At 67.3% G+C, this 56,355-nt stretch carries 50 protein-coding genes (1 of these 50 only partly in view); 17 read left to right on the top strand and 33 right to left on the bottom strand.

Annotated features, from left to right (window positions below; genetic code table 11):
• Positions 1-281 precede the first annotated feature (281 nt).
• Positions 282-647: a hypothetical protein gene (locus ACYQ1H_RS05420; RefSeq protein WP_460027022.1), complete on the bottom strand. Its 366-nt coding sequence runs from the start codon at positions 645-647 to the stop codon at positions 282-284.
• Positions 644-1,939: an ammonium transporter gene (locus ACYQ1H_RS05425; protein WP_460027023.1), complete on the bottom strand. Its 1,296-nt coding sequence runs from the start codon at positions 1,937-1,939 to the stop codon at positions 644-646. Before ACYQ1H_RS05425 ends, ACYQ1H_RS05420 begins: the two co-directional genes overlap by 4 nt.
• 230 nt (positions 1,940-2,169) lie before the next feature.
• On the opposite strand from ACYQ1H_RS05425, the gene ACYQ1H_RS05430 reads away from it, so the two are divergent.
• Positions 2,170-3,510 carry a porin gene (locus tag ACYQ1H_RS05430; RefSeq protein ID WP_460027024.1) on the top strand — a complete coding sequence of 447 codons (1,341 nt, stop codon included), beginning with the start codon at positions 2,170-2,172 and terminating at the stop codon, positions 3,508-3,510.
• A 330-nt stretch (positions 3,511-3,840) separates the two neighbouring features.
• Positions 3,841-5,343: a nitrogen regulation protein NR(I) gene (ntrC, locus tag ACYQ1H_RS05435; protein WP_460027025.1), complete on the top strand. Its 1,503-nt coding sequence runs from the start codon at positions 3,841-3,843 to the stop codon at positions 5,341-5,343.
• A gap of 118 nt (positions 5,344-5,461) precedes the next feature.
• Here the strand turns inward: ntrC and ACYQ1H_RS05440 are convergent, their stop codons facing one another.
• From ACYQ1H_RS05440 to ACYQ1H_RS05490, 11 genes are all read right to left on the bottom strand, one after another.
• A complete protein-coding gene (locus ACYQ1H_RS05440) occupies positions 5,462-6,256 on the bottom strand; it encodes a bestrophin-like domain (RefSeq protein WP_460027026.1) in 795 nt (264 codons plus the stop codon).
• A gap of 91 nt (positions 6,257-6,347) precedes the next feature.
• Entirely contained in the window at positions 6,348-7,481 is a 1,134-nt protein-coding gene (locus ACYQ1H_RS05445) for a glycosyltransferase family 4 protein (protein WP_460027027.1), read from the bottom strand.
• Positions 7,482-7,494: 13 nt separating this feature from the next.
• On the bottom strand, positions 7,495-9,510 hold the full coding sequence (gene asnB, locus ACYQ1H_RS05450; RefSeq protein WP_460027028.1) for an asparagine synthase (glutamine-hydrolyzing): 2,016 nt from the start codon (positions 9,508-9,510) through the stop codon (positions 7,495-7,497).
• Positions 9,511-9,568: 58 nt separating this feature from the next.
• Positions 9,569-10,708 (bottom strand): glycosyltransferase, encoded by a 1,140-nt coding sequence (locus ACYQ1H_RS05455; protein WP_460027029.1) that lies wholly within the window; start codon positions 10,706-10,708, stop codon positions 9,569-9,571.
• Positions 10,708-11,832 carry a glycosyltransferase gene (locus ACYQ1H_RS05460; RefSeq protein WP_460027030.1) on the bottom strand — a complete coding sequence of 375 codons (1,125 nt, stop codon included), beginning with the start codon at positions 11,830-11,832 and terminating at the stop codon, positions 10,708-10,710. Before ACYQ1H_RS05460 ends, ACYQ1H_RS05455 begins: the two co-directional genes overlap by 1 nt.
• Complete coding sequence (locus ACYQ1H_RS05465; RefSeq protein ID WP_460027031.1) at positions 11,832-12,935, bottom strand: glycosyltransferase family 4 protein; 1,104 nt, start codon at positions 12,933-12,935, stop codon at positions 11,832-11,834. Before ACYQ1H_RS05465 ends, ACYQ1H_RS05460 begins: the two co-directional genes overlap by 1 nt.
• The gene (locus tag ACYQ1H_RS05470) at positions 12,932-13,969 is read right to left on the bottom strand and encodes a glycosyltransferase family 2 protein (RefSeq protein WP_460027032.1); all 1,038 of its coding nucleotides are present in this window, start codon (positions 13,967-13,969) and stop codon (positions 12,932-12,934) included. Before ACYQ1H_RS05470 ends, ACYQ1H_RS05465 begins: the two co-directional genes overlap by 4 nt.
• On the bottom strand, positions 13,966-15,045 hold the full coding sequence (locus tag ACYQ1H_RS05475; RefSeq protein ID WP_460027033.1) for a glycosyltransferase family 2 protein: 1,080 nt from the start codon (positions 15,043-15,045) through the stop codon (positions 13,966-13,968). Before ACYQ1H_RS05475 ends, ACYQ1H_RS05470 begins: the two co-directional genes overlap by 4 nt.
• Before the next feature lie 15 nt (positions 15,046-15,060).
• On the bottom strand, positions 15,061-15,903 hold the full coding sequence (locus ACYQ1H_RS05480; protein WP_460027034.1) for a sulfotransferase family protein: 843 nt from the start codon (positions 15,901-15,903) through the stop codon (positions 15,061-15,063).
• Between the two features lie 49 nt (positions 15,904-15,952).
• Positions 15,953-17,197 carry an ABC transporter ATP-binding protein gene (locus ACYQ1H_RS05485; protein WP_460027035.1) on the bottom strand — a complete coding sequence of 415 codons (1,245 nt, stop codon included), beginning with the start codon at positions 17,195-17,197 and terminating at the stop codon, positions 15,953-15,955.
• Positions 17,197-18,024 carry an ABC transporter permease gene (locus tag ACYQ1H_RS05490; protein ID WP_460027036.1) on the bottom strand — a complete coding sequence of 276 codons (828 nt, stop codon included), beginning with the start codon at positions 18,022-18,024 and terminating at the stop codon, positions 17,197-17,199. Before ACYQ1H_RS05490 ends, ACYQ1H_RS05485 begins: the two co-directional genes overlap by 1 nt.
• 384 nt (positions 18,025-18,408) lie before the next feature.
• Here ACYQ1H_RS05490 and ACYQ1H_RS05495 point away from each other — a divergent pair, with 384 nt between their 5' ends.
• The 3 genes from ACYQ1H_RS05495 to ACYQ1H_RS05505 are packed head-to-tail and all read left to right on the top strand — an operon-like array spanning position 18,409 to position 20,525.
• Complete coding sequence (locus ACYQ1H_RS05495) at positions 18,409-19,692, top strand: hemolysin family protein (RefSeq protein ID WP_460027037.1); 1,284 nt, start codon at positions 18,409-18,411, stop codon at positions 19,690-19,692.
• 59 nt (positions 19,693-19,751) lie between these two features.
• Positions 19,752-20,081 (top strand): STAS domain-containing protein, encoded by a 330-nt coding sequence (locus ACYQ1H_RS05500; RefSeq protein ID WP_460027038.1) that lies wholly within the window; start codon positions 19,752-19,754, stop codon positions 20,079-20,081.
• A 15-nt stretch (positions 20,082-20,096) separates the two neighbouring features.
• Entirely contained in the window at positions 20,097-20,525 is a 429-nt protein-coding gene (locus ACYQ1H_RS05505) for an ATP-binding protein (protein WP_460027039.1), read from the top strand.
• A 10-nt stretch (positions 20,526-20,535) separates the two neighbouring features.
• Here the strand turns inward: ACYQ1H_RS05505 and ACYQ1H_RS05510 are convergent, their stop codons facing one another.
• Positions 20,536-21,174 (bottom strand): DUF938 domain-containing protein, encoded by a 639-nt coding sequence (locus tag ACYQ1H_RS05510; protein WP_460027040.1) that lies wholly within the window; start codon positions 21,172-21,174, stop codon positions 20,536-20,538.
• A gap of 113 nt (positions 21,175-21,287) precedes the next feature.
• On the opposite strand from ACYQ1H_RS05510, the gene prlC reads away from it, so the two are divergent.
• The 3 genes from prlC to speD all read left to right on the top strand — a co-directional run bounded on the left by prlC (position 21,288) and on the right by speD (position 24,774).
• Entirely contained in the window at positions 21,288-23,333 is a 2,046-nt protein-coding gene (prlC, locus tag ACYQ1H_RS05515) for an oligopeptidase A (RefSeq protein WP_460027041.1), read from the top strand.
• 116 nt (positions 23,334-23,449) lie between these two features.
• The gene (locus ACYQ1H_RS05520; RefSeq protein WP_460027042.1) at positions 23,450-23,872 is read left to right on the top strand and encodes an OsmC family protein; all 423 of its coding nucleotides are present in this window, start codon (positions 23,450-23,452) and stop codon (positions 23,870-23,872) included.
• 104 nt (positions 23,873-23,976) lie between these two features.
• Positions 23,977-24,774: an adenosylmethionine decarboxylase gene (speD, locus tag ACYQ1H_RS05525; protein WP_460027086.1), complete on the top strand. Its 798-nt coding sequence runs from the start codon at positions 23,977-23,979 to the stop codon at positions 24,772-24,774.
• Between the two features lie 79 nt (positions 24,775-24,853).
• On the opposite strand, the gene ACYQ1H_RS05530 is transcribed toward speD, so the two are convergent.
• The 7 genes from ACYQ1H_RS05530 to ACYQ1H_RS05560 all read right to left on the bottom strand — a co-directional run bounded on the left by ACYQ1H_RS05530 (position 24,854) and on the right by ACYQ1H_RS05560 (position 31,459).
• Positions 24,854-25,339, bottom strand: coding sequence for an ester cyclase (locus tag ACYQ1H_RS05530; RefSeq protein ID WP_460027087.1), 486 nt, complete (start codon positions 25,337-25,339; stop codon positions 24,854-24,856).
• Between the two features lie 138 nt (positions 25,340-25,477).
• The gene (locus tag ACYQ1H_RS05535) at positions 25,478-26,716 is read right to left on the bottom strand and encodes a (Fe-S)-binding protein (protein ID WP_460027043.1); all 1,239 of its coding nucleotides are present in this window, start codon (positions 26,714-26,716) and stop codon (positions 25,478-25,480) included.
• Positions 26,717-26,757: 41 nt separating this feature from the next.
• Positions 26,758-28,320, bottom strand: a complete 1,563-nt coding sequence (purH, locus tag ACYQ1H_RS05540) for a bifunctional phosphoribosylaminoimidazolecarboxamide formyltransferase/IMP cyclohydrolase (protein ID WP_460027044.1) — start codon at positions 28,318-28,320, stop codon at positions 26,758-26,760.
• Between the two features lie 39 nt (positions 28,321-28,359).
• On the bottom strand, positions 28,360-28,650 hold the full coding sequence (locus ACYQ1H_RS05545; protein ID WP_460027045.1) for a helix-turn-helix domain-containing protein: 291 nt from the start codon (positions 28,648-28,650) through the stop codon (positions 28,360-28,362).
• On the bottom strand, positions 28,647-29,627 hold the full coding sequence (dusB, locus tag ACYQ1H_RS05550; RefSeq protein WP_460027046.1) for a tRNA dihydrouridine synthase DusB: 981 nt from the start codon (positions 29,625-29,627) through the stop codon (positions 28,647-28,649). The genes ACYQ1H_RS05545 and dusB overlap by 4 nt, the downstream gene beginning before the upstream one ends.
• A gap of 85 nt (positions 29,628-29,712) precedes the next feature.
• Entirely contained in the window at positions 29,713-30,762 is a 1,050-nt protein-coding gene (locus ACYQ1H_RS05555; protein WP_460027047.1) for a glycosyltransferase family 9 protein, read from the bottom strand.
• Positions 30,763-30,775: 13 nt separating this feature from the next.
• The gene (locus ACYQ1H_RS05560) at positions 30,776-31,459 is read right to left on the bottom strand and encodes a sulfotransferase family 2 domain-containing protein (RefSeq protein ID WP_460027048.1); all 684 of its coding nucleotides are present in this window, start codon (positions 31,457-31,459) and stop codon (positions 30,776-30,778) included.
• A 169-nt stretch (positions 31,460-31,628) separates the two neighbouring features.
• Between ACYQ1H_RS05560 and clpB the strand changes: the two genes are divergently transcribed.
• Positions 31,629-34,214, top strand: a complete 2,586-nt coding sequence (gene clpB / locus ACYQ1H_RS05565) for an ATP-dependent chaperone ClpB (protein ID WP_460027049.1) — start codon at positions 31,629-31,631, stop codon at positions 34,212-34,214.
• A gap of 357 nt (positions 34,215-34,571) precedes the next feature.
• A complete protein-coding gene (locus ACYQ1H_RS05570; RefSeq protein ID WP_460027050.1) occupies positions 34,572-35,933 on the top strand; it encodes a sigma-54-dependent transcriptional regulator in 1,362 nt (453 codons plus the stop codon).
• Positions 35,934-35,951: 18 nt separating this feature from the next.
• Here the strand turns inward: ACYQ1H_RS05570 and ACYQ1H_RS05575 are convergent, their stop codons facing one another.
• On the bottom strand, positions 35,952-36,428 hold the full coding sequence (locus ACYQ1H_RS05575) for an MEKHLA domain-containing protein (RefSeq protein WP_460027051.1): 477 nt from the start codon (positions 36,426-36,428) through the stop codon (positions 35,952-35,954).
• Positions 36,429-36,544: 116 nt separating this feature from the next.
• On the opposite strand from ACYQ1H_RS05575, the gene ACYQ1H_RS05580 reads away from it, so the two are divergent.
• Complete coding sequence (locus tag ACYQ1H_RS05580) at positions 36,545-37,324, top strand: fused MFS/spermidine synthase (RefSeq protein ID WP_460027052.1); 780 nt, start codon at positions 36,545-36,547, stop codon at positions 37,322-37,324.
• A 5-nt stretch (positions 37,325-37,329) separates the two neighbouring features.
• Here the strand turns inward: ACYQ1H_RS05580 and ACYQ1H_RS05585 are convergent, their stop codons facing one another.
• Genes ACYQ1H_RS05585 through smc form a run of 4 tightly spaced genes read right to left on the bottom strand, consistent with a single transcriptional unit; the run spans position 37,330 to position 43,997 of the window.
• Positions 37,330-37,677, bottom strand: coding sequence for a YceK/YidQ family lipoprotein (locus tag ACYQ1H_RS05585; protein WP_460027053.1), 348 nt, complete (start codon positions 37,675-37,677; stop codon positions 37,330-37,332).
• Positions 37,674-39,710 carry an NAD-dependent DNA ligase LigA gene (ligA, locus tag ACYQ1H_RS05590; protein ID WP_460027054.1) on the bottom strand — a complete coding sequence of 679 codons (2,037 nt, stop codon included), beginning with the start codon at positions 39,708-39,710 and terminating at the stop codon, positions 37,674-37,676. The genes ACYQ1H_RS05585 and ligA overlap by 4 nt, the downstream gene beginning before the upstream one ends.
• The gene (locus ACYQ1H_RS05595; RefSeq protein WP_460027055.1) at positions 39,707-40,471 is read right to left on the bottom strand and encodes a cell division protein ZipA; all 765 of its coding nucleotides are present in this window, start codon (positions 40,469-40,471) and stop codon (positions 39,707-39,709) included. Before ACYQ1H_RS05595 ends, ligA begins: the two co-directional genes overlap by 4 nt.
• 16 nt (positions 40,472-40,487) lie before the next feature.
• Positions 40,488-43,997 carry a chromosome segregation protein SMC gene (gene smc / locus ACYQ1H_RS05600; protein WP_460027056.1) on the bottom strand — a complete coding sequence of 1,170 codons (3,510 nt, stop codon included), beginning with the start codon at positions 43,995-43,997 and terminating at the stop codon, positions 40,488-40,490.
• A gap of 166 nt (positions 43,998-44,163) precedes the next feature.
• Here smc and queF point away from each other — a divergent pair, with 166 nt between their 5' ends.
• The 3 genes from queF to ACYQ1H_RS05615 are packed head-to-tail and all read left to right on the top strand — an operon-like array spanning position 44,164 to position 45,649.
• On the top strand, positions 44,164-44,553 hold the full coding sequence (queF, locus tag ACYQ1H_RS05605) for a preQ(1) synthase (RefSeq protein WP_460027057.1): 390 nt from the start codon (positions 44,164-44,166) through the stop codon (positions 44,551-44,553).
• An 18-nt stretch (positions 44,554-44,571) separates the two neighbouring features.
• The gene (locus ACYQ1H_RS05610; RefSeq protein ID WP_460027058.1) at positions 44,572-44,910 is read left to right on the top strand and encodes a zinc ribbon domain-containing protein YjdM; all 339 of its coding nucleotides are present in this window, start codon (positions 44,572-44,574) and stop codon (positions 44,908-44,910) included.
• Positions 44,911-44,944: 34 nt separating this feature from the next.
• Entirely contained in the window at positions 44,945-45,649 is a 705-nt protein-coding gene (locus tag ACYQ1H_RS05615) for a class I SAM-dependent methyltransferase (RefSeq protein ID WP_460027059.1), read from the top strand.
• 280 nt (positions 45,650-45,929) lie between these two features.
• Here ACYQ1H_RS05615 and ACYQ1H_RS05620 read toward each other — a convergent pair whose 3' ends face one another.
• The 5 genes from ACYQ1H_RS05620 to alaC form a co-directional block, all read right to left on the bottom strand.
• Positions 45,930-46,436, bottom strand: a complete 507-nt coding sequence (locus ACYQ1H_RS05620) for an adenylyltransferase/cytidyltransferase family protein (RefSeq protein ID WP_460027060.1) — start codon at positions 46,434-46,436, stop codon at positions 45,930-45,932.
• Positions 46,429-47,238: a LicD family protein gene (locus tag ACYQ1H_RS05625; RefSeq protein ID WP_460027061.1), complete on the bottom strand. Its 810-nt coding sequence runs from the start codon at positions 47,236-47,238 to the stop codon at positions 46,429-46,431. The genes ACYQ1H_RS05620 and ACYQ1H_RS05625 overlap by 8 nt, the downstream gene beginning before the upstream one ends.
• Positions 47,239-47,492: 254 nt before the next feature.
• Complete coding sequence (gene thrC, locus ACYQ1H_RS05630) at positions 47,493-48,635, bottom strand: threonine synthase (protein WP_460027062.1); 1,143 nt, start codon at positions 48,633-48,635, stop codon at positions 47,493-47,495.
• A 48-nt stretch (positions 48,636-48,683) separates the two neighbouring features.
• Entirely contained in the window at positions 48,684-49,994 is a 1,311-nt protein-coding gene (locus ACYQ1H_RS05635; protein ID WP_460027063.1) for a homoserine dehydrogenase, read from the bottom strand.
• A gap of 43 nt (positions 49,995-50,037) precedes the next feature.
• The gene (gene alaC / locus ACYQ1H_RS05640) at positions 50,038-51,222 is read right to left on the bottom strand and encodes an alanine transaminase (protein WP_460027064.1); all 1,185 of its coding nucleotides are present in this window, start codon (positions 51,220-51,222) and stop codon (positions 50,038-50,040) included.
• A 160-nt stretch (positions 51,223-51,382) separates the two neighbouring features.
• Here alaC and thiD point away from each other — a divergent pair, with 160 nt between their 5' ends.
• The 3 genes from thiD to ACYQ1H_RS05655 all read left to right on the top strand — a co-directional run bounded on the left by thiD (position 51,383) and on the right by ACYQ1H_RS05655 (position 53,540).
• Positions 51,383-52,171 carry a bifunctional hydroxymethylpyrimidine kinase/phosphomethylpyrimidine kinase gene (gene thiD, locus ACYQ1H_RS05645; RefSeq protein WP_460027065.1) on the top strand — a complete coding sequence of 263 codons (789 nt, stop codon included), beginning with the start codon at positions 51,383-51,385 and terminating at the stop codon, positions 52,169-52,171.
• 68 nt (positions 52,172-52,239) lie between these two features.
• Positions 52,240-53,007 (top strand): Nif3-like dinuclear metal center hexameric protein, encoded by a 768-nt coding sequence (locus ACYQ1H_RS05650; RefSeq protein ID WP_460027066.1) that lies wholly within the window; start codon positions 52,240-52,242, stop codon positions 53,005-53,007.
• Entirely contained in the window at positions 53,007-53,540 is a 534-nt protein-coding gene (locus ACYQ1H_RS05655; protein WP_460027067.1) for a GNAT family N-acetyltransferase, read from the top strand. The genes ACYQ1H_RS05650 and ACYQ1H_RS05655 overlap by 1 nt, the downstream gene beginning before the upstream one ends.
• A 45-nt stretch (positions 53,541-53,585) precedes the next feature.
• On the opposite strand, the gene ACYQ1H_RS05660 is transcribed toward ACYQ1H_RS05655, so the two are convergent.
• Together ACYQ1H_RS05660 and gspD are read right to left on the bottom strand one after the other, a co-directional pair.
• Positions 53,586-54,032, bottom strand: coding sequence for a hypothetical protein (locus ACYQ1H_RS05660; RefSeq protein WP_460027068.1), 447 nt, complete (start codon positions 54,030-54,032; stop codon positions 53,586-53,588).
• A 74-nt stretch (positions 54,033-54,106) separates the two neighbouring features.
• Positions 54,107-56,355 carry the 3' portion of a type II secretion system secretin GspD gene (gene gspD / locus ACYQ1H_RS05665; RefSeq protein WP_460027069.1) on the bottom strand. 214 nt of this gene lie beyond the right edge of the window, so only the last 2,249 of its 2,463 coding nucleotides appear in the window; its start codon lies off the right edge, out of view; the stop codon is at positions 54,107-54,109.

Consider the following 56,355-nt stretch of genomic DNA (forward strand, 5'->3'; position numbering starts at 1 on the left):
GGGGGGGGCAAAGGATAAAGCGTTTCGCGCCGACAGGAAACCGTTGCGCGTCAATATTGTCGCCCGGCCGGCATGGGGCTGCGCGTGCCCGGCGGAAAACATCAATCAATTCCGTGGCTTGCGCTGCGACGGGCAGGTGGTGCCCGGTTTTTTTGGGGTGTCCGGCAGCTATCGTCAATGCACCATTATGGTGTGCCGGCGATGGCTGGCGGGTGGCCGGTATCGTGCCCGCTGGCCGGGGTGCAGGAATGTCGCTTCGCCTGCGGGGCCGCCGCGGACGTTCAGGGCGCGCAGAGGGATTTGGCCGCGTCGCTGATGGGGGTGATGTGGGCGTCATGGTCGACCTGCCAGCGATAGCGGGCCTCCATGCTCTTGGAGATGCGGAAGGCGCGTTCGACGGTCAGGCTGTCGCCTTCGGGAAAGAAGCGCCAGCCCAGGTCGCGGCGGCTGTGGGTGCGGGACTCTTCCTCCAGTCTCGCGCCCAGCGTGCCGTTGCCGCACGGCATGGCCTCGATGTTCAGCCGCGCCTGATCCTCGTGCATGTCGGCCAGTGCGGCGAGGCTGCTCAGCGCCATCAGCATGACGCCCGCGCGCAGAGCCCTGCGCCCGCCCGCGGATGGCTGGCCGGGCGGCGGTGCGTGCGTCACAGGTGGTACCCCTTGCCGTTGTGCGAGCTCAGGTCGAGCCCCTCGGTTTCGTCGTCAGCTCCGACCCGCAGGCCGTTGAACCGGTCGACGAGCGTGAGGATCGCCAGGCTCGCCGCACCACTCCAGCCCAGCGCCACCAGTACGCCGATGCCCTGCACGCCCACCTGCTGCAGGACGTCCAGCCCGGTCGGCAGGCCCGAGCCGCCCAGCGCCTTGACCGCCAGCGGAGCGGTCAGCAGCGAGCCGATCATGCCACTGACGCCATGCACCGGGAAGACGTCCAGGGCATCGTCGATGGCCAGTTTCCGCTTGACCCAGTGAATGGCAAAGAAGCAGATGCCCCCGGCCAGGATGCCCATCGCCAGCGCGCCCAGCGGGCCGACGAAGCCCGCTGCCGGGGAAATGATGCCCAGGCCGGCGATCATGCCTGTCGCCAGTCCCAGCAGGGTTGGCCGGCCGAAGCGCGACCATTCCACCGCCATCCAGACCAGCGCCCCGGCCGTGGCGGCGATATGGGTGGTCAGCATGGCCACGCCGGCGGCGCCATTCGCCATCAGTGCGCTGCCGGCGCTGAAGCCATGCCAGCCGACCCACAGGATGCCGGCGCCCGCCGCCGTCAGGGTCAGGTTGTGCGGCGGCATCAGGGTGCCGGGGAATCCGCGTCTGGGGCCCACCCGCCAGGCCGCCGTCAGGGCGCCGATGCCGGCCGTGGTATGCACCACGATGCCGCCGGCAAAATCGACCACGCCCAGCTGGGCCAGCCACCCGCCGCCCCAGATCCAGTGGCATACCGGCACGTAGACCAGCAGGGTCCATCCCAGCGTGAACCAGAGCGTGGCGGAGAAGCGCATGCGCTCGACAAAGCTGCCGATCATCAGCGCGGGCGCGAAAACCGCGAAGGTCAGGTGATACATGCAGAAGACCGACTCCGGAAGATTGCCGGTCAGGGCGTCGGCATCCAGGCCCAGCAGGAACAGCCGGGAAAAGCCGCCCAGGACCGCCGGCCAGGGTCCGGTATCGGTCAGTGCCAAGCTGTAGCCGGCGACCATCCACAGGATCGAGACCAGCGAGGTCACCGCGAAGCATTGCACCAGGACGGACAGGACATTCTTGGTCCGCACCAGCCCGCCGTAGAACAGGGCCAGTCCCGGTACGGTCATGAACAGCACGAGGCCGGTTGAGGTCAGGATCCAGGCCGTGTCGGCGGAGTTTAGTTCCTCGCATGGCGCCGGGCTGCTGGCCAGCAGCATCAGGCACGCCGCCAGGAGGCGGGGGAAGGGGGTTCGGCTCATTGGCTCCTCCGGGTGGCAACCGGCCAGGCGTGGCGGAATCGCCCCTGGCGGGTCGTGTTGCAATGCGGCGCCCGCTCGTGGTGCGCAAATGCACCATTGGCGGTCGTCACTATAGTTGCTTTGCGGCTGGATGGGCAGGGAGCGCGTCAGTCTGGGCGAAATGGGTGCCTTCCGGGTGGCCTATATAGTGCGTGACGCACCGAACAGGAACCGTCACCCGTCATACCGGCTTGTTTGCTGCCCAACACAAGGTCTTCCCCGTCTGCCTGACCGCCATCGTCCTCTCGATCCTGTCGGTCCGGGGTCTGGCCGGGGAGCCGCATCCCGATCCAGGGGCCTGGACCGGGGCGTCCGGGCTTTTCGCGATGCTGCCGGCTGGCGGCCCGAATGCCTCCCGCTGGCTGCGGGACCTGCGTCTGGCTGTTGGCGGCTGGGTGGATGTGGGCGGTACCTACAATCCGGCGATGCCGGGCGATCGCTTCAACGGCACGGTGACATTCGGTGACCGCTCGGGGACCCTGCAACTGAACCAGGCCTATCTTTACCTGGAGCGGCCGGTCGACATTCAGGGAGACAGCTGGGACCTGGGCGGGCGCGTCGACCTGATGTTCGGTACCGATGCCGCGTTTGCCCAGGCCAGCGGCGATCCCGAGTCGCATTGGGACCAGAATCTGCTGGGCAACGACCTGCGCTTTTACCAGCTGGCCATACCCCAGCTTTACCTTGAAGGTGTCATGCCGGTCGGCAATGGCCTGCTGACCAAGCTTGGCCATTTCTACACCATCGTCGGCAACGAGTCGGTGATGGCCCCGGACAACTTCTTCTACTCCCATACCTATCTGATGCAGTACGGGGAGCCGTTCACGCAGACGGGCGTGCTGAGCAGCTACGCCATCACCGAGAACCTGACCGTCAGTGCCGGCGCCGTGACCGGCAGCATCATCGGCGGATGGGACGGCGGCTTCGATCACAACCTGGAGCAATGGGGGTTTCTCGGCGGCCTCACCTGGGCGGATGGCGAAACCAGTTTCACGGGCAACGCTTCGCACGGCGTCCAGCCGCAGAATGCGGGGGACTGGAATCTGGTCAGCCTGGTTCTGCACCACGATGTGACGGCGCTCACCCACTTCACGCTCCAGCACGATTACGGCTGGGCAGAGAAGGCTGTCGCCGGGCAGACCGCCGAGTGGTACGGGCTTGCATCCTACCTGACCTACGACCTGACATCGACCCTGTCGGCCGGACTGCGGGGCGAGTGGTTCCGCGATGACGAGGGCTTCCGGGTACGGTCGCGGTCACGGATTTCGGCCCACGCCGAGGCTGGCGGCACGGGGCGTCTGGAGGCCATCCCCTCGCGGGATGCCTCCGGCCAGCTGACCGGCAACACCTATTATGCGATCACGGCCGGGCTCAACTGGAAACCGCTGCCATGGGTGACCTTGAGGCCGAATCTGCGCTATGACTGGGCGGACAAGGTCAGTCTGTTCGACTGCACGGGCGGCATGGCGTCCAGCCGTTGCGCGGATGGCAGCCAGTGGCTGCTGTCCGCCGATGTGATCCTCATGTTCTAGTGTGGTGCCGCCTCCGCCGCCTCCTCCGGCCGGCCCGCTTCGCGACCCGCCGCCCGCCGCCCGCGGCGCCGGGGACTGCAATCGGTGCACTTTGCCCATGTTTGGCGCGCCATCGCCGGTGTTGCGGTCTAAATGCACCGTTGCGGTGGTCAAAAAAACCTTTTTCCTTGCGCCAACGGACGAATCTTGGTGTAATCGTTTCGAGAGGCAACCTTCTGGGCGGTTGGACACGCTGGCGTGCCCGTCGCGCTTCCCGGGTTGTCTGCGTCCGGATAGTGTCCAAGGTTGGCGACCGCCCTGCAGCACCAGCCATTTTCCTCACCAAGCACGATGCCAAGAACCTCATCCGTCGCGGCGATTTCCCGTCCCACCGCCGAGCCGACGCCCGGTCCGGGCGAATTGGTGTGGATCCTCGATGCCGACGCATCCATCCCGGTCAACCTGGTCAAGGCGCTGCGCGGCCTGGATATCGAGACCCGGATGTTTGCCACAGGCCGTGATCTGCTAACCCAGGAACGGCCCGCCCGTCTGTCGGCGATCGTCGCGGACATGCAGGTGCCGGACATGGAATATCACGAACTGCTCGACCGCCTGCAGGCCCGCTATCCGGACATGCCCGTGATCGTCATCACGCCCTGCCCCGATCTCGAACATGCCGTCAGGGTCTTTCGGGAAGGGGCGTTCGAATACTTGCCCGAGCCGTTCGAGCTTGCCGAGGCCATCGCCCTCATCCGGCGGGCCTGCCAGCAGGGCCGCCGGGTCCAGGCCATGGAGCCCGCTCCGGCACACACCGGCTCCGACCTGATCGGCAGCGCACCGGCCATGCATGATGTGTTCCGCACCATCGCCCGCCTCTCGCGCTCGCACGCGACCGTTCTGGTGCAGGGGGAGTCTGGCACCGGCAAGGAGCGGGTTGCCAGGGCCCTGCACCAGCATGGTCCGCGCGCCGACCGGCCGTTCATCGCGCTCAACATGGCGGCAATGCCGCCCGAGCTGATGGAGGCGGAGCTGTTCGGCCACGAGGCGGGCGCCCTGCCTGCCGCCCCGGCCCGGAGGGTGGGGCGTTTCGAACAGGCCAACGGCGGTACGCTGTTTCTCGACGAGATCGGGGATCTGCCGCCGGTCATCCAGCAACGGTTGCTGAGGGTGCTGGCCGAGGGCGAGTTCTTTCCGGTCGGCGCGCTGAACCCGGTCAAGGTCGACGTCCGTATCGTCGCGGCCACGCATCAGAACCTGGAGGCCCAGACCAGTGCCGGCCGGTTCCGCGAAGACCTCTACCACCGGCTGAGTGCCGTCCGCATCCAGTTGCCCCCCTTGCGCGAGCGGCGCCAGGACATACCCTTGCTGCTGCGGCATTTTCTCAGGGAGGCGGCGCGCGAGCTCAAGCTCGAAACCCGCTGGCTCAGGCCCGAGGTCGAGGATTTCCTCTGTGGACTGGACTGGCCTGGCAATGTCCGCCAGCTGGAAAACGCCTGCCGATGGATCACGGCCACAGGGGTCGGGCGCGAGGTCTTCATGCAGGATTTGCCCCCGGAGCTGCTGCAGTCGGGCGAGCCGGAGCGTTTCTCCCCGGCGATGGCGGACCAGTGGACACACCTGCTGCGCAGCTGGGTGCTGCAACGCCTCCGCAGCGGCGAACAGCATGTCGCCAGGGAAACGGTCGACCTTGCCGAGGCCATTCTCATTCGTACCGCCCTGGAGCTGACCCATGGACGCCGCGAGGAAGCCGCCAGGCTGCTCGGCTACGGTCGCAACACGGTCAGCCGCAAAATCGCCGAACTCAACCTGGATGCGAACGCCAGCGGCGCGCTCCCGGTGACCACATCCTCCTGAGCCACCCTGGCCCCGCCCGCGGCGGGCGGGGTATCCCGCGCGGCCAGCCGCGCAGCTCGTCGGTCTTCTTGTGCATCCGCGCGCTCCCGTCTCCCGGGATTGCCGCCCCGGCCCCGGGCTAGGGTTGCCGCTCGGAGAGGCTTTGTTGCAGCGCAACCAGGCTTTCCTGGCTGATGCCGATCAGCCCGCGCCGGGTCGCGCTGAAATCCGCCAGCACGGTGATGACCGCCGCGATCAGCACGGGAACGATGGTCAGGGCGAAGGCCGTCCGCCTGCCGGTGGCGCCGGCGCCATACCCGGTGGCCCAGCAGCCGCAGCCGGCGACGCCCAGCAGCAGCACCCAGACCGTGAGCGGGATGCGGTTGCGCATGGCCGCCAGGCGGGTGGTGTCGAGATCGATGATCCTGCCCAGTGAATTCACGAAGTTCGCGGTCAGGGGCGAGTCCGACAGTTTCCCCGCCGCAACGGCATGGTTCCAGAGCTGCCGCTGGATGGCCGTGGCCGCCTGTTCCGCGGACGCGATCCTGTCCGAATCGTAGCCGGCCCCATAGAAGCCCAGGCGCACGTCCACATAACGCCGCAGCAGCTGCTCCGACGCGCCGCGGTGCGGCTCGGGCAGGAAGGCCGCCAGGAGGTAGGTGGAGCCGATCGCATTGGCCTCCTGCACCACCAGGTCCCGCCGCACCTCGTAGCGCTGCATGGCCATGGCGAAGGTGAAGCCCAGCAGCAGGGCCAGCAGGCCAAGCACGGATCCTTGCAGGGTGCCGAGCTGGTTCAGGCAGGCCTCGTCGCTGGTCTCATGCACGCGCAGCCCCCGGCGGAAACCGAGCTCGGCCACGGCCAGCAGCACGACCGTGAAGAAGAACAGCACGCGCCACTGGCTGGAGAAAACGTGGGTCAACAGGTCTTGCATGGTCGTGAATCCAGGCGGGGGACGCTCGTCGGGAAGGCTCTGCGCCGGGGCCGGAGCTATCCGCTCCGGCTGCCGGATGGGATGGTGGCGCTCATGCGGCGGGCTTGCGCAGGTTCCTGTACACCGCCAGCGTCTGCCGCACGACCGCGTCCTCGCCGAATTCCTGCTCCGCCCGCTGGCGGCCGCGCCGTCCCATGTGTCGCCGCCGCTCGGGGTCGTCCAGCAGCGTGCGCAGGGCTTCGGCCAGGGCGCCGGCATCGCGGGGCGGAACCAGAAGCCCGTTGTCGCCGTCGGCGACGGCTTCGCGACAGCCCGGCATGTCGGTGGTGACGATGGCCCGGCCTGCCGCGGCGGCCTCCAGCAGTACCTTGGGCACGCCCTCGCCGTAATAGGACGGCAGGCAGGCGAGGTGACTCTGCGCCAGCACCGCCGGCATGTCGGTCCGCTTGCCCCACCACTCGACGACGCCGGCAGCGCGCCAGGCGTCGAGTTGCGCGACCGGGATGGCGGCATGGTTTTCCGCGTCCGGTTCGCCCACCAGCACGAAGCGCGCCCGGACCCCGGCGGCCTGCAGACGCTCCGCCGCCGCCACGAATTCGCCCACGCCCTTGTCCCACAGCAGCCGTGCCGCCAGGGTGACGACGGGCACGCCGTCGACCTCGGGCGTCGGCCGGAAGCGGTCGAGGTCGACGCCGGAGCCGCGGATCAGGGTGGCCTGCTCCGGGCGGATGGCCCGGGTCTCCAGCAACAGGCGCAGGTCGTCGGGATTCTGGACGATGACCTGGCCGTGGTCCCGCAGCAGCCAGCGGAACGCCAGCTTGACCAGCTGGCGCAGCCGGCCGGCCCGCCGCTCGTCGGCGAAGATGTGGCCGAGGCCGGCCAGCGCGTTGACGACGCCCGCCTGGCCGGTCAGCCGGGCCGCGAGGCTGCCGTACAGTACCGGCTTCAGGGCGACGTTGTGCAGGATGTCCGGTCGCTCCTGGCGCAGCACCCGGGCGATGGCCAGCACGGTGCGCCATTCGGCCAGCGGGTTCCTGCCGCCGCGGGAAAGCTCCAGCGGGATCAGGCGCAGGCCGGCGTCGCGGATCGCGTCCGCATGCCGGTTGACGCGGGTGGCGACGGCCACGTCGAAGCCGGCCGCGCGCGCGCCGATGCCCAGCGGCAGGCGGTGCGAGCAGAAATACCAGTCCTCGGTGACGAAGAACAGCAGCTTGGGTCGGGACATGGCGGGATGGCTCTCAGTCGCGGGCGGACTGCGCTTCCAGCCAGGCCTGGAACATCAGCACGTCCCACAGGTGGTAGGACCAGTTGCGCCGGCCGGACTGGTGCTGCACCCATTTTTCCTGCACCAGCACGGGATTCAGGTAGCCCTCCGCCTTGAGCCGCCGCGGCTCGATCAGGGCCTCGGCCCAGGGTTTCAGGGGGCCGCGCAGCCAGTGGTCGATGGGAACGCCGAAGCCCATCTTGGGGCGGTCGACCAGGGCGGGCGGCACATGGCGGTAGAGCACCTGGCGCAGCAGCCATTTGCCCTGTCCCTGGCGGATCTTCAGGTCCAGGGGCAGGCGCCAGGCGAATTCGACCACCCGGTGATCGAGCAGGGGGACGCGGGTTTCCAGGCTGACGCCCATGGCGGCGCGGTCCACCTTGACCAGGATGTCGTCCGGCAGGTAGCTGACCGTGTCGAGGTACATCATCCGCTGCTCGAAATCGCGCAGCTGCGGCCACTGGCCGCGGTCGTTGAGCACGGTCTGGGGCTCCCGGCCGCCGCGCACCAGCCGCGCGGGTTCCCGCCAGTGTGAGATGAGGTCGAAATAGATGTCCTCGGGTGTCCTGGAGCCGAGGATGATGGCGAGCTTGTGCAGCTTGTCGCCCAGGCCGGCGTAGCGGAGCCTGGCCGGCAGCAGAAAGCCCAGGTGCCGGAAGATCGCGTTCCAGGCATGCGGCGGCACCACGGTCAGCAGGCCCGCCAGCCCATGCCGCAGGCCGCGCGGCAGGTAGCGCAGCTTGCGCCAGAAGTTCACCGCCCAGAAGTAGCGGTTGTAGCCACCGAACAGCTCGTCGCCGCCGTCGCCCGAGAGGCTGACCGTGACCTGCTGGCGGGCGAGCTGCGAAACCAGGAACGTCGGTATCTGCGAGGCGTCGGCGAGGGGCTCGTCGTACAGCGTGGGCAGCCGCGGGATGACCGCCATGGCTTCCTCCGGCGTCACGTACAGCTCGGTGTGGTCGGTGCCCAGGTGGCGGGCCACCGCCTTGGCGTGCTCGGCCTCGTTGTACTCGGCTTCGGCGAAACCGATGGTGAAGGTCTTCACCGGCTGCGACGACTGCGCCTGCATCAGCGCCACCACCAGGCTGGAATCGAGACCGCCGGACAGGAAGGCGCCCAGCGGCACGTCGGCCACCATCTGCCCGGCGATGGCCTCGCGCAGGAGGCCCTCCAGCGCGTCGGTGGCCTCCGCTTCCGTGCCGGTGAAGGGCTGCATCTGCCCGCGCAGGACGGTATCCCGGACGCTCCAGTAGGCGACCGGCTGCGGTTCCTGGCGATGCTGGCCGAATACCAGGTAGGTGCCGGGCGGCAGCTGCCGGATGTTCTGGTAGATGGTGTAGGGCGAGGGGATGTAGTCGTGGCGCAGCAGCTGCGTGAGCGCATCGCGATCGATGTCGCCGCGAAAGTCCGGGTGCTGGCGCAACGCCTTGAGTTCCGACCCGAACACCAGGGCATCGCCCTGCCAGCCGTAGTAGACGGGTTTCTCGCCCAGCCGGTCGCGGGCCAGATACAGCAGCCGGTCGTGCCGGTCCCAGAGGGCGAAGGCGAACATGCCGATGCAGCGCGTCAAGGCCTCGCCGACGCCCCAGGCCTCGATCGCGGCCAGCAGGGTTTCGGTGTCGGAATGGCCGCGCCAGCCGGACGGCGCGGCCGGCGACGTGGCCTCGATGCGGTCGAACAGCGGATGCTCGGGCGCCGCCGGCCCGCTTTCCAGCGCCCGGCGCAGGGCCAGGTGATTGTAGATTTCCCCGTTGAAGGCGATCACGTAGCGCCCGCTGCGGGAGTGCATCGGCTGGTGGCCGGCGGCGCTGAGGTCCAGGATCGACAGGCGCCGGTGGCCGAGGGCGATCCCGGTTGCGCTGTCGGACCACAGGCCGTCGTCGTCCGGGCCGCGATGGCGCAGGGTGGCCGTCATGCGGCCGACGATGTCATGCAGCTGCTCGGCAGAGGTGCCGGCCGAGCGGTCAAAGAATCCGGTGAATCCACACATGCTTCAGGTTCCAGGGTTATCGTGAGTCGTGTCGCGGTTCATGCCCGGCCGCTTGGCGTCAAGGCAGCGCCGGGCCCAGGCGCCGGTACAGCCGCTCGTACTCGCCGGTGATGCTCGCCAGCGAGTAGCGCTCCCGCACGCGCTCCAGGGCCTCCCTCGCCAGCGTCTGTCTCAGCGGCGCATCGGCGAGCAGCCGGTCAAGGCCCCGGTACAGAGCCTCGGCATCTCCCGGCGGCACGACGATGCCGGTCCCGCCGAGGATTTCCCCGGCATCGCCCACATCCGTGGCCACGCAGGGAATGCCGCAGGCCATGGCCTCGCCCAGGACGTTCGGAAAGCCCTCGCCCCAGGCCGAGCTCAGCACGGCGACGTCCAGCGACTGGAAAAAGGCCGGCATGTCGGACACTTCGTCGAGCAGGTGCACCCGCTCCCTCAGGCCGGCGGCTTCGATGCGCCCTGCCAGCCCGGCATTGCCGGGGTTCAGGCCATGGCCGGCCAGCACGAAGCGGGCCGTCGGCTGCGCGGCCGCTATCCGGCCTGCGGCGCGGAAAAAGTTCGCATGGTCCTTCATGGGATGGAAGCGCGCCGCCATGCCGACCAGCAGGGCGTCGGCCGGCAGCCCCAGCCGTCGGCGGCGTTCGCGCGATTCCGCCAGGGTTGCCGGCGCGTAACGGCGGGTGTCGAAGCCATTGGGAATGAACACCCGCCGGTCGCGTCGGTAACCCAGCCGTTCATGCTGTTGCGCACTGGTCAGGGAGTTGTAGATGATCCCGCGCGGCTGCGCCGAGACGCGTGCCGAGAGCCGGATCAGGCCACGGGTCAGGGGCTTCTCGCGGGCCAGGTCGCCAAGGCTCTGGCGGACATTCCAGACGACCGGAACGCTGCGGGCGACGGTGCCGGCCGCCAGACTGGCCGCGAGGTTGCCGTGATACATCCAGCCCTGCAGCAGGTCGGGCCGTGCCGCCCCGACCTGCTGCAGGAGCTTCGACAGGCCGCTGAGCGTGGGCCTGCCCCTTGGCAGATCCACGGTCAGGACGGGGACGCCGAGGGCTTCGATAGCGGCACCGACCGCACCCCGGTCCATCAGCGAAACCACCGTGTTCGCGTAGCGGGAACGGTCCATCGCCGACAGCAGCTTGAGGAGCATGCGCTCCGCTCCATGAGCGTAGAGCCCGGTGATGATGTGGCAGATGCGCATCAGCCGAGGCTCGCGAAAGCGGCCAGGGTGCCCTCGGCCAGGGCCTGTTCGCCGAGACGGGTCTCGATGTGCCGCCGCACGGCGCGCCCCAGCGTGTCGCCCTGCTGCTGTGCCCGGCGCGTCAGGTCGGCGATTCCCCCGGCCAGCACCGCCGCGTCGCCGGGCGGCACGACGATGCCGCAGTCCTCGACCAGCCAGGCGGCGTCGCCGACATCGGTGGTGACGCAGGGGATGCCGCAGGCCATGGCCTCGGCCAGCGTGTTGGACATGCCCTCGCCGTACAGCGAGGCCGATACCGCCATGTCCAGAGCGTTGTAGACAGCCGGCATGTCGGTTTGCGGCCCGGCCCAGATCAGTCTGTCGTCCAGTCCCAGATCGGTCGCCTGCCGCCGCAGCGACGCATCCAGCGCAGCCGGTCCTCCGCCGACGCAGACGAAGCGCAGGCCGGGATCGGTGGTGCGCAGGCGGGCGGCGGCCTGCAGGAAGATCGGGTGCCCCTTCATCGGATCGAGGCGGCCGATCAGGCCGACCAGCCACTGTTCCGGCGCGATGCCCCAGGCGGCGCGGAAGGCCGCGCCGCGGCGGCGGTCGGGCAGGAAGCGGCGGGTATCGATGCCGTTGCGCACCACGCGCAGCCTGGCCGCCGGAAAGCCGGCGGCCAGGGCCGCCTGCCGGCCACGCTCCGAGTTGGCGATGACGAGATCGGCCTGGCCCGCCAGGCGGGTTTCCAGGTGGCTGGTCAAGCGGCTCAGTCCGTCATAGCGGGACAGGTCCATGTTCGAGGCGCGCAGGCCGATGACGCGCCGGGTGCCCGGCAAGCAGGGGCCCAGCAGGCTGTTCAGCAGATTCGCGACGGTCAGGAAGGAGTAGACGATGTCCGGTCGCTCGCACCGGAGGGTGCGGAGCAGTCGCCAGACAAAACCCGCGTTGTCCCAGCGGCCCCGCTTGCCAAGGTCGATCAGCGGGATGCCGGCGCCGGCCAGCTCGGCTTCCAGCGCGCCGCCGCCATAGAATACCGCGACCTTGATCTCATGGCCGCGTTGCCTGAGGGCGGTGGCCAGCAGGCAGACCTGGCGTTCGGCGCCGCCGACGCTCAGCTGGCGGATCAGCAGCAGGATGCGCATCAGGTACCCCTGACCCGCGGGCGCAACAGGGCGTCCCAGCGTGACAGCACCTGGGGCAGGCCGAACCGCTGGAGGATCTCCGGCGCCCGGCGGGCCAGCCGGGCCCGCAGGTCGGCCTGGGTCATCAGCTGCTCTAGCGCGGCGGCCAGCGCGGCCGGGTCCTCCGCCGGTACCAGGCAGCCGTCCAGCCCGTCGCGGATGATTTCCCGGGGTCCGGTCGGGCAGTCGGCGGCAACGACCGCGAGGCCCAGGGCCATGGCCTCGCAGAGTGCCATCGGGAAGCCCTCGAAACGGGACGGCAGCACGAACAGGTCCGCCTGTCGCAGGAACGCCTCGGGGGCATCCACCTGCCCGGTCAGCCAGACCCGCCCTTGCAGTCCCAGGTGCTCGATCCGGGCTTCCAGATCCTGGCGCAAGGGGCCCTCGCCGAGGATGGCCAGACGCCAGCCGGGCTGGTGGCCGGCGAGTGTGGCAAAGGCGTCCAGCAGCAAGTCGAAACCCTTCTGTTCCGTCAGCCGGCCCATGGCGGCCAGCCAGGGGCCGGGCGGCAGCACCGGCGGACGGGCCGCGCCCTCTGGCGGCAGGACCACCGGATTGGGGATGACGGCGAGCTTCCCCTGCAGACGCCGGGGAAAGAAGGCCCGCACGCGCTCGGTCAGCACCACCACCCGGTCCGCCATGGGATAGACCGCCCGGCGCAGCAGTCTCCAGGCCGGCTTGATGTGATACTGCGAGGGGTCGATGTGCTCGGACACGATGACCGGCAGGCCCAGCCCGCGGGTTGCCAGCAGGGTCAGCACATTGGTGCTGTCCAGGAAGCTGATGACGGCGTCGGGATTCGCGGCCCGGATGGCCCGCCGCAGGGCCAGCAGGCGTTTGCCATTGTTCAGCAGGGCCGCCGGCAGGTTGCGGGATTGCCGGAGCTGTCCCAGCCGCTGGTGGCGGATGCGCCCGTCCAGCGGGAAGAAGGGTGGCAGCGATCCGTCATCCAGGGTGATGAGGTCGATCTCCCGGCCCTGCGCGGCCCAGGCGTTGGCCAGGATGGACATGACCCGCTCCGCGCCCCCGGCCGTGAGCGCGTGAATGATCAGCGCCAGTTTCATGTGGGGGGCGCCACCGCGAGGCGGGGGATGTCCTTCCGCAGCAGGCAGCGCAGCAGCAGCCTTGCCTGCCAGTTCGGCGCGGCGGCGCGGCCGATGGGGGACTGGCGGAACAGCCGCCAGGTGCGCAGGCCCTCATGGGCGAAGTTGCCCAGGGCGCCGTACCAGTAGCGCACCAGATGCGGATGGGCGAGGCTGGCCGGGATGCCGCAGCGGGCGCAGCCAAGATCAAGCAGCTTTTCCAGCCAGCGGCGGACGTCTTCCGGCCTGTCGTCCCCGGCCGGCAGCTGAAATTTCGCCAGCCGGTTGTGCAGACGCAGCTCCGCTTCACTGGCGCCGATGCCGAGGTTGTGCAACTGCCGGCGCCGGACCTGGTCGGCGGTGCCGCCCTGGGCGGTCTGGTGCCGGTGGCTGACGTTGTCGGGGTGGGCGCGGTAGCGCACCAGCGCCTGCGGCAGGTTCGCCGTCGCGGTCAGTTCGGCGCAGCGGCTCCAGAGTTCGTAGTCCTCCGCGTGGACGTGGGCGAGGCTGAAGTGCAGCGCATGGGCTTGCAGGAACGCGCGCCGGATCAGCATGGTGCTGTGCTGGAAGGGATTGTCGAACAGCATGAAGAACCGTATGGCACCGTGTGTCGTCGGCAGTTCGACGGTCGACACGCGGTCGTTTTCCAGTTTCTCGTACCACGTTCCGCAGATGCCGATTGCCGGGTGCTGTTCCATGAACGCGATCTGCCGGTCGAGCCGTTCGGGCAGGCTGATGTCGTCGCCGTCCATGCGGGCGATGTATTCCCCGCGCGCCAGCTCCAGGCCCTTGTTCAGGGTGCGTATCAGCCCCAGGTTCGCGCCGTTCTCCACCCGCCGGATGCGGGGGTCGTCGAAGGCGCGGCTGATCTCCCGGCTGTCGTCGGTGGAGCCGTCGTCGATGATCAGCAGTTCGAAGTCCTTGAAGGTCTGGTCAAGGATGCTTTCTATCGCCGGGCGTAGAAATTTCTCACCGTTGTATACCGGCATTAGGACGGTAATGCTCGGTTGTGTCACGATTCTTTCCGCACGGAGGTAGGCACGGATGGACGATTGCAGGTTGGTGTTGGAATCGGTTTACGCAGCATACATCTTGCCTGCAGCTTGGCGTGATAGCCCAGCTTGGCGTGCTTTGCGCAAGGATGCGATCTGAATAGCCTGTATACAGATGGGCCTTGATCGGCTAGCGCGCCACAGGCGCCGTACCAGTAGCGCGAGAGTTCCTGTAAAACAAATTGTTCGGGTAGGTCAAGGGTCTTGCATGCTGCTTCGGTGAGGCGCAGAAGCCATGCGGCGGCGCCTTCGAGGTCTTTAGTATCCCCGTAGAACCGGAACTGGATCAGGTCGGTATGAATGTGGCATTCCTCGTCCGTGGGTATGAGCCCAAGATCTAGGAGATAGCGGCAGCGGACCCTGTCCGCAGTACGCACCTGTTCTTTCCGGTGTCGATTGCTCGTATTGTCGGCATGGTAGTGATAGCGGAGCAGTACCTTGGGTACGTTGGCAAGCCGGGTGAGTCGTGAACATCGGGTCCACAGCTCGAAATCTTCCGCATGGCGGTATTCGGGGTCGTAGCGCAGATGGTGGTCGTCTAGGAACTTTCGCCGGAACAGTATAGTGTTATGGGCAAAAACCGTATCAAAGATCAGGAAAAAGCGGATCAGTCGATCATCTACCGGCGGCTTCATGATGGCCTTTCCCTGCTCGGATTCCCACTCATACCAAGTACCGCATAGGCCGACATCGGAGCGCGCTTCCATGAAGTCCAGCTGCCTCGACAGCCGCGAAGGAAAGGCGATGTCGTCGGCATCCATTCGGGCGATATAGTTGCCCCTGGCTAGGTCCAGACCTCGGTTGAGGGTGGTGATGAGGCCGAGATTACGGCCGTTGCTCTCAATCCGGATACGGGGATCGGCGAACGATGTCGCGACTTCAAGGCTGCCGTCGGTGGAGCCGTCGTCGATAATCAGGAACTCGAAGTCGGCAAAGCTCTGATTAAGGATGCTGTTGATCGCTGGTCGAAGGAGTGTGCCGCCATTGTAGACGGGCATCAGTACGGTCAGGCGTGGAGGTTGCGTGGATGTCTTGGCCACTATGGTACGGCACGGTTACAGCGGGATCTCGGATGAATAACCGAAAATTTCGAAGTCCGGTCGGAATCTCTGGTACACGGCCTCCTGAAGCTCCGGCGTGTAGAAGTCCCGGCAATGTTCGGAGGCATCGGTCTTGGTTCTGTTGAGATGGCGTTGCTCCGGGATATCCTCCTCCGCAATGCCCAGCACCCGGAAACTCTCAATAAAGTCCCGTGCGTATGTTTCGAATCGTCCGATGAAATCATACTCGACGATACCATGGAGAATATGTGAGGTCTGCGTCCGCCAGTGGGGATTCATCTCGATATCCTGCTGCCCTGAAATCGACCTTATAAATTCGGCAAACGTCACCATGGTTTCGATGGGTTGGTCAGCCTTGCCCAGCACCTGCAGGATTTCGCGTTTTTGGAAAGAATTGCCGAGGATTTTATCCCGATAGCAGGAAAGCAGGCGTGTGTAAGGGTTCCGCACCATCGTGATGAAGCGATAGCCTTCGCTGCGGAGCGCACTGAGTGAGGTGGGGTGTTGCAGGTTATCCAGGCGGGTCAGGGGGGATACCGATCTATCGTGGAAGACCCGCCAGTCATAATGGTCCATGTGGGTCTGACTGTCCTTCAGTTCCAGCTGCACCAGAGCGGACTTTAGTGAGGAACAGCCAGTCTTGGGGTTGTCCATGTAGACGTAGCGGTGGCGATCGGAAATGTTGACAGCATAAAGTAATTGCTCCCGGGGCATGCGCTCCAGTGCGGCCCTGATCATTGGGCAGTTTCTCTGGTAAGGGTGCCAGCGCAGGGCTCTGAGACGCTCGATGAGGGCTGCTCCACAGGCGCTCTTGACGGATTTGAGGGTGTTGATCATGGGGATTGATGCGGGCGGCGATGGAAGGGACGTCATGCCGGATATCCGGTCAGGCGGTTGTTGCCTCGATCTCGATGGGGCAGAAGCAGCCGAAGCGGTCCTTTCCGCGGGTCAGAAAGGGGGTGAGCAAGGGATCCTCGATCTCGTCGGTTACCAGTTCGAGAGCGATCACCTGCTCCTGCGTGAAGAGGACCTCCGCGCGGTGCCGGATGGTCAGCGAGATCAGATAGGTTCCGGGGATCAGGCGGTGGTCGGCGATCTTCAACAGGAGGCCGTGGACGCCCGGGGAGAGGCTGGGCAGCACCGCGCGGGCGGTGACGATGCGGGCGCCGATGCTGTTGATGATGGGCAGGACGATCTCCGTTTCCCCGAGATGCCGATCCGTCGCGAGTTCTAGGCGCAGGCGAAGCGGCTTGTTGAAACCCACCTCCATGCGGGTTTGCTCGAAAGCCAGACTGGCAATCTGGAACCAGGGTACCCGCGCCGCCAGGTTGCGTGCCTGGGACGCCTCCTCGTTGAGGCGCAGATAGCCCCTGACCCCGGATTCGCTGTCCCCGTCCTGGATGATCCTGCCAGCCTGCAACAGCAGGATCCGGTCGGTAAATTGCAGGACCGCACTCATGTTGTGGCTGACGAACAGCACCGTCCGTCCGGTATTGCCGATCTCCTGGAGCTTGCCCAGGCATTTTTTCTGGAATCTGACGTCGCCCACGGCCAGCACCTCATCGACGATGAGGATTTCCGGCTCCAGGTGGGCGGCCACGGCGAAGCCGAGTCGCACGTACATGCCCGATGAATAATGCTTGACAGGCGTGTCCAGGAACTTTTCGACCTCGGCGAAGGCAACGATGTCGTCGAAGCGCGCGCGAATCTCGGCCTTCGTCATGCCGAGGATGGCGCCGTTGAAATAGATGTTCTCGCGTCCGGTCAGCTCGGGGTGGAAGCCGGTGCCTACCTCGAGCAGGCTCGCCACCCGTCCGCGGATGCGGATCTCGCCGCGGGTCGGCTCGATGATGCGCGAGAGGATCTTCAGCAGCGTCGACTTGCCGGCGCCGTTGCGGCCGATGATGCCGACCTTCTCGCCGCTGCGGATCGAGAAGCCGATATCCTGCAAGGCCCAGAATTCCTCGACGGCTTCGCCCGCCGCGGGTGCCTGCCGGCGCAGCAGGGCGCGCGAAGCCCGGTTGAGGCCGGTGGCCACGGCATCGCGGAAGGTGCTGTAGTTCTCGCCGCTGGCAAGGTGGCGCAGGGCGAACTTTTTCGCGAGCCCCTCGACCTGGATGACCCGCGACATCAGAGCAACTCCGCCAGGTTGCGCTCCACCCGCCGGAAATACAGGAGTCCGGTCGACAGCAGCAGCAGCCCCATGACCAGGGCCATGCCCACATGGCGCGTCAAGCCATCGGGCGCGAGTCCCAGCAGCGACCAGCGGAAGCCCTCGATCACGCCGACCATCGGATTCAGCGCGAAGAGATCGCGCCAGGCGTCCGGCACGACGCTGCTGGAAAAGCCGACCGGCGAAAGGTAGAGCCCCAGCTGCACCATGAATGGCGTCAGGTAGCGAAAATCCTTGTACTGCGCGGTCAGGGCGCAGATCCACAGGCCCGCGCCCAGGGCGACCAGGAACACCAGCGCCATGCAGCCCGGCAAGGCCAGCAGGCGCCAGTCGGGCAGCCGCTGGTACCACGCGAACAGGGCGACGAGCACCACCAGGGCGCAGATCAGGTCGGCGAGACTCACCATGATGGCGCTGGCCGGGACGATCAGGCGGGGGAAATAGACCTTGGTGATGATGGTTTCCTTGTTGCTGAGGCTGTTGCCGGCGTCGGCAAAGGCGGAGGCGAAGAACTGCCAGGGCAGCATGGCGGCGAACACCAGCAGCGGGTAGGGCACGCCATCGGACGGCAGCCGCGCCACGCGGCTGAACACCAGCGTGAAGACCAGCATGGTCAGCAGCGGTCGCAGCACCGCCCAGGCCACGCCGATGCTCATGCGCTTGTAGCGCAGCAGGATGTCGCGCCAGGCCATGAACCAGAACAGCTCGCGATAGCGCCAGATGTCGCGCCAGTAGTTGCCGACGATGCGATTCGGCGTGATGAGGATTTCTTGGTGAGCGGACATCGTCAGCGTGGCGGGGGCTGGTGATTCACGGGCAAACGTCGGATGCGGGATTGCGGGCCTATCGTGCGCCAGGCGCGGGTTCGCTTGTCCAGGGGCCGGGAGCGACGGCGTTGGCGGACGGCGCAAGGTTCACTGGAGCAACCCGCCGGCCGGGTCATGCACGGCGAAACCCCCTGTCCATGGCACCGCCCGCGGCAGGCTCGTCCACGGGCGGCTGGCGGACCGGGACAATCGCCGGTCCGCCCTCGGCAAGCCCCGGTGAAAGGCGAATCATGGTAAGGGGATCGCGGCAAGGCGGCAAGGGATGCCTTTTTGCACTCCACCCGGGGATTCGCTAACCTAGCCCCCCGCCGATCATTTACGCCTTGAATGGACGTTCTCTTATTGACAGGCCTGTTCATCCTCAACGGCCTGTTTGCGATGTCAGAAATCGCGATTCTCTCCGCCCGCAAAATTCGCCTCCAGCAAGCGGTCGACGAAGGGGTTACCCGGGCCCGGGCGGCCCTGGAACTGGCCAATGCACCGAGTCATTTCCTCTCCACCATCCAGGTCGGCATCACGCTGATCGGCATCATGAGCGGCGCGCTGGGCGAAGCGGCGCTGTCCGGCCGGCTCGACACCTACTTGCGGCAGTTCCCGCTGCTCGCCCCCTACAGCGAGGGGCTGGCGCTGGCCATCGTGGTGGTCGGCATTACCTATTTTTCCCTCATCATCGGCGAGCTGGTGCCGAAACGCCTGGCCCTCCTGAAACCCGAGAAGATCGCCATGATCATGGCGGGGCCGATGCGCGGACTGTCCCTGCTGGCCTATCCGCTGGTGAAGGTGCTGAGCTGGTCCACCGACGGTGTGCTGTGGCTGCTGCGCGCGCAGAAGTCGGAGGAGCCCTTGGTATCGGAAAAGGAGATCCGGCTGATGATCGACCAGGGCATGGAGGCCGGCGTCTTTCACAAGGGCGAAAAGGAGCTGGTGTCGAATGTCATGCGCCTGGACGCCCTCAAGGTCGGCGCCATCATGACCCCGCGCATGGACATGTACTACCTGGACGTGGCCAACCCCATCGAGGAAAACCGCCGCCGGCTGATCGAGAGCCCGCATTCCATCATCCCGGTCTGCCGCAACGGTCTCGACAACGTGCTGGGCGTGATCGAGGCGAAGGACCTGCTGCGGCGCGCCCTGTCCGGCGAGGCGCTGAAGCTGACGGCGGCGGTGCGACCGGCCAACTACATCCCCAAGTCCCTGAGTTCGGTGCAGCTGCTGGAGGAATTCAAGCGCTCCAAGATCGCCCTGGCCCTGGTGGTCGACGAGTATGGCGAGGTGGCGGGCCTGGCGACGCTCAAGGACGTGATGGAGGCCATCGTCGGCGATATCCCCTCGGACGAGGCCGGGGACGATGAGCCCGAGGCGATCCGGCGCGATGACGGCAGCTGGCTGCTGGATGGCACCCTGACCATCGAGAAGTTCAAGCAGCTGTTCTCGCTGGAAGCGATGCCGGACGAGGCCGGTGGTGGTTACAACACCGTGGGCGGATTCGTCATGATGCAGCTGGGCCATGTACCGCGCGCCAGCGACCATTTCGACTGGAGCGGTCTGACCTTCGAGGTGGTTGACATGGACCGCAACCGGGTCGACAAGATTCTGGTATCGTCACGCCCCAAGGCCGAGGGTTAGACCGCCCCGGCGATCGGCGGCGGTCGGGGCCGCCGCAAACGCATGATGTGGGGAGGACCATGAATATCACGACGGAGACCCGCGACGGTCGTACCATCGTCTCGCTGCGGGAAGAGCGCCTGGACGCGCAGAACTCGGGGGAACTGCGGGATTACATTCTCGGGCTCCTGGAGGCCGGCGGCCAGCGCCTGATCGTGGATCTCTCCGGCGTCAGTTTCATCGACAGTTCCGGCCTGGGCGCCCTGCTGTCGGGTTACAAGAATGCCAATCTGCGCTCGGGTTCCTTCGCCCTGGCGGGCCTGCAACCACGGGTCCAGTCGATGTTCGAGCTGACCCGCCTGCATCGGGTGTTCGAAATCTTTCCCACGGTCGAGGCCGCGCTGGTTTAGGCTCGGGGGGCCGGCATGAACGACAGAGATGATATCCACGTCGATATCGTGGTGCCCAACAAGAAGCGCTATCTGAGCCTCATCGGCAATATCGCCGAGGAGGTGGCCCGCGCGCTGGATCACTATGGCGGCGACCGCGAGGCGCTGGCCTACCATCTCAACCTGGTGCTGACCGAGGCCATGGTCAACGCTATCGAGCACTCCACGCCGGTGGATTCCGACCATACCGTCCGGGTCTGCATCTTCATCGAGGAAGACGACCTCTGCATCCGGGTCTACGACCACGGCCAGGGTTTCGACCTCGACCTCATCCCCTCCCCGGACCTGGACATCCTCAGCGAGCGGGGCCGCGGGATCTTCCTGATCCGGACCCTGATGGACAACGTCAGCTACAGCAAGACCGCGTCCGGCAACGTGCTGGAGATGCACAAGGCGCTGGCCTGAGCGCCCGCCTTCATGCGGCCGGGGATGCCGGCGCGAACACCGTGATCAGATTGTTGGCGGGCATGGGCACGACCTCGATGAGGACCAGCCCCGCTTCCCGGGCGGCTGCCGCCACCGTTTCCAGGTTCCGCACGCCCCATGCCGGATTCCGCGCCCGAAGGCTGTGGTCGAAAGCCGTGTTGCCGGGGGCCGTATGCTCGCCGTGGCGCCGGAAGGGACCATACAGCACCAGCCGGCCTGCCGCCGGCAGCAAGCGGCCGGCGCCGGCCAGAAGCCCCAGGCAGGCCGACCAGGGCGCGATGTGGATCAGGTTGATGCAGACGATGGCCGTGATGGCGGGCCGTGTGCCTGCCAGCCGCTGTGGCCAGCCCGGGTCGGTGGCATCCAGCGTTATCGGCGGCAGCAGGTTGTCCGCGGGGTGCCGTGCCAGCCAGGCCGCGATGCTGGCCAGCGCCGCTGGCGCGGTGTCCGAGGGCTGCCAGTGGCGGGGGTGCAGGCGGGGCGCAAAGTGGATGGCATGCTCGCCGGTACCGCTCGCGATTTCCAGGACGGTTCCGGCCGGCGGCAGCACGCGGTGCAGCACGGCCAGGATGGGGTCGCGGTTGCGTTCGGTGGCCGGGGCGTGCCGGCGGGCGGAGTCGTCGTGCATGGCGGTGGTGTCCGGTTTCCATCCGGTACCCGGCGCAGCGGGCTGGACGAACATTTTGCGTGACCTTGCGGTCATATGATGCTGTTTTTTGACCTTCTCAAGGAATTTCGACGATGAACAATCCGTTGCTGGAAGACCATACCCTGCCGCCTTTCTCCCGGATCAAGCCGGAACACGTCATGCCCGCCATGCGCCAGCTCATCGACGATAGCCGGCGCCTGATCGAGGAACGGCTGGCGGCCGCCGGCCCGTTCACCTGGGACAACCTGGTCGAGCCGCTGGAGGACATCGACGACCGCATCAACCGGGCCTGGTCGCCGGTCGGGCACCTCAACGCGGTGGCCAACAGCGAGGCCCTGCGGGAAGCCTACAACGCCTGCCTGCCGCTGCTCAGCGAGTACGCGACCGAGGTTGGCCAGAACGATCGGCTCTACGCCGCCTACCGCAGCATCGCCGACAGTCCGGCCTTCGCCGGGCTGGATCAGGCCCAGCGCAGGATCGTCGAGAACGCCCTCAGGGATTTCCGCCTGTCCGGAGTGGACCTGCCGCCGGCGCAGAAGCAGCGCTTCAAGGACATCGCCCAGGAGCTGTCGCGGCTCGGCAGCCAGTTCCAGGATCATGTGCTGGACGCCACGCAGGGCTGGTCGAAACACATCGAGGACGAATCCCTGCTGGCCGGTCTGCCGGATTCGGCGCGCGCCATGGCGGCCCAGGCCGCGGCTGCCAAGGGGCTGCCGGGCTGGCTGTTCACGCTCGAGTTTCCGTCCTACATCGCCATCATGACCTATGCCGACAACCGCGAGCTGCGCCGCGAGTGCTACACCGCCTATGCGACCCGCGCTTCCGACCAGGGGCCCGACGCCGGCCGGTGGGACAACACCGAGGTCATGGAACGCCTGTTGGCGCTGCGGCACGAGGAAGCCCAGCTGCTCGGCTTCCGCAATTTCGCCGAACTGTCCCTGGCCACCAAGATGGCACCCTCCACCGATGCCGTTGTGCGCTTCCTGGAGGATCTCGCCGACCGCTCGTTGCCGCCCGCCCGCCGCGATCTGGCCGAGCTGAAGGCGTTCGCGGAGCAGGCGCTGGAGATCGATACGCCGGGCGCTTGGGACTGGACCTATGCCTCGGAGAAGCTGCGCCAGTGCAAGTACAATCTGTCCGAGGAAGAGGTCCGCGCCTATTTTCCGGCGCACCGGGCCGTGTCGGGACTGTTCGCCGTGGTGGAACGGCTCTATGGCGTCACCATCCAGGAAAGGACCGGCGTCGACACCTGGCATCCCGATGTCCGCTACTACGAGATCCGCGATCCGTCCGGCGACCTGCGCGGCGGATTCTATCTCGATCTCTATGCCCGCCCGCACAAGCGCGGTGGCGCCTGGATGGACGAGTGCGTCACCCGCCGCCGGCGCGGCGGGCATGTGCGGCATCCGGTGGCCTACCTGACCTGCAATTTTACGCCGCCGACCGGCGATGCGCCGGCCCTGCTGCGGCATGACGAGGTGCAGACCCTGTTCCACGAGTTCGGCCACGGATTGCAGCACATGCTGACGCGGGTCGATCACCTGGGGGTCTCCGGCATCCATGGCGTCGAATGGGATGCGGTCGAACTGCCCAGCCAGTTCATGGAGAACTTCTGCTGGGAGCCGGAGGCCCTGGCGCTGATCTCCGGCCATCATGAGACCGGCGAGCCCCTGCCGCAGGCGCTGCTGGACAAGATGATCGCCGCCCGCAACTTCCAGTCCGGCATGCAGATGGTCCGGCAGCTGGAATTCGCCCTGTTCGATTTCCGCATGCACCGCGATTACGATCCGGCACGGGGCGGGCGCGTCTACCCGATCCTCGAGGAGGTGCGCCAGCGCGTTGCCGTGGTCACCCCGCCATCGTTCAACCGCTTCCCCCACAGCTTCTCGCACATCTTCGGTGGCGGCTATGCGGCCGGCTACTACAGCTACAAATGGGCCGAGGTCCTGTCCAGCGATGCCTTCTCGCTGTTCGAGGAGCGCGGCATCTTCGACCCGGAGGTCGGCCGCGCCTTCCTGGAGAACATTCTCGAAAAGGGGGGCAGCGCGGGCGCCATGGACTTGTTCGTGGCGTTCCGCGGGCGCGAGCCCCGGGTCGACGCGCTGCTTCGCCACAGCGGTCTTGCCGAGGCCGCCTGAACACCCGCCGGGGTGCCCTGTGCCGCTGACCGGGCGCCCCGGGCCTGGAAAAAACCCTTAAAGCCGACATGCGCTTGTGCTAAATTACGCGGCTGTTTTTTGCAGGGGGTGCCCCGATGAAAGCGCGCGTCAAGTGGGTTGAAAATGCCATGTTCCTCGGCGAGTCCGGCAGCGGGCATGCCGTGGTCATGGATGGCCCGCCGGAGTCCGGTGGCCGGAACCTCGGCCTGCGGCCGATGGAGATGCTGCTGATCGGCATGGGCGGCTGCGCATCCTTCGATGTCGTCCACATCCTCCGCAAGGGCCGCCACGACATCCGTGCCTGCGAGGCCCTGCTCGAGGCCGAGCGCGCGGAGACCGACCCCAAGGTTTTCACCCGTATCCATCTGCATTTCGTGGTTGCCGGCAGGGGGTTGAGCGAGGCCGCCGTCGAACGCGCCGTCAAGCTGTCCGCCGAGAAGTACTGCTCCGCCTCGATCATGCTCGGCAAGACCGCGACGGTCACGCACAGTTTCGCGCTCGTCGAGGCCGATGCCTGAGCCCGCCGCGACCGGGCCAGCCTTGCGCCACCGGCTTGTTCCTGGCGTTTCATCCCTGCCCGCGCAGGGTTCACTCATGACGGGGTATCGTTAATTCGATGGACATCGACAAACTCCAGCTGCACGGTTTCAACAACCTGACCAAGTCGCTGAGCTTCAACATCTACGACATCTGCTACGCCAAGACCGAGTTGCAGCAGCGCCGCTACATCGAGTACATCGACGAGATGTACAACGCCAAGCGGCTGACCCAGATACTGACCGACGTGAACGCCATCATCGGTGCCCAGATCCTCAACGTGGCCCGGCAGGACTATGAACCGCAGGGCGCCAGCGTCACCATGCTGATCTCCGAGGGCCACGATGCGCCGTCGCTGGTCGGCAACATGGAGGAGCCGGGTCCCCTGCCTGATTCCGTGGTTGCGCACCTCAACAAGAGCCACATCACCGTCCACACCTATCCGGAAAGCCACCCCTACGGTGGCATCAGCACGTTCCGCGCGGATATCGATGTGTCCACCTGCGGCCGCATCTCGCCCCTGAAGGCGTTGAACTACCTGATCCACAGCTTCGAGTCCGATATCGTCATCATGGACTACCGGGTGCGTGGCTTCACCCGCGACATCAGCGGCCAGAAGCACTACATCGACCATGAGATCACCTCGATCCAGAACTACATCTCCGACGTGACCGCCGAGCGCTACCAGATGATTGACGTCAACGTGTACCAGGAGAACATCTTCCATACCAAGATGATCCTGAAGGATTTCGTGCTCGACAATTACCTGTTCGACACCGACAAGGATGCCCTGACCCCGGAAGAGCGGATCGGCATCCAGCGCCAGCTCAAGCAGGAGATGGCGGAAATCTTCTATGGCCGGAACTACAAGCTGCGCCGCTGAACCGGTCGCCGGCCGCCCATGAAAAAACCGGCCTTGCGCCGGTTTTTTCATGGGTCCCTGTGAGCCTGCCGCCGTTGTTTCAGGGCTGTCGCGCCGGCAGCGCCGGGTCGAGCGCCTTGTCGGTACTTTCCGCGCCGCACACCGGCAGCCCGGTCGGGTCCAGCAGGCCGAGCTGTACCAGCACCGTGGCCTGATCCCAGTAGATGTGCTCGCTGACCAGGCGATCGCCCTCGAAGCCGACGCTGGCGACCAGCATCACCTTGACGTGCCGGCCGGTGGGCGGAACACCCGGCAGCAGCCACGGCATGGCCAGCGTGTGGGTAAACTCGAAAACCATCTCGTCGACCAGGCGGTCATGGCCGACGGTGCGGCCGATCAGGGTCATCCGGGTGTCCGGCGGCATCTGCGGGGTGACGCTGGCGCCATAGAACCGGCGCAGCTCCTCCCGGCCCCGCCCGCCGGTCATCACCGGAATATGATTGACACAGGCATGCGGCACCATGGTGTCCAGCGTGGACTCGGTATCCCGGGTTTCGAATTCGTAGCCTACGTGCTGCTCCCACAGGGCGGATCAGGCGCTGCTGGCGGGGTGTCAGGTTTTCCGCTGTCATGTTTTGCTCCCGGTGTCGTGCCGATGGGCTGAGCCCGATGGTCTTGCCGTTACGCCGCCCGCCGCCATGGCCAGCCCCCGCCGGGGGCTGGCCTACCCCAGCTGCCGGGCCAGCAGTGTCACCGGATGCAGGACCTCGATGTCGGCCAGGCCACGCTGGCGCAGGCCGGCGCGCAGGTGCATGGCGCAGCCGGGATTGGAGGTCAGCAACAGGGCGGGCCGGGCGGCGGCGATGGCGTCGAGCACGTCCTCACGCAGGGCGTTGGCCATCCCGGGGTGGTCGATCAGGTAGCTGCCGGCGGCGCCGCAGCAGCGGGTCTGGGCCGGGAGGGCGACGACCTTCAGTTCGGGAATGCGGCCAAGCAGCGCGAGGGCATGGCGGTCGGCGCGCAGCACGTTCCGCAGGCTGCATGGCGCGTGCAGGCAGACGGTGCGCGGCAGCGGCTTGACGGCCAGCCCCTCCGGCCAGGCCTGCCCGGTGAGGAATTGGCTGATGTCGAGCACCCGCCGGCTGAAGGCGCGGGCAGCATCCGAGGCGTCGTCCCGGTCGTATTCGCGCAGCATGGCGCCGCAGCCACTGGCGAAGCTGACGATGGGGGGGGCATCCTGGTCGGCGGCGAAGGCATGCAGGTTCTCGCGGATGCGCTCGCTCGCGGCGGCCGGTTCGCCGGCATGCTGCTCCAGTGCCCCGCAGCAGGTCTGCCCGGCGGGAATGTCGACCGCCAGCCCGAGCCGGTGCAGCACGGTCATGGCCGCCTGCACGGTGGCGCGATCGGCCAGCCCGGCCGTGCAGCCCAGGAACAGCTCGACGCTGCCACGCACCGGCCCCTGCGGCGGGCGATGGAGCCCCGGCGCCGGCAGCGGCGCCGCGTCGGCGGGCGGGAGGCCGGCGGTCATCTCCCCCGCGCCGGCCAGGCGCGCCAGGGCGGTGGTCACGCCCCGGGCCGAGCCGGACAGCAGCCGGTCGCTGATCGTGGCCAGGGGGGCGCGGGTCAGCGCCGCCCGGATGACGGCCTTTTTCAGGCGCGGCGCCAGTGCCTGCCCGTGCGCCGCCGCGCCGGTCTCGCCACGGAAGCGGTCGACGATGCGCCCGTAGGGAACGTAGGCGGGACAGGCCGATTCGCAGGCCCGGCACAGCAGGCAGTTGTCGATGTGCTCCAGCAGGGCCGGCGTCGGCGGAAGTTCGTCCCGGGCCCAGCCCTGGATCAGGGACAGGCGCCCGCGCGGCGACTCGTTCTCGTCCTGGGTCTTGAGATAGGTCGGGCAGTGCGGCAGGCACAGGCCGCACTTGACACAGATATCGGTTTCCGCGGCGAGCTGCGGGTCGCGCATGGGGCGGGCGTCGGCCGGGCGAGGGGCGTGCCTGGCCGGCCTCAGTGCCGGAAATGGCGCATGCCGGTGAAGACCATGGCCATGCCATGCGCGTCGGCGGCGGCGATCACTTCCTCGTCACGCACCGAGCCACCGGGCTGGATGATGGCGGCCACGCCCTCGGCGGCCGCCGAGTCGACGTTGTCCCGGAACGGGAAGAAGGCGTCCGACGCCATGACCGAGCCGGCTACCGGCAGCCCGGCGTCGGCGGCCTTGATTGCGGCGATGCGGACGGAGTAGACCCGGCTCATCTGGCCGGCGCCGACGCCGACGGTCTGGCCGTCACTGGCGTAGACGATGGCATTGGACTTGACGAATTTCGCCACCCGCCAGGCGAACAGCAGGTCGGTGATTTCCCGCTCGCTGGGCGCGCGCCGGGTCACGACCCTGAGGTCGGTGCGCAGGATGTGGCCATTGTCGCGCGCCTGCACCAGCAACCCGCCGGTGACCCGCTTGTAGTCCCAGCCCTCGGCGGCATCGGTGTCCCAGTGGCCGGTTTCCAGCACGCGGATATTGGGTTTGCCCGCCAGAACGGGCAGGGCGGCCGCGGCGATGCGCGGTGCTAGGATCACTTCGACGAATTGCCGCTCGACGATGGCGCGGGCGGTTTCGGCATCGAGTTCGGCGTTGAAGGCGATGATGCCGCCGAAAGCCGAGGTCGCGTCGGTGGCGTAGGCACGTTCGTAGGCGGCCGTCAGCGTTGCGCCCAGGGCCACGCCGCAGGGATTGGCATGCTTGACGATGACGCAGGCGGGGCCGTCGGTGAAGGACTTGACGCACTCCAGCGCGGCATCGGCGTCGGCGATGTTGTTGTAGGACAGTTCCTTGCCCTGCAGCTGGCGGGCGCTGGCCACGCAGCCGCGCGGCGGGTGCGGCTCGACATAGAAGGCGCCCTGCTGGTGGGGGTTCTCGCCATAGCGCATGCCCTGGGCATGCCGGAAGCGCAGCACCAGCGGATCGGGGAAGCGCTCGCTGCCCTCGACCCCGCCGAGGTAGGCGGCGATGGCCGCATCGTAGGCTGCCGTGTGGCGGAAGCTCTTGATGGCCAGCCGGAAACGGGTGGCGTCGGTCAGGACGCCGTCCCGGCTGCCGAGTTCGTCCAGCACGGCCGTGTAGTCGGCTGGGTCGACCACCACGGCGACGGCGGCATGGTTCTTGGCCGCGGCCCGGATCATCGCCGGGCCGCCGATGTCGATATTCTCGATCGCATCCTCCAGTGAACAGCCGGGCCGGGCCACCGTGGCTTCGAACGGGTACAGGTTGACGACCACGAGATCGATGGAGCCGATGCCGTGCTCCGCCATGACCGCCTCGTCGGTGCCACGCCGGCCGAGGATGCCGCCATGGATTTTCGGATGCAGGGTCTTGATGCGGCCGCCCATCATCTCCGGGAAGCCGGTATAGCGCGAGACTTCGGTCGCCGCGATGCCGGCCTCCGTCAGCGCCTTGTAGGTGCCGCCGGAGGAGAGGATTTCGACGCCGAGCGACGCCAGCCCCCGGGCCAGTTCGACCAGGCCGGTCTTGTCGGAAACGCTGAGCAGGGCACGGGTGACGCGAGGATTCATGGCGGTCTTGCCTGGAAGTGGAAGAAGGGAATGGCGGAGTCAGTCGATGCCGTACAGGCTCATCTTCTTGCGCAGCGTGCTGCGGCTGACGCCCAGCACCTGGGCGGCGCGGGTCTGGTTGTGGCCGCACTGCTCCAGCACCGTGCGGATCAGCGGCTGCTCGACCTCGGCGATGACCAGATCATAGAGGTTGGTGACACCGTGACCATCCAGGCGCGCGAAGTAGTCGTCCAGTGCCTGGCGGACATGGTGACTGAGGATGCCATCCTGGCCGGAGTCGGCCAGGAGCCCGTCGAGCCTGCCGTCGGCGCCATTGGGCGTGCCGCTCATGCGGCCCGGGCCTCAATCAGCTGTGCCAAGGCGGTGGTCATGACGGCCAGCTGGCCGCGCGCGGTGTGTTCGGTGTTGAAACGGGCTTTGAGATTCATGGGGCAGGCAAGATGATCCAGGTACCAGCCGACATGCTTGCGGGCGATGCGCAACCCCTGGTGTTCGCCATAGAAGGCATGGAGCTCCTGTACATGTTCGAGAATCAGGTTGCAAATCTCGGTTGTGTCCGGCGGATCGGCCGGTTGTTCCCGATTCAGTGTTCTGGCCAGGGAGGTGAACAGCCAGGGTCGGCCCAGGGCCGCGCGTCCGATCATGACGGCATCGGCGCCGGTCTGTTCCAGCACGGCCAGCGCTTTGGCCGGGCTGTCGATGTCCCCGTTGGCGATCACGGGAATCCTGACGGACCGCTTGACGTGCCGGATTGTACGGTATTCGGCAGACCCGGAAAACCCGCAGGCGCGGGTGCGGCCGTGCACGGCGAGCGCCTGGATGCCGCTGTCTTCGGCGACCCTGGCGATGCGCACGGCGTTGCGGTTGGCGGGGTCCCAGCCGGTGCGGATCTTCAGGGTGACCGGGGTGTCGACCGCCTCGACCACCGCCGCCAGGATGCGTCCCACCAGTCTTTCGTCCTGCAGCAGCGCCGAACCGGCGGCCTTGTTGCAGACCTTCTTGGCCGGGCAGCCCATGTTGATGTCGATGATCTGCGCGCCCCGGTCGACGTTGATGCGTGCCGCCTCGGCCATGTCGGCCGGTTCGTTGCCGAGGATCTGCACGGCGCGCAGGCCCGTTTCGCCGCGGTGGTCGGTACGCAGCAGGGTCTTGCGGTCGTGCCGCAGGGCCGGGTTGGCCGAGATCATCTCGCTGACCGCCAGCGCCGCGCCATAGCGCCGGCACAGGCTGCGGAACGGTCGGTCCGTGATGCCGGCCATGGGGGCCAGGATCAGTCGGTTGGCCAGGATGTGGGGGCCGATCTGCATGGGGGCTTGGGCCGGAAAAAAGCGCGCAAGTGTAGCCAGCATCCCGCCCGCATGCAAAGCGCCGCCGGCTCGGCGGCCCGGCCGCTCAGCCCGGCCGGGCCGCCAGCACCGTGTCCGCTGCCGCTAGCACCCGATCGACCGAGTGCGCGCCCATGCAGTCGAAGCGCCCGCCGCAGCTCGGCCGGCGATGGCAGGGGGAGCAGTCGCGCGGCTGGTAGAGCACGCATCCATCCGCCCGCCCGGTGTCGAGATAGGGCGAGGTGGAGCCGAACAGCGCGACGGTCGGCGTCCGCATGGCGGTGCCGAGGTGGGTGAGGCCGGTATCGACGCCGATCAGCAGCCGGGCCGATCCGATCAGCGCGGCGCATTCCGCCAGGCTGGTCCAGCCGGTCAGGTTGACCAGCGGGCCGCCGGCCCGGGCCGCGATGCCGGCGGCCCGCTCGACATCCCCGCGGCCGCCCAGCATGACCGGCGTGAGGTGCGCCGGCAGCCGCCCGGCCAGCTCCGCCCAGCGCTCGTCGAACCAGTGTTTCTGCGGGCGGGTGGTGAACGGCGCCAGCACCGCGTAGTCGCCGGCAATGCCGTTGCTGGCGCGCAGTGCGGCCGCCGAATCCCAGGCCGAATCGGGCACGGCGATGTCCGGGACGAAATGATCGGGCCGCGCGCCCAGGCGGACCGCCAGGTCGCGGTACTCCTTGCCCAGGCGCGGGTCGTCATCCAGCGTCGGCAGCGGCATCACCTCGCTCATCAGCCACTGGCTGCCCTCGCGCGAGCCCAGGCCGATCCGTCGCGGCGCGCCGCTGGCCCGGGCCCAGACCCCGCTCTTCAGCAGACCTTGCAGATCCAGCGCCAGGTCGTAGCGTGCGCTCCGCAGCCGGCCGGCCATGGCGACCATTTCCCGCGCCAGTTCGCCGAGGCGCCCGGCCTGGCGCAGCGTTTTCCAGCGTCCGCGGGGCAGGGCGATGACCTGGTCCAGCCGGGGGTTGTGTCGCAGCAGTTCCGTTTGTGCCGTCTCGGCGAGCCAGTCGATCCGCGCCTCGGGCCAGAGGCTGCGGAGGGCCGGTATCAGGCCCGAGGCCATGATGATGTCGCCGATCGCGCTCAGGCGGATGATGAGGATGCGCTGCGGCGACATGCGGGAGCGGCCGTCAGCTGCCCAGACTGGAGGCCAGCGGCGCGTCGAAACGGTAGCCGAAGCGCTCGATGTCGGGCCGGTAATGCCGGGCGACCAGTTCCGCCATGGTGTCGTTGTAGTAGGCGCGATAATCGTGCTGGCGGTCCTTGGCCTTGCGCGCGTGCGGCAGGGCCGGACAGGCGATGCCGATGCGCCGGCAGGCTTCCGCAAAGTCGTCGTGCAGGAATTCGTAGCGGCCGGTGAAGTCGATCAGGTTGTTGCCGTGCAGGTCGACCAGATAATCGCTTTGCAGCTCCACCGACATGTCGGCGTGGTATTGCGGCGGCCGCTCGGGATCGAATTTCCAGCGCAGGAAGGCTTCGAAGCCGTCGATGTGGGTGATGACGTCGGGTCGTTCGCGGCGGATGTGGTGATAGGAACTGACCTGGAGATCCCAGGGGTTGCGCACGAAGGCGAACTTGAACAGTTTCTCGAACACCTCGCGCGGCAGCATCTCCTTGGCGGCGATGAGCTTGGCGTGACGGGGGAACTTGGCGCCGATCCGGTGTCCCGTCAGCGCGCTGATGCGGCTGCACAGGAATTGCGGCAGCCGATAGGGGTCGCTCCACTTGTAGCGCCACAGCGAGTCACGGATGCTGGTGCCGCCGGTCTTGGCGATATGGACGAAGAGGAAGTTGTAGCGCAGGGACAGCAGCATGGCGGACGTGACGGCTCGGCGGCGTGGAAATCGGTGCAGGATAGCAGCGATCGCCGGAGGCCGAGAAACGCGGCCCCGCCGGAGCAGCGCTGGCCAGACCTTGATCGGGAGCGAAACATCCCAACATCGTGGCCATCGTCAACTCAACTTCATGGGATGCTGAACCACCATGCGTATGGATAAATTGACCGGCAAGTTTCAATCGGCCCTGGCCGACGCGCAGAGTCTGGCCCTCGGCAAGGACCAGCAATTCATCGAACCCGTGCACGTCATGATCGCCCTGCTGGATCAGGACGGCGGCACCGTGCGCCCGCTGCTGACCCAGTGCGGCGTCAACGCGGCGGGCCTCAGGAGCACCCTGGGCCAGATTCTCGACCGCCTGCCCCGGGTCGAGGGCACCGGCGGCGACGTACAGATTTCCAGCGACCTGCTCCGGCTGCTCAATCTTACCGACAAGCTGGCGCAGAAGCGTGGCGACCAGTTCATCACCAGCGAAATGTTCGTGCTGGCGGCGCTGGAGGACAAGGGTGCCGTTGGCGAGGCGCTGCAAAAGGCCGGACTCAGGCCCGAGCAACTGCTGCAGGCCATCGAGAAAGTGCGCGGCGGCCAGAAAGTGGATGACCCCAACGTCGAGGAGCAGCGCGGCGCCCTGCAGAAGTACACGATCGATCTGACTGCCCGCGCCGAGCAGGGCAAGCTGGACCCGGTGATCGGTCGCGACGACGAGATCCGCCGCACCATCCAGGTGCTGCAGCGCCGCACCAAGAACAACCCGGTGCTGATCGGCGAGCCCGGCGTCGGCAAGACCGCCATCGTCGAGGGGCTGGCGCTGCGCATCATCAACGGCGAGGTGCCCGAGGGCGTCAAGTCCAAGCGGCTGCTGGCGCTGGACATGGCCGCGCTGATCGCCGGCACCAAGTTCCGCGGCGAGTTCGAGGAGCGCATGAAGGCGCTGCTCAACGACATCGCCAAGCAGGAAGGTCAGGTCATCCTCTTTATCGACGAACTCCATACCCTGGTCGGCGCCGGCAAGGCCGATGGCGCCATGGACGCCGGCAACATGCTCAAGCCGGCGCTGGCGCGCGGCGAGTTGCACTGCATCGGTGCCACTACGCTGGACGAATATCGCCAGTACATCGAGAAGGACGCCGCGCTGGAACGCCGTTTCCAGAAGGTGCTGGTCAACGAACCCAGCGTCGAGGACACTATCGCCATCCTGCGCGGGCTGAAGGAAAAGTACGAGGTGCATCACGGCATCACCATCACCGACCCGGCCATCGTCGCGGCGGCGACCCTGTCGCACCGCTACATTACCGACCGCAACCTGCCGGACAAGGCCATCGACCTGGTTGACGAGGCCAGCAGCCGCATTCGCATGGAAATCGACTCCAAGCCCGAGGAGATGGACCGGCTCGATCGCCGCCTGATCCAGTACAAGATCGAGCGCGAGGCCCTGAAGAAGGAGACCGACGAGGCGTCCCGCCGCCGTCTCAGCGAGCTACAGGAGCGCATCGACGAGATGGAACGCGAATACGCCGAACTGGAGGAAGTCTGGAAGGCCGAGAAGGCCGCCCTGCAGGGCAACACCGCCATCAAGGAGAAGCTGGAAAAGGCCAGGCTCGACCTGGAGGCTGCCCGCCGCGCCGGTGATCTGGCGCGCATGTCGCAGCTCCAGTACGGCGAGATTCCCGAGCTGCAGAAGCAGCTGGAGGCCGCCGATGCCGCCGAGGCGCAGGAGGCGACCCTGGTGCGCAACAAGGTCACCGACGAGGAAATCGCCGAGGTCGTCTCCAAGTGGACCGGCATCCCGGTGGCCAAGATGCTGGAGGGCGAGCGCGAGAAGCTGTTGCAGATGGAGGCCGAGCTGGGCCGGCGCGTGGTCGGCCAGCAGGAAGCCATCCGCGCCGTGTCCGACGCCATCCGCCGCTCGCGGGCTGGCTTGTCCGACCCGCGCCGGCCGAACGGCTCGTTCCTGTTCCTGGGTCCCACCGGCGTCGGCAAGACCGAGCTGTGCAAGGCGCTGGCCTCGTTCCTGTTCGATACCGAGGAGGCCATGATCCGCATCGACATGTCCGAGTTCATGGAGAAGCACTCCGTGGCCCGGCTGATCGGCGCGCCGCCCGGCTACGTCGGCTACGAGGAGGGCGGCTACCTGACCGAAGCGGTGCGCCGCCGGCCCTACGCCGTGATCCTGCTGGACGAGGTCGAGAAGGCCCACCCGGACGTGTTCAACATCCTGCTGCAGGTGCTGGACGACGGCCGCCTGACCGATGGCCATGGCCGTACGGTGGATTTCCGCAACGCGGTCATCATCATGACCTCCAACCTGGGTTCCGACCGCATCCAGGAACTGGCCGGCGAGGAGAACTACGCCCTGATGAAGGAGGCCGTCATGGCCGTGGTGCGCCTGCACTTCCGCCCGGAATTCATCAACCGGGTGGATGAGGTGGTGGTCTTCCATCCCTTGCAGAGGGACCAGATCCGCGCCATCTGCAAGATCCAGATCGGCTATCTGGAGCAGCGGCTGGCCGAGCGCGACATCGCGCTGGTGGTTGCCGACGCTGCCCTGGACCATCTGGGCGCGGCCGGCTTCGATCCGATCTACGGCGCCCGTCCGCTCAAGCGCGCCATCCAGCAGGAGCTGGAAAATGCCCTGGCGCAGGACATCCTGGCCGGCCGCATCGGTTCCGGTGATACCGTCACCGCCGATGCCGAGGCAGGCAGGATCGTGTTCTCGGTGACGGCGGCGGCGTGATGCCGGGCTGAGGCGGAGGCTCCGGCCGGGCAAGCCGCCGTGGTCCCGCCCCGGGCGGGAGCTGCGACCGGTCGGCCGATTGGTCGCAGCCTGACGGCGCCAGCCGGGCGGGACGGCTTTGCCGGGCCACCGGTTCGTGCTTGGGCGGTCGTGTAGAATGCCGCCCGGGTGTCGACCGCGCCGGGCCCGCGACGGTGGCGGTTGCCGGCGACTGGCTGGAACTGAACTGCTTCGAGGCCACTCCCCTCGCCTTCCAGAGCCCGTGCCGGCCGGCGTTCGCGCACGCCTCAACCTGCAACACGATGGCCCGATCGCGCCCCGGGCTGCAACCGGAGATGGAATCAGGCACACGCTGTCATGGATGCACGCAATTGCCTCTTGTATGACCCTCACGCGAGCAGTGGGCAAATCCTTGCCCTGATCAACGACGCCGGTTGGCGGGTAACCCGCATCGACGCCGCGCAGCCGGCCTATCTGCATAAGACCGAGGACGGCAGGGGCGTCGGCCTGGCCGTCATCGGCGCGCGCGCGCTGGCCGATGGCTTGCCCGTCCAGCGGCTGATCGCCCAGAGCCCCTGCCGGCCCTGGGTGGCGCTGCTGGAGCCGGAGGTGACCCTGACCCAGGATCTGCTGCACCTGCTCGGCACCTATTTCGAGGACTATCAGGTCCTGCCGGTGAGTCCGGAGCGACTGGGCTTCACGCTGTACCGGGCCGGTGTTCGCCATGCCCACCTGCCCGGCGCCGGGCAAGCCCGGGTGCTCTGGCCCGAGCTGATCCTGCAGGGCAGCAGTCCGCCGGCCCTGCGCTTGCAGGCCGATGTCGAGCGGGCCGCCGAGTCCGATTCCCCGGTCTGGATCGAGGGCCCCCCGGGGTCGGGCAAGGCCATGACAGCGCGCGCCATCCATCGCAGATCCTGGCGCAGTCTCGCGCCTTTCGTGCCGTTCACCTGCCTTGCCGGCGCGGCAGCGGACGACATCCGGGCCGAGCTGTTCGGTGTCGGGGAGACCCGTGCCGCCAGCGGTTCGGCCATGCGCCGGGGCCGTATCGACAGCGCCCAGGTGGGCGTGCTGTTCCTCGACGGCGTCGATGTCCTGCCGCTGGCGGTGCAGCAGGATCTCCTGCAGCTCTTGCAGAAACGCGTGTTCCGGCGCCGTGGCGGCGAGGACTTCATCCCGGTCGATGTGCGGATCATGGTGGCCTCCGGCGGCGATCTCGACCGGGCCGTTGCCGACGGCGACTTTCTGCCGGCCTTGCGGAATGAGTTTGCCCGGCTGCGGATCGGCGTTCCGGGCCTCAGCGCGCGGGCCGAGGACGTCGAGAGCCTGGCGCGGGCGTCCCTGCGTCAGCAGTTTCCCGGTACGGCCTTTGCCTTTGCGCCCGCAACGCTGGCCTTGCTGCCCCGGCATGACTGGCCGGGCAACCTGCGCGAACTGATCAACCGCATCGCGCGGGCGGTCCTGGTCGCCGATGGCGCCACTCTGCTGCCTGAGCACTTGGGACTGGGCGAGGCCAGCGCCGCCCCGCCGCGCCGGCCCGGTGTCATGCGTCTGGGCGCGGCCAAGGCGCAGGCCGAGAGGGCGGTAGTCGTGTCGGCACTGGTCGAGGCCGGACACAACATCTCCCAGGCTGCGCGCCTGCTGGGGGTCTCGCGCATGACGCTGTACCGGCTGATGGACAAGCACGGCATCCGCGAGGATACCCGCACGCTTGCCGAATGACGGCCGGCGGCGCTGCCGCTACAGCCAGCGCCAGTGCCCGAAGCTGGCGGCCTGGCCGCGATAAATGTCGCGGGCATCGACGAGATTCCAGACGGTTGCCGCCTCGATGACGAAACGGCGCCCGTGCCGGCCGATGCGGATGCCGCGGTAACCGTCCGAGTAGCCCCGCTCGGCGACATCCCTCAGCAAGGCGGCGCGCTCCTCGCGCCGGTCCGCCTCCGCCGACAGGCGTGACGGGCAGCGGGTCATCTCGTCCCAGGTCATGGCGAAAACACCCAGTGCCGTCTGGTTGGCGTAGTTGAACAGCGGATCGGGCTGCGTGTCGTGCGACAGCAGTGCCCAGGGTGCCGTGTAGAGGTAGCGCGCGGCTTCGGCATCGCTCATCCGCGCCGGGGTCAGCTCGCGTCCGGTCCAGTGCCGGAAGCTGCGGCGGATGAGGCCGACATGCTCGGCCAGGAACTGGTTGGCTTCGGAGGGCGGTGGCGGCGCGGTCATGCGTGGCGTGGTGTGGCTCTGATGAGAGGGGGATTCTAGCCCGGGCAGGCCCCGCCGGGCAGCTTGTCGTCCGCCGCCGGGCCCGATAGCATCGGTCCGATGCCAGGGGAGACAGCATGACCAAGTATGGGGGCAGGGTACTGCACAGCCGTCGCGATGACATGGGGCTCATCGAGGTGGTGGAGACCCATGGCATCCGCTCCCTGCATTTCGGGACGCCGGCCCGGCAGAGCTGTCTCTGTCTCGCCACTCCGGAGCGGCTGGAACTGCCGTACCTGCGGGCCATGCTGATCGGCCTTGCCTTCGTCGCCACGCCGCGCCGCATCCTGCTGCTGGGCCTGGGAGGTGGCTCGCTGGCCGGCTTCCTGCTGGCCCACTGCCGGGGGGCCAGCATCGAGGCGGTCGAGTTGCGACCGGCCATGATCGAGATCGCGCGGGAGTACTTCGGCCTGCCGGAATCGTCGCGGCTGCGCATTCGCATCGCCGACGCGGGCGAGTACATCAATGTCCTGGCTGCGCGGGGTGAGCGCGATTTCGACCTGATCCTGGTCGATGCCTTCGATGATCAGGGCGTGGCGCCCTTTGTCATGCAGCACGACTTCTTCTCCGCTGCCGCCACCTGCCTGGCGCCGGGCGGCGTGTTCAGCGTCAACCTCTGGAGCGCCCATGCCGAATCCTTCCGTGCCGTGATGCGCCTGGTAAAGCTCTATTTTCCATGCGCCGCCCATGCCTTGCCGGTCATGGGGCGCGGCAACGTCATCGGTGTCGGTCTCCGGTCCGGCGGCCCGCCGATCCGCTTTCGCGAGGCCCTGGCGGCGGCGCAGCGCTTGCAGCAATCGCTGGGCATCGAATTCACCCGGCTGCTGCAGCGCCTCGCACCGCCCTGGCCGCGCTGAGGCGGCTAATCTGCCCGGCTGAGACTGATGGGCAGGACCAGCGTGTCGAGCACCACGTCCAGCGGCAGGCTCAGCATCATCAGCGGTGACAGGTAACGGGTGGAGGTCTGGTACAGCGTGTCCTGCGCCGCCTTCGGATAATAGAGGGCCAGGCAGGGATCGGCGGGTTTGGGGTCGGCGGCAAATGCCCAGTCCAGTGCCGCGACATCGAGGCGGGTCATCGAGTACACCACCGGGCAGACGCTGGCATGCTCGGCCTTGGGTTTGCCCTGTTTCTCCAGCATCATCGTGGTGCAGCCGGTCCCGCTCGCCACCAGCAACGAAGCGGCCAGGGCGGCGAGCCGGCGGTTCATGCGGCCTCCGTGGCGGGAGAATGGCACAGCGCCAGGAAGCCGGCTTCGTCCAGGATCGGCACGCCCAGCGCCTGTGCCTTGGTCAGCTTGGCGCCCGGTTCGGCGCCGGCGACCAGATAGTCGGTCCTGGCCGAGACGCTGCCGGTCGCCTTGCCGCCCAGGGACAGCACCAGCGCCTTGGCGTCCTCGCGCGACAGGCCTGCCAGCGTACCGGTGATGACGAAGGTCTTGCCGGCCAGCGGCAGGGCGGTGGGCTCGGGCCGTTCCGGCAGCCTTTCCCACGCGACCCCGGCGGCCCTGAGGTCCTGGATGACGGCCAGATTGTGCGGCTGCCGGAAGAAGGTGTGGAGGTGATGCGCCACCGATGGCCCGACGTCGGGAACCGTCTGAAGCTCGGCCTCGCTGGCGTGCATCAGCGGCTCGAGGTCGCGGAAATGCTCGGCCAGCGTGCGCGCCGTGACCTCGCCGACCTCGCGGATGCCGAGCGCGTAGAGGAAGCGCGGCAGGGTGGTCCGCCGGCTGGCGGCGATGGCGGCGACCAGATTGGCGGCGGATTTCTCGCCCAGGCGTTCGAGCCGGGCCAGCGGTTCGGTTTCCAGCCGGTAAAGATCCGCCACCGTCGCGATCAGGCCCTTCTCCAGCAATTGGTCGACCAGCCTGTCGCCGAGGCCGTCGATGTTCATGGCCTTGCGGGAGGCGAAATGCTTGACGGCCTCCTTGTGCTGGGCAGGGCAGTAGAGGCCGCCGCTGCAGCGGGCAATGGCCTCGTCCTCCAGTTGCTCGAGTTCCGAGCCGCAGACCGGGCAGCGGTCCGGCATCCCGAATGGCGTGGCATCCGCCGGTCGCAGTTCCGCCAGGCTCCTGACGACTTCCGGGATCACGTCGCCGGCCCGCCGGACGACGACGGTATCGCCGACGCGGATGTCCTTGCGGTGCACCTCGTCGGCGTTGTGCAGGGTGGCGTTGGTGACGGTGACGCCGCCGACGAAGACCGGTTCCAGCCGGGCCACCGGGGTCAGGGCGCCGGTACGGCCGACCTGGACGTCGATGGCCGTCACGCGGGTGGTGGCCTCCTCGGCCGGGAACTTGTGGGCGATGGCCCAGCGGGGCGCGCGGGCCACATGGCCCAGCGTCGCGCGATCGGCCAGCGCATCGACCTTGTAGACCACGCCATCGATGTCGTACGGCAGGGCGGCGCGGCGTGTCAGCAGATCCTGGTAATAGGCCAGGCAGGCCTCGATCCCCTCGACCACCCGCATTGCCGGATTGACGGGGATGCCCCAGTCCCGGAACCGGTCCAGCAGCGCGCTGTGGGTTTCGGGCAGCTGCTCCTCGGGGTAAAGGCCGTATCCATAGCAATAGAAGCTCAGCGGCCGGCTGGCGGTTATCCTGGGGTCCAGCTGGCGCAGGCTGCCGGCGGCGGCGTTGCGGGGGTTGGCGAAGGTCTTTTCACCCTGCTCCAGCGCCCGCAGGTTGAGGGCCCGGAAACCGTCGCGGGGCATGAAGGCTTCCCCGCGTGCCTCGAAGCGTTCCGGCCAGCCCGAGCCCATGAGCTTGAGCGGGATGCTGCGGATGGTGCGGACATTGGCGGTGATGTCCTCGCCGGTCTGGCCGTCTCCGCGGGTGGCGGCCCGGATCAGCACGCCGTGCTCGTAGACCAGGTTGACCGCCAGCCCGTCCAGCTTGGGTTCGACCACGTAGGCCTGGACCTCGCGTCCCAGCCGCTGCGCGATGCGGCGGCCGAAGTCGGCCAGATCCTCCGCGCTGAAGGCGTTTTCCAGCGACAGCATCGGCACGGCATGGCGCACCGCGGCGAATGCCTCGACGGGCGGGGCGCCGACCCGCTGGGTCGGGGAGTCGGCGGTCCGGAGTTCCGGGTAGGCCTGCTCCAGCCGCAGCAGCTCTTGCAGCAGCCGGTCGTACTCGGCGTCGGCGATCAGCGGGTCGTCGAGCTGGTGGTAGCGGCGGTTGTGGAAATCGATGGTCTCGCGCAGTTCGGCGACCTGCCGGCGGACGGGTTCGGGAACGTTCACGCGGTCGGTGACGGGGCGATGGGTTGCTTGAGCAGGTTGCGCATGTGGGCGACCTTGCTGGCGCTCAGCGGCTGGCGGGCCTCGTCCCACTGGATGCCATGCAGGCGCTGGGCCAGCTCGCGGCTGGTGTTGACCAGATCGTCGTAGATGCCGAGCGGATCGGACACCCGCGCGGTCTGGAAGAACAGCACGATGCCGGGGCAGTCGAAATGCTCCATGGCGTCGATGGGGAAGGTGCCGGGCTCGACCAGGCTGGCGACGCTGAACTGGGTCTGGGCCAGGTCGCGGTCGTAGCGATGGAAGATGCCCATCTCGCCGTACAGCAGGTCGGCGTCCAGCAGCGCCTGCCTGAGCTCGGCGCCGTGGAAGAAACGCCCGGGGCCGGCCACCACGCTGACCTGGATCAGGAACGGGGCGCCACCCTCGCCCGCCTGGGCCGCTGCCGGCGCGCCGCTGTCGGCGCGCGTCTCCTCCCCGACGATCGACTCCAGCTCGTATTCCTCCATGTCGGCGAAGTCGAGCCCGTCGAGCTGGGGTTCCTTGCGGGTACCGGCGCCGGGCGTAATGATGCGGACGGTCTCCTCGAAATCGTCGTCCGGGGCTTCGGCCTCGTCCCCCGCGCCATGGTCTGGCTGGTCCGCTCCGGATCCGCGCGACAGCCGGCTCAGCAAGGGCTGCCGGAAGCGGTGCCAGAGATAGATGCCCGCCAGCACGACCAGGCCAGTGGCGATCAATAACAGGCGAACGGTATCTCTATCCATCGCTGATTCTCGGTGTTCAAACAGCCGCCAGTTCGACCGCCGCGTCGATGTCGACGGCGACGATGCGGGACACGCCGGGCTCTTTCATGGTGACCCCGGCCAGATGCTGGGCGATTTCCATGGTGGCCTTGTTATGGGAAATGAACAAAAATTGTACCCTTTCGGACATTTCCTTGACCAACTCGCCGAAGCGGCCGACGTTGGCGTCGTCCAGAGGCGCGTCCACCTCGTCCAGCAGACAGAACGGCGCCGGATTCAGTTCGAAGATCGCGAACACCAGGGCCGCCGCCGTCAGCGCCTTTTCCCCGCCCGACAGCAGGTGGATGGAGCTGTTGCGCTTGCCCGGCGGGCGGGCGATGACGGTGACGCCGGTTTCCAGCAGATCGCGGTCGGTGAGTTCCAGGCTGGCCTGGCCGCCGCCGAACAGCTTCGGGAACATACGCTGCAGGCCGGCATTGATGCGCTCGAAGGTGTCCTTGAAGCGCGTGCGGCATTCCCGGTCGATTTTTTCGATGGCCTCCCGCAGGGTGGCGAGCGAGTCGCCCAGATCCCGGTGCTGCTGGTCGAGAAAGGCCAGCCGCTCCTCCTGGGCGAGGTACTCCTCCCGCGCCGTCAGGTTGACGGCGCCGAGGCGGGCGATTTCCTCGCCCAGTTCGGCGACGCGCTGCTGCCAGCGTTTCTCGTCGGCCTCTTCGGGCAGGCCGGCCATGACGGCGGCCGGTTCGGCGCCGAGTTCCTCGAACTGTTCCTGGACCGTCTGCCGGCGGACCTCGTTGGCGGACAGTTCCCGCCGGATTGTCTCCAGTCGCTCCTTGGTCTCGGCGCGCGCGCGCTCGTTGCGGAGCCGGGCCTCGCTGCTGGCGCGCAGCGCCTTCTCCAGTTCATCCGCCCGTTGCCGGAGGCCCGCCAGCGCCTGTTCCGAGCGGGATTTTTCCTGCTGCAGGGCGGCCAGCTCGGTTTCGCTGTCCTCGCTCGGCGAGCCGGTTTCCTGCAGACGGGCGCGCAGGGCATCCAGCCGCTGCGAGGCCTGGTCGTAGAGCTGCTGCGCACGCTGCAGGTGGCGACCGGTGAGCGCCTCGCTGGCGCGCAGGCCTTCGGCGCGGCTTGCGAGTCCCGCGACCCGGTCCCGCGCCAGCCGCAGGGCGGCGTCGGCCTCGCCAAGGCGGTCTTCGAGGCGATGGCGGCCGTCGGCGTATTCGGCGGCGTCCAGCTCCAGCCCGGCCAGCCGTTCCTCGGCTTCGAGGCGCTGCAGGCGGCTCTCCTCCAGCGTCTCGGTGTGTTCGGCGAGCTGCTCGGCCAGGTCGGCAAGCTCGGCCTGAACCTGCCGCAGCCGCTTCGAGGCCTGCTCGCAGCGTGCCCGCGCCGCGCTCAGCTCGGCTTTGGCGCGGCCATGTTCGGCACCCAGACGGCGCTCTTCGGCCTGCCGCTGCTCGCGCTCGTGTTCGGCTGCCTGCGTGGCCGCCTCGGTGGCGTGCAGCGCCTCTTCGAGCCGGGCCACGGTCTCGCACAGCCGCGCGTGATCGGCCTTGAGGGCCTTGAGTTCGCGCTCGCGCTTGATGACGCCGGCCTGGCTGGCCGCGGGGCGCTGCAGCGACAGCCAGCCGGTGCCGAGGCGTGTGCCGTCGGGGGTAACCACCGATTCGTGCGGCGCCAGGTCACCGCTCAGGGCGAGGGCACCGGGCAGATCGTCGGCGCAGTGGATCGCGCCGAGCAGGGGTTCGAGATTCCAGGGGCAGCCGACGCGCGCCAGCAGGCGTTGCGGCGCGCCATCCGGGCGAGCGGCCGGCACGCGGGTCTCGAGCAGTGTCAGCGATTCGCCGGACAGCGTCGACAGGCGCGGCGCCAGGACCTCGGCGCGCTCCGCGATGCAGAGTGCCTGGAGATGGCCGCCCAGGACCGTTTCCACCGCCGTTTCCCAGCCCGGCTGGACCTCCAGATGTTCGGCCAGGCGGGGCGTCTCGGCCAACCCCTGCTCGGCGAGCCAGCGTTGCAGCGGCGCCCGGTCCTTGCCCATGGCGTGTTCCTGCAGGGTTTCCAGCGAGCTGATCTTGCCGGCCACGGCGTGCTGTTCCGCCCGCTGGCCATTCAGGTCCTGCTGGAGCTGCTTCAGCCGCTCGCGCCCGTCCTGGATACGCTCGTGCAGTCCGGCCAGCGTCGCCTGAAGTTCACCGCGCTCGGCTTCCAGTTCGGCCACGGCCTGCTCCAGTTCGTCCAGCGCTTCGGCGTTCACGGCGGCTTCCACCTCCTGGCGCTCCCGGTCCAGCCGCTCGCGGCGGCTTTCCAGCTGCCGCGCGTGCTGTTCCAGCTGGGCGATGCGGGCCTGCTGGATGTCGCGCTGGCTGCGCCAGTGGCCGATGGCGGCGTTCAGCTGCTCGAATGACTGGCGCGCCGACCGGAGCTCGCCATCGGCCGCCTCGCGCCGGTCGCTGGCCTCGATCTCCGCCATGCGGGCTTCCTCCAGCCCGCTTTCGACATCGGCCAGGCTCTCGCGCAGGGTGTCGAGCTGCAAGCGGTCCTGCTCCAGATCCTGCGCGGCCTGGTGCTGTTCCTGGCACAGCCGCGTTTCCTCCTGTACCAGGTTTTCGTGCGTCTCGCGGGCATGGCGCAGGGATTGCGCCAGCCGGCTGATGTCCGCGCCCAGTTCGTAGAACCGCGCCTGTTCCTGGTTCAGCGTCTTCTGCAGGGCGTCCTGCAAGGCCTGCTGTGTCGCCTGGGTGGCCGTCAGGCCGTGATCCTCCTCCGCGAGGACGCGGAAGCGCGACTCGCACTCGGCCAGCCGTACCTGCTGGGCCTGGAATTCGGCCTCGTACTTGCGCCAGCGCAGGCCCAGCAACTGCTCGCGGTAGCGGCGCTCCTCGTCCTTCAGCGCGGTGTATTTCTCCGCCTTGCGGGCCTGGCGCTTGAGGCTTTCCAGCTGCTTCTCGACCTCCTCGCGCAGGTCCAGCAGCCGGTCCAGGTTTTCCTGGGTGTGGCCCATGCGCAGCTCGGTCTCGTGGCGGCGCTCCTTGTACCTGGAGATGCCGGCGGCTTCCTCGATGAGTTCGCGCAGCTCGGCTGGCCTGGCCTCGATCAGCCGGGAAATCGTGCCCTGTTCGATGATGGCGTAGCTGCGCGAGCCCAGGCCGGTGCCGAGGAACAGGTCGGTGATGTCCTTGCGCCGGCAGCGCGTGCCATTGAGCAGGTAGGTCGAGGTGCCGTCGCGCGTCACCTGGCGCTTGATGGAAATCTCGGGGTAGCGGGCGAATTCGCCAGGTGCCTTGCCCTCACCGTTGTCGAACACCAGCTCGACCGAGGCCATGCCGACCGGCTTGCGACTGCTGGAGCCGTTGAAGATGACGTCCGCCATGCTCTCGCCGCGCAGGTGCTTGGCGGAGCTTTCGCCCATCACCCAACGTACGGCATCGATGATGTTGGACTTGCCGCAGCCATTCGGCCCGACGATGCCGATCAGGTTGCCGGGCGTCGGGATCGTCGTCGGATCGACGAAGGACTTGAACCCCGCAAGTTTGATTCGGTCGAGGCGCACGGTGGTGGCGGGAACGTCGGCAGGCGGGTGCTGGTTGGGCGGCAGGGAGACCGGCTATTATAGCCGACTCGACTTTTCGCCCGGGCCGCTTCTCCCGAAGCGCTGTCCCGGCCGCCTGCCGGGCCTTTGCCCCGGCTCTTCCCCAACCCGGAGCGCCACGTCCGCCATGACCACCCAGCCCAGCAAGCAACTGGAAACCTTCGACAATCCGCAGCCCGAGCGGGATTTCACCATCCGCATCGACATGCCGGAGTTCACCTGCCTGTGTCCCAAGACCGGCCAGCCGGATTTCGCCACCCTGCACCTGGAATACGTTCCCGACCGGCATTGCGTGGAGCTGAAATCGCTCAAGCTCTACATCTGGTCGTACCGCGACGAGGGCGCCTTCCACGAGGCGGTGACCAACCGCATCCTCGACGATCTGGTCGCCGCCACCCAGCCGCGCTTCATGCGCCTGACCGCCCGTTTCAATGTGCGTGGCGGCGTCTATACCCATGTGGTCGCCGAACACCGCAAGCCCGGCTGGCAGGCGCCCGCCGTTGTCCAGTTGCCCTGAATACCGGTGGGAGGACCCATGACATCACCCGTTTGTCCGGCCTGCAAGGGCGAGCATGTCTACAGCGACGGCGAGAACCACGTCTGCCCCGACTGTTTCCACGAGTGGCCGCTGTCGGCTACAGGCGATGAGGTTGGCGCCACCGATGCCGTGGTGCGCGATGCCAACGGCACGCCGCTGGCCGATGGCGATTCGGTGCTGCTGATCAAGGATCTCAAGGTCAAGGGCAGCTCGACCACCCTCAAGAAGGGCGCCAAGGCCAAGAATATCCGCCTTCGCGACGGCGACCACGAGGTCGATTGCAAGATCGACGGCATCAGCTACATGCTGAAGGCGTGTTTCCTGAAGAAAGCCTGATCCCGGCGGCTGCCCGCGACCGGGGAGATGGCCCGTGACGGCCGCGGGAAACGACGGGTCGCCGGCCGCGCTGCCACCCGGCGCGGCCATCTACAGCCGGGCCCTGCTGGCGGTCTATGACGCCTATGTGCTGGGGTTTTCCAATCGCTGCGCCTGGCGCTGCGCCTCGCGGCACATCCTGGCGCTTTACGACCGCCGGGTGTCCGCGTGTCACCTGGAGGTGGGGGCCGGCACGGGGTACTTTCCCGATCATTGCCGTTTTCCCGTCGCCGATCCCCGGATCGACCTGCTCGATATTCACCCTGAGACGCTGGCGAAGGCCGCACGGCGGCTGGCACGCTATCGACCCCGCAGCTATCGGGCCAATGTGCTGGAGCCGCTGGGTCTGCCCAGGCCGGGTTCGGGTTACGGCTCCATTGCCGCGAACTATTTGCTGCACTGCCTCCCCGGGCCGATCCGGGACAAGGGCCGCGTGCTGTTCGACCATCTGCTTCCGTTGCTGGACCCCGCCGGCGGATGCCTGTTCGGGAGCACGATTCTCGGCTTGGGCGTGGCGCACAACGCGCTGGGCCGACGCTTGATGGCGCTCTACAACCACAAGGGCATCTTCGGCAATTCAGCCGACGACGAGGTGGATCTCCGCCGCCTGCTCGAAGGCTATTTTCCGTATTCCCACGTCACGGTTCGGGGATGCGTGGCGCTTTTCTCGGGATCGACGCGGCCGATGGTGGAACCGTAGGCCGGGGCAGGGGGTGGCGGAGCAACCCCGCGACGGTGTGAGGGACTTTGTCGCCTCAGGTGGTTTGGGGCTGTGCCGACATCGCTCGCCGGTCAATCCGGTTATGGTGGGCGGCTAGCCACTCGAGGTGCTGTAGCTGTCAGATCGGCATTCGGCGAATCCCGCATTGATTATGCGGCGTAAGCCCTGGGCCGGTTACCCCGTGGGCGGGTTAAGCGAGGGCGCGTTGACAGAGGTCAGTTTGGCCGAGTTGGACTGACGGATGGTGGGCGAGGTCGATTCAGCCTGATTCGCTGGTCTCGCGCCCGGCTGCGCGGTCTCGCCATCGGTCGCCGTCCGCACCAGGTCCCGTATCCAACGGCGCATAGCCGCCCCCTAAAGTATTTCTGAGGGTCGTTGACGAAATGCCCGGTGTCCGTTCGATGTAGACAACGTCACACCATGGCGTCAGGAACTCGTATTCTCCCTCCCAATCCTGCCCCATTGCTACGAGGGTGATCTGGTGTCTGCGCACCATGTCGATCTTTTGGCGAATGATCTTCACCCGCCCTGTACCGTCGATTGGGCCATCGAGCGTAAGCACTGCATCGACATGGCGCGTGTGGAGCAACATCTCGCGGCGGATGGCATGCGAGTAGTAGGGCTTCGGTTTTCCCCCGGCCATGATGATGTCGTCCGTCGCCAGCCCAACAATCAGGTGTTCCCCCATGGCTCTGACGCGAGCGAGCAGCCGCAGGTGGCCATAGTGCAGGAGATCGAATGCACCGAACGTCAGGATTCTAGTCATGCGGATGTTGTACCCGGCGCGCTTCCCCGAAGTGTGTCCAGCGCCGCGCCGGTTCCAGGGGCTTCATGTAATCGGCACCGTAGCGGAGCGTGAGGAATCGATTCAGGTCATTCGGCACCAACACCTCCACGCCGGCTAGCCGATCTCGCTGCAGTGGATATACGGTACTCCACGGATATTTGCCGACCCATGGCCGCCCGATGGCTCCGGATATGATGCCAATCCTGCCGAGCCGGCAGCGGAGGTCCATCCGCTCGAACATGGCCTGAAGACCCATACGATAAACCCACGGCACTAGCCGATGCAGTGCGGTCGCGTTGACCGCGCGCTTCACCAGTTGTTTCCACCAATCCGCCGAGTACGGATGCTCCTTGAAAGCCGTGATGCGCGCGAGCAGATTATCCAGGTGTTTCCAGCCGAGAGACTGCCAGTGCATCATCGGAATGACATCGATGAAAATGCCGCAAGGGTCGTCGAAGCCGGTTTGTCCGTCGACCTGGGTGCGAGTATCCGACACCTTGTAGGCCGGGTACTGGGGTCGCTGCTCCGGGAGCAGTCTGAATCTCGCTGGCAAGTGCCGCATGGCGGCGAGGAAGTTGGGCATGTCTCCAGCCCATACGGCGATATCGAGGTCGTCATCCCAAGGAATCAGCGCGCGGTTATGCCGGGCGATGCCGAGACATCCACCCCCAATCAGAACGTATTCGACACCGTGCCGGTCACACAGGGTCGTTACGACATGCAGGATCTCACACAGTGAGACCTGTACCTCCCCCGCAGTCATGATGTCAGGCGCAACCATGCGATGGATCGATAATTAACAAGCTTGCACCCCCTTCGGCGACAAGGACCGGGGTGACCACGCACATGTGATATCGGCCGATGCTATCGTGGCGACCCTGCCACCCCAGCGTTGCAGGAACTGGGTAGGATGGCGATTTGCGTGTCGAAGTTGTAGCCGCAGCGGTAAATCTTGACCGTACTTGGCGACGCAGGTAACTACCCGTCAGCCAGGGTCAGCGACTCGGCCGACGGGGCGTGGGGATGGGCAGTGCGCTACATGGCTTCCAGAATCGCGCCCTTGACGGCCTCCAGTGTGGCGGGAACCTTGCTGGGCTGGATGTCGCACTGGCCGATGGCGGTGTCGGGGTCCTTGAGGCCGCTGCCGGTGAGGGTGCAGACGATGGTTCTGCCCTCGGGAATCCTGCCGGATTTGAGGTCGCGCAGGACGCCGGCCACGGATGTGGCGGAGGCGGGTTCGCAGAAGATGCCTTCCTTTTCCGACAGCAGCTTCTGTGTGGCGAGGATTTCGGCATCGGTCAGTTCGTCGAACCAGCCGCCGGATTCGCGGCTGGCGGTCCAGGCCTGCTCCCAGGATTGCGGGTGGCCGATGCGGATGGCGGTGGCGACGGTTTCCGGTTCGTCGACCATGTGGCCGCGCAGGAAGGGCGCGGCGCCGGCGGCCTGGTAGCCGACCATGACCGGGCGGTTCTCGCAGAGCTTGCCGATGCCGGTATACCGGCAATCGCCGTGGCAGAAGGCGCAGGCATCGGTGGGCTTGTGGCCCGGCGCACAGGTCGCCTCGGTGTAGCCGATCCAGTGCGCGGTGATGTTGCCGGCGTTGCCGACCGGCAGGCAATGGTAGTCCGGCGCGCGGCCCAGCGCCTCGATGATCTCGAAGGTGGCGGTTTTCTGCCCCTGTAGCCGGAATGGGTTGATCGAGTTGACGATGGTGACCGGCGCGTGATCGGCGATTTCCTTCACCAGTCGCATGCCGTCGTCGAAGTTGCCCTGGATTTGCAGCACCCTGGCGCCGTGGATCATGGCCTGGGCCAGCTTGCCGAGGGCGATCTTGCCGTCGGGAATCAGCACGAAACAGGTGATGCCGGCACGGGCCGCGTAGGCCGCCGCCGCCGCCGAGGTATTGCCGGTGGAGGCGCAGACGATGGCGCGGCTGCCGGCCTCGACCGCCTTGGTCACGGCCATGGTCATGCCGCGATCCTTGAATGAGCCGGTCGGGTTCAGGCCCTCGAACTTCACGAACAGGTCGACATGCTTGCCGATCAGCCGGGGGATGTTGACCAGCTGGATCAGCGGCGTGTTGCCTTCGTTGAGGCTGACGGCCCTGGTTTCCGGCGCAACCGGCAGGCGGTTGCGGTATTTGTCGATCAGGCCGGTATAGCGGGTGGGAGAGGTCATGGAAGGTGCTTGCTTTCTGATGGCGAGGTTCGTAGGCGGGTGGGGCGGCTAACCCAGCGTCTCCACCCGGATGCGCTTGACCGGCCCGCCGATCGTGGGCAGCGCCTCGATCTGGGCCAGGGCGTCGTTCAGTTTCCGTTCGCGAACCCGGTGGGTGAGCATGATGACCGGCAGCTGGCTCTCGCCCTCCGGCGGCTCCTTCTGCAGGATGGCCTCGATGCTGATGCCATGGTTGGCCAGGATGCGGGTGACATCGGCGAGCACACCGGGCTGGTCGCTGGCGCTGAGGCGCAGGTAGTAGGCCGTTTCCACCTCGCCGATGGCCAGGATCGGCAGATCGGCGATGGCGCCGGGCTGGAAGGCCAGGTGCGGCACCCGGTTGTGCGGATCGGCGGTCAGGGTGCGCACCACGTCGACGAGGTCGGCCACTACCGAGGAAGCCGTCGGTTCGGCGCCGGCGCCGGCGCCGTAGTAAAGTGTCGGGCCGACCGCGTCGCCCTTGACCAGCACCGCGTTCATGACGCCGTTGACGTTGGCGATCAGCCGCCGTTCGGGAATCAGCGTCGGATGCACGCGCAGCTCGATGCCCGCCGGCGCGCGGCGGGCGATGCCGAGCAGCTTGATGCGGTAGCCCAGCGCCTCGGCATAGGCGACATCCAGCGCGGTGATGCCGCTGATGCCCTCGACATGGACCTTGTCGAACTGCAGCGGGATGCCGAAGGCGATGGAGGCGAGGATGGTCAGCTTGTGCGCGGCGTCGATGCCCTCGACGTCGAAGGTCGGGTCGGCCTCGGCATAGCCCAGCGCCTGGGCCTCGGCCAGCACGTCGGCGAAGTCCCGGCCCTTGTCGCGCATCTCGGTCAGGATGAAGTTGCAGGTGCCGTTGATGATGCCGGCCAGCCACTCCACGGTGTTGCCGGCCAGGCCTTCGCGGATGGCCTTGATGATGGGGATGCCTCCGGCGACCGCGGCCTCGAAGGCGACCATCAGCCCCTTCTCGCGGGCCTTGGCGAAGATTTCGTTGCCGTGCAGGGCGATCAGCGCCTTGTTGGCGGTGACGACGTGCTTGCCGTTTTCCAGCGCCGCCAGCACCAGTTCGCGCGCGGGACTGATGCCGCCGATCAGCTCGACGACGATGTCGATGGCGGGATCGTTGACGATGGCGAAGGCGTCGGTGGTCAGCTGGATGCCGGCGGTGTCGCAGATGCGGGCGCGGCCGAGATCGCGGGCCGAGGCGGCGCGGATCTGGATCTCGCGGCCGGCGCGGCGGGTGATTTCCGTGGCGTTGCGCCGGAGAACGCTGACCGTGCCGCCGCCGACGGTGCCGAGTCCGAGTATGCCGATAGTGACGGGTTTCAAAGCAGGATCCTCCTGGTAGGCGACAGGCGCGATGGGGGCGGGCTCAGGCGGCGCTGTCCTTGCGCATCATGGCCTTGATGCCGCGCACGGCCTGGCGCGTGCGATGCTCGTTTTCGATCAGACTGAAGCGGACGTGGTCGTCGCCGTATTCGCCGAAGCCGATGCCGGGCGAGACGGCGACCTGGGCTTCCAGCAGCATCTTCTTGGCGAACTCCAGCGATCCCAGGTGGCGGTAGGGTTCGGGAATCGGCGCCCACATGAACATGGTCGCCCTGGGCTTCTCGATCTCCCAGCCGATGCTGCTCAGGCTGGACCAGAGCACGTCGCGGCGGCTGCGGTAGGTGTCGCAGATTTCCTGCACGCAGTCCTGCGGACCTTCCAGCGCGGTGATGGCGGCCACCTGGATGGGCGCGAAGGTGCCGTAGTCGAGATAGGACTTGATGCGTCCCAGCGCGGCGACCAGTTCCCGGTTGCCGCACATGAAGCCGACCCGCCAGCCGGGCATGTTGTAGCTCTTGGAGAGGGTGAAGAACTCCACCGCGACATCGGTTGCCCCGGGGACCTGCAGGATCGAGGGGGCGACATAGCCGTCGAAGACGATATCGGCATAGGCGATGTCATGCACGACCCAGATCTTGTACTCGCGGGCCAGGGCCACGACCTTCTCGAAGAACTCCAGTTCCACGCACTGGGTGGTCGGGTTGCCGGGGAAGTTGAGCACCAGCATCTTCGGCTTCGGCCAGGAGGTCTTGATGGCCTTTTCCAGCTCCTCGAAGAAGTCCATGCCCGGCACCAGCGGCACATGACGCACGTCGGCGCCGGCCAGCACGAAACCGTAGGGATGGATCGGATAGGCGGGATTGGGCACCAGGGCGGCATCGCCGGGGCCCATGGTGGCCATGGCCAGATGCGCCAGGCCTTCCTTGGAGCCGATGGTGACGATGGCCTGGGAATCCGGGTCCAGTTCCACGCCGAAGCGGCGTTCGTACCAGCCGCAGATGGCCTTGCGCAGGCGGATGATGCCCTTGGAGACGGAATAGCGGTGGGCGGCGCCCTTCTGCGAGACCTCGATCAGCTTGTCGACGATGTGCCGGGGCGTGGCGCGATCCGGGTTGCCCATGCCGAAATCGATGATGTCGACTCCCGCCGCGCGCTGCTTTGCCTTGAGTTCGTTGACGATGTTGAAGACATAGGGGGGCAATCGTTTGATGCGTTGGAATTCTTCCATCGAGGCTGCTGCAGGGCTGGAGGGCTGAGGCGCGGGAACCGCGGGCAAGCGTGTAAAAGTACCGAGGCCCCCGGAGACTGTCAACGGTAGGGGATGGCGGGCGGTCAGGCGGTTTGTCCGCGCCTTGGGGAACGGCCCCGGATTGTGGGAAACTGCCGCCATGACACCCCCTGTAACCGCCAGCGCTCCGGAACTGCCGCCAGTGGTGCTCTGCCTGTCCGGGCACGATCCGACCGGTGGTGCCGGTATCCAGGCCGACATCGAAATCCTGCGCCGGCTGGGTTGCCATCCCTGTACGGTGGTAACGGCCCTGACCGCCCAGGATACGGTGGATGTCGCCGAGGTGTACCCGCAGGATCCCGAGCACTTCCTGACGCAGGCGCGGCGGTTGCTCGCCGATATCGGGATTCGTGCCATCAAGATCGGTCTTTTGGGCAGTGCCGCGATGGCCGCCGCCACGGCGCGGCTGATAGACGAGGCGCCGGCGGTGCCGGTGGTCCTGGACCCTGTTCTGGCGGCGGGCGGCGGCCACCCGCTGGCCGGCGAGGATCTGCGGCACGTCATGCTCCGGGAGCTCATGCCCCGCGCGACGGTGGTCACGCCCAACACGCCGGAGGCCCGGCGGCTGACGGGTGAGGTTGGCGCTGATGCCTGCGCGGCGGCGCTGCTGGCGCTGGGGGCCGCGCATGTATTGCTGACCGGCACCCACGCGGCGGGGCCGACGGTGATCAACCGCTGGTATGGACCCGATGGCGCTGTCGCCAGCCACTGGCCACGCCTGCCCGGCAGTTACCATGGCTCCGGCTGCACACTGGCGTCGGCCCTGGCCGGCGGGCTGGCGCGGGACCTGCCGATGGCGGTCGCGATCGCCGAGGCCCAGCAGGTCACCTGGACCACCCTGAGCGAGGCCCGCCGGATCGGTCGCGGGCAGTGGCTGCCGCGCCGCTGATGGCCGCTCGGGGATGCGCCGGCGTTTTTGCCGGGCAACAGGATCGAGTCTGACCCATTGGCGGCCACATGAGCACGACCCGGGACGAACTGGCCGAGTTTCTGGACAACTTGCTGAATCCCGCCGCGTTCGCCGATTACGGGCCCAACGGCTTGCAGATCGAGGGGGCGGAGGTGATCGAGCGGGTGGCCTTCGCGGTTTCCGCCACGCGGCATTCGGCGACCTTGGCCGCCGAGTGGCAGGCCCAGGCTCTGGTCGTGCATCACGGGCTGTTCTGGTCCTTTCACAGCAGCCGGCCGCTGACCGGTCCCTTCGCCCGGCGGGTCTTCCCCCTGGTGCGGCAGGCCATCAACCTGTTCGCCTACCATCTGCCGCTGGATGCCCATCCCGAGGTGGGCAATGCCGCGACCCTGGCACAGTGGCTCGGCATGCATGACCTCGCGCCCTTCGGCGATCACCAGGGGTGCCCGACCGGCATCAGCGGCCTCCTCGCCGCACCGCTCACCGCCGCGGCCTTGCGGACGCGCCTGGCGGAAGTGCTGGCGCATCCCGTCATGATGGCCTCGCCCGATCCGGAGCGGCGGGTGGGTTCGGTCGGCATCATCACCGGCGGCGCCAACCGGGACTGGGTGCGTGCGGTGCGGGCCGGCCTGGACGCCTATGTCACCGGCGAAATGAGCGAGCACGACTGGCACGAGAGCCAGGAGGCGGGTCTGCACATGTATGCCGGCGGTCATCACGCCACCGAGCAATTCGGTATCCAGGCGCTGATGGCGCGGGTGCAGGACCGGTTCGATGTGGCGTGCTGCTATATCGACAGCCCCAACCCGGCCTGATGTCGCCGTCCGCCGTCGCGGTACAGTTTCAGCCCGCCCTGCCGTCCCAGGCCGAGGCCATCTCGACCCTGTCGCTTGCCATCTGGGAGGCCAGTTACCGGCCGGACCTGCTCAGCGAAGGCGAATTCGCCTGTTTCTGGAACCGTGCCTACACGCCGGAACGCCTCAGTGCGGACATGGCGCGGGGCGCCTGCTACGAATGGATCTGCGTGGCGGGGCGGCGGGCAGGGTTTCTGGCCTACCGGCATGAGCCGGATAGCCGGCGCCTGCTGCTCGGCAAGCTCTATCTGGCCACGGAGTGGTACGGGCAGGGGATCGGCGCCCGGGCATTGGCGCGGGTGCTCGATGCCGGTCGTCGCCTTGACGTGGCGGAGGTCTACCTTTACGTGTTTCGCCGCAACCTGAAGGCGATCCGGGCCTACCGGCGGGCGGGCTTCGTCATCGACCGGCCCGAGGTGACGCCATGCGACGGTGGTTACCGTTACGATGACTATGTGATGGTCCACCGTTTTGCCGGCACGCGGGCTGCGTGACGGTGCCAGGGCGGTCCGGCCGCCCTGGCATGGGGGCGGGTGGGCTCAGTGTGCCGGCGCGGCGGGAGTCGCCGGTGTGGCGCCATGCTGCATGTTGCCCATGCCGCCGCTGGCGCCGCCATGTTGCATGCCCGGCATGCCGCCCTTGTTTTTCATCATTTCCTGCATGTGCTGCTGCATCATCATGTGATGCTGCTTTTCGTGCTCCTTCATCAACTGCAGCTGTTCGGCCTTGAGCTTTTCCTTTTCTGCGGGATCGGTGGTGGCCAGAATCTTGCTGGACAGCTCGTGCATCTTCAGCAGGTGTTCCTGCTTGGCCTTGAGCCGTTCATCGCTCATCATCATGCCGCCCATGTTGCCCATACCACCCATGCCGCCCATCTGGTGACCACCGGGGGCCGGGGCTTGCGGGGCCGCTTCTCCGGCCTGTGCGGCGGGCAGGGTGAACAGGGCGCAGAGGCAGGTCGCGAGGCAAAGAGGTTTCAGTGTCATGTTGTGTCTCCTTAGGCGTGCTGGCGCGGGTTCGCGCTGCCAATCCAGCTTAGCAGAACTGGCCCTGCCGGGGCTCAGGGGCCAGGGTTGCCGATGTTCATGTTGGCGGGGCCCGGATCGTACAGCCCGGTCAGCTTGCGGCGGAATTCGTTGGAGATTTCCCGGCCCTTGACCTGGTTGTCGACGATTCTCGGCGTCAGCAGCACGACCAGCTCGGTCCGTTCCGATTTCATGTCCGTGGCCCCGAACAGGTCGCCGAGAATCGGCAGTTCGTAAAGCAAGGGGATGCCGGAGCGGGTGTTGGATGTGTTCTCGCGGATCAGACCGCCGAGCACCAGCGTTTCGCCATCCTGCACGGCCACCTGGCTCTTGATCTGGCGCTGGGCGATGGTGGGCGACTGGATCTGATCCTTGTCGCCCGAGGCTTTCGGGGCGACGTTGCTGACCGTCTGGATGATGTCCATGTTGACTAGGCCACCCGCATTGACGCGCGGGCGGACATTGAGCAGCACGCCCGTGTCGCGGTACTGGATGGACTGGACCACGTTGTTGGTGTTGATGGTGTTGGACACGGAGCCGGTCAGGATGGGCACCTGGTCGCCCACCCGCATCGAGGCTTCCTGGTTGTTCAGCACCATGACCGAGGGCGAGGACAGCATGTTGATCTTGCCCTTGTCGGCCTGTGCTTGCAGCAACAGGCGGACATCCTTGCCCATGGCCGTCAGGGAGTAGGTGAAGGCATAGGCGGAGGCGGCCTCCAGGACTTCATTGGTGATCAGCGTGTTCGGGTTCAAGCCTGCACGGTTCGAGCCGGACTGGAAATACCACTTGATGCCGTACTTCAGGTTGTCGGAGAGGATGACCTCGGCGATGGTGGCGTCGATCAGTACCTGCAAGGGCAGGACATCCAGCTCCTTGATGACGGCCTCGATTTCCTTGTACTCCTGCTCCCTGGCCGTGATGACCAGGGCGTTGTTGGGCGGATCGGCGACGATGCGGATGTTGCCCAGGTTAACAGCCGTGCTGCCCTGATTGCGGTTGCCGGAAGTGCCGCGGCCGATGCCGCCGCCAAAGCTGCCACCGCTCATGGAACCACCGCCAAAGCCAGACGAGCCGCCGCCGAGACCACCGGAGGCGCCGCCACCCATCCCCCCGGCCGAGCCGCTGCCAAAGCCGCTGGTCGAGACGCCGCTCAGGTCGCCCATCCCGCCCGACGAGCCGCCGCTGTAGTTGGGGCCCATGGTGGAGCCGAGGCTGCCGCCGGAGGAGCCCGCGCCGAGGTCGCCCGAGGTGCTGGAGCCCATATCGCCGCTGGAGCTGCTGAAGCCGCTGCCGCCGCTGCCCGGGGTGCTGCTGCTGCTGGCGCCGATGGAGCTGTCCTGGAAGCCGGGCCGCAGCGAGGCCCGGCTGCCGCTGCCGGACCCGCCGCCGAAGATGTTGCTGAGGGTCTTGGCCAGCTCCACGGCATCGACATTCTGCAGCCGGTAGACATGGATGCCGCCCATGCGCTTGGGGCTGTAGCGGTCCAGCCGGCCGACCCAGCTGGCGATCTCTTCCAGATAGCGCGGCTGCGGCGTGATCGCCATGATGGCGTTGAGGCGGTCGATGGGCATGACCCGCACCAGACCCGCCAGCGGTCCCTTGGCGGTATCGCCGAGGATTTTCTCGATCTCGGTCGCGATCAGCGCCGGCTCCACGTTGGACAGCGGGAAGATGCCGACCGACATGCCGCGCATGAAGTCGACGTCGAACAGCTGGATGGTGTCGAGAACGCTGGCCAGCTCGTCGGAGCTGCCGGCCAGCCAGAGCATGTTGCGCGTGCTGTCCACCCGCACGATCGATTTGGGTGGCATCAGGGGTTCCAGGATCTTCTGCATTTCCTGCACGCCGACATAGCGCAGCGGCACGACCCGCAGCTGGTAACCGGTCGGCAGGCGTTGCCCGGGCAGGCCCAGGCGGGCGCCCGGTGCGCCGACCACGCCCGAGGTGTCGGGCTCGATCTTGTAGATGCCGTTTTCCTTGATCAGCACGGCGCCGTTCAGCCGCAGCAGGGTCTCCAGGGTCGGGATCAGCTCGTCGTCGCTGAGGGCGCGGGTCGTCTGCAGGGTGACGCGGCCCGAGACCTTGGGGCTGATCACGTAGTTCAGCTTGAGCGTCTCGTCGAGGATGGTTTTCGCCACTTCGTTGATGTCGGCATCGTCGAAGTTGAGGGTGTACTTGCCTTCCGTGCGGTTGCGGATGGCCGAAGTCGGCGCGCCGCCGACCGTCGCGCCGCCCTTGCCCAGCAGGTTGCCGCTGGCCGGGTAGTACTCCGGTGGCTGTG

The sequence above is a fragment of the Methyloparacoccus murrellii genome (assembly GCF_054657115.1).

Bases quoted from the DNA above. Each gene is read 5' to 3' on its own strand.
- ACYQ1H_RS05510 (WP_460027040.1), bottom strand. From the start codon at position 21,174: ATGCACGACGACTCCGCCCGCCGGCACGCCCCGGCCACCGAACGCAAC.
- prlC (WP_460027041.1), top strand. From the start codon at position 21,288: ATGAACAATCCGTTGCTGGAAGACCATACCCTGCCGCCTTTCTCCCGG.
- ACYQ1H_RS05595 (WP_460027055.1), bottom strand. From the start codon at position 40,471: ATGGATAGAGATACCGTTCGCCTGTTATTGATCGCCACTGGCCTGGTC.
- alaC (WP_460027064.1), bottom strand. From the start codon at position 51,222: ATGGAAGAATTCCAACGCATCAAACGATTGCCCCCCTATGTCTTCAAC.
- queF (WP_460027057.1), top strand. From the start codon at position 44,164: ATGACCACCCAGCCCAGCAAGCAACTGGAAACCTTCGACAATCCGCAG.
- ACYQ1H_RS05580 (WP_460027052.1), top strand. From the start codon at position 36,545: ATGACCAAGTATGGGGGCAGGGTACTGCACAGCCGTCGCGATGACATG.
- ACYQ1H_RS05535 (WP_460027043.1), bottom strand. From the start codon at position 26,716: ATGCGCGACCCGCAGCTCGCCGCGGAAACCGATATCTGTGTCAAGTGC.
- ACYQ1H_RS05585 (WP_460027053.1), bottom strand. From the start codon at position 37,677: ATGAACCGCCGGCTCGCCGCCCTGGCCGCTTCGTTGCTGGTGGCGAGC.
- ACYQ1H_RS05655 (WP_460027067.1), top strand. From the start codon at position 53,007: ATGTCGCCGTCCGCCGTCGCGGTACAGTTTCAGCCCGCCCTGCCGTCC.
- ACYQ1H_RS05560 (WP_460027048.1), bottom strand. From the start codon at position 31,459: ATGCTGCTGTCCCTGCGCTACAACTTCCTCTTCGTCCATATCGCCAAG.
- ACYQ1H_RS05660 (WP_460027068.1), bottom strand. From the start codon at position 54,032: ATGACACTGAAACCTCTTTGCCTCGCGACCTGCCTCTGCGCCCTGTTC.
- ACYQ1H_RS05480 (WP_460027034.1), bottom strand. From the start codon at position 15,903: ATGATCAACACCCTCAAATCCGTCAAGAGCGCCTGTGGAGCAGCCCTC.
- ACYQ1H_RS05575 (WP_460027051.1), bottom strand. From the start codon at position 36,428: ATGACCGCGCCGCCACCGCCCTCCGAAGCCAACCAGTTCCTGGCCGAG.
- ACYQ1H_RS05445 (WP_460027027.1), bottom strand. From the start codon at position 7,481: ATGTCCCGACCCAAGCTGCTGTTCTTCGTCACCGAGGACTGGTATTTC.
- ACYQ1H_RS05625 (WP_460027061.1), bottom strand. From the start codon at position 47,238: ATGGTTGCGCCTGACATCATGACTGCGGGGGAGGTACAGGTCTCACTG.
- asnB (WP_460027028.1), bottom strand. From the start codon at position 9,510: ATGTGTGGATTCACCGGATTCTTTGACCGCTCGGCCGGCACCTCTGCC.
- ACYQ1H_RS05520 (WP_460027042.1), top strand. From the start codon at position 23,450: ATGAAAGCGCGCGTCAAGTGGGTTGAAAATGCCATGTTCCTCGGCGAG.
- ACYQ1H_RS05460 (WP_460027030.1), bottom strand. From the start codon at position 11,832: ATGCGCATCCTGCTGCTGATCCGCCAGCTGAGCGTCGGCGGCGCCGAA.
- thiD (WP_460027065.1), top strand. From the start codon at position 51,383: ATGACACCCCCTGTAACCGCCAGCGCTCCGGAACTGCCGCCAGTGGTG.
- ACYQ1H_RS05425 (WP_460027023.1), bottom strand. From the start codon at position 1,939: ATGAGCCGAACCCCCTTCCCCCGCCTCCTGGCGGCGTGCCTGATGCTG.
- clpB (WP_460027049.1), top strand. From the start codon at position 31,629: ATGCGTATGGATAAATTGACCGGCAAGTTTCAATCGGCCCTGGCCGAC.
- ACYQ1H_RS05545 (WP_460027045.1), bottom strand. From the start codon at position 28,650: ATGAGCGGCACGCCCAATGGCGCCGACGGCAGGCTCGACGGGCTCCTG.
- ntrC (WP_460027025.1), top strand. From the start codon at position 3,841: ATGCCAAGAACCTCATCCGTCGCGGCGATTTCCCGTCCCACCGCCGAG.
- purH (WP_460027044.1), bottom strand. From the start codon at position 28,320: ATGAATCCTCGCGTCACCCGTGCCCTGCTCAGCGTTTCCGACAAGACC.
- ACYQ1H_RS05440 (WP_460027026.1), bottom strand. From the start codon at position 6,256: ATGCAAGACCTGTTGACCCACGTTTTCTCCAGCCAGTGGCGCGTGCTG.
- ACYQ1H_RS05650 (WP_460027066.1), top strand. From the start codon at position 52,240: ATGAGCACGACCCGGGACGAACTGGCCGAGTTTCTGGACAACTTGCTG.
- ACYQ1H_RS05485 (WP_460027035.1), bottom strand. From the start codon at position 17,197: ATGTCGCGGGTCATCCAGGTCGAGGGGCTCGCGAAAAAGTTCGCCCTG.
- ACYQ1H_RS05465 (WP_460027031.1), bottom strand. From the start codon at position 12,935: ATGAAACTGGCGCTGATCATTCACGCGCTCACGGCCGGGGGCGCGGAG.
- ACYQ1H_RS05610 (WP_460027058.1), top strand. From the start codon at position 44,572: ATGACATCACCCGTTTGTCCGGCCTGCAAGGGCGAGCATGTCTACAGC.
- thrC (WP_460027062.1), bottom strand. From the start codon at position 48,635: ATGACCTCTCCCACCCGCTATACCGGCCTGATCGACAAATACCGCAAC.
- ACYQ1H_RS05490 (WP_460027036.1), bottom strand. From the start codon at position 18,024: ATGTCCGCTCACCAAGAAATCCTCATCACGCCGAATCGCATCGTCGGC.
- ACYQ1H_RS05455 (WP_460027029.1), bottom strand. From the start codon at position 10,708: ATGCGCATCTGCCACATCATCACCGGGCTCTACGCTCATGGAGCGGAG.
- ACYQ1H_RS05505 (WP_460027039.1), top strand. From the start codon at position 20,097: ATGAACGACAGAGATGATATCCACGTCGATATCGTGGTGCCCAACAAG.
- dusB (WP_460027046.1), bottom strand. From the start codon at position 29,627: ATGCAGATCGGCCCCCACATCCTGGCCAACCGACTGATCCTGGCCCCC.
- ACYQ1H_RS05555 (WP_460027047.1), bottom strand. From the start codon at position 30,762: ATGTCGCCGCAGCGCATCCTCATCATCCGCCTGAGCGCGATCGGCGAC.
- ACYQ1H_RS05570 (WP_460027050.1), top strand. From the start codon at position 34,572: ATGGATGCACGCAATTGCCTCTTGTATGACCCTCACGCGAGCAGTGGG.
- ACYQ1H_RS05620 (WP_460027060.1), bottom strand. From the start codon at position 46,436: ATGACTAGAATCCTGACGTTCGGTGCATTCGATCTCCTGCACTATGGC.
- ACYQ1H_RS05500 (WP_460027038.1), top strand. From the start codon at position 19,752: ATGAATATCACGACGGAGACCCGCGACGGTCGTACCATCGTCTCGCTG.